Source organism: Psychrobacter sp. CX18 (genome assembly GCF_057396215.1).
Genome location: NZ_JBXYJH010000017.1, coordinates 1 through 57,671, shown reverse-complemented (window position 1 = coordinate 57,671; position 57,671 = coordinate 1). Strand labels below are relative to the sequence as shown.

Annotated in this window: 38 protein-coding genes and 1 pseudogene (1 of these 39 running past the window's edge); 17 read left to right on the top strand and 22 right to left on the bottom strand. The window is 41.1% G+C overall.

What is annotated here, in order from left to right; genetic code table 11:
* The 3 genes from thrS to AC2SLT_RS12345 all read left to right on the top strand — a co-directional run.
* Positions 1–895, top strand: the end of a protein-coding gene (gene thrS, locus AC2SLT_RS12355) for a threonine--tRNA ligase (RefSeq protein WP_486547952.1). Its footprint begins 1,019 nt before the window's first position; the window shows 895 of its 1,914 coding nt (coding positions 1,020–1,914); the start codon falls outside the window, past its left edge; the stop codon is at positions 893–895.
* 145 nt (positions 896–1,040) lie between these two features.
* Complete coding sequence (infC, locus tag AC2SLT_RS12350; protein WP_486547951.1) at positions 1,041–1,544, top strand: translation initiation factor IF-3; 504 nt, start codon at positions 1,041–1,043, stop codon at positions 1,542–1,544.
* 377 nt (positions 1,545–1,921) lie between these two features.
* Complete coding sequence (locus tag AC2SLT_RS12345; RefSeq protein ID WP_486547950.1) at positions 1,922–3,169, top strand: toxic anion resistance protein; 1,248 nt, start codon at positions 1,922–1,924, stop codon at positions 3,167–3,169.
* Between the two features lie 227 nt (positions 3,170–3,396).
* Here the strand turns inward: AC2SLT_RS12345 and ahpC are convergent, their stop codons facing one another.
* Complete coding sequence (gene ahpC, locus AC2SLT_RS12340) at positions 3,397–3,963, bottom strand: alkyl hydroperoxide reductase subunit C (protein ID WP_486547956.1); 567 nt, start codon at positions 3,961–3,963, stop codon at positions 3,397–3,399.
* A 664-nt stretch (positions 3,964–4,627) separates the two neighbouring features.
* Between ahpC and AC2SLT_RS12335 the strand changes: the two genes are divergently transcribed.
* Positions 4,628–5,542, top strand: coding sequence for a hydrogen peroxide-inducible genes activator (locus AC2SLT_RS12335; RefSeq protein ID WP_486547949.1), 915 nt, complete (start codon positions 4,628–4,630; stop codon positions 5,540–5,542).
* A 60-nt stretch (positions 5,543–5,602) separates the two neighbouring features.
* Positions 5,603–6,466, top strand: a complete 864-nt coding sequence (locus AC2SLT_RS12330) for an HD domain-containing protein (protein WP_486547948.1) — start codon at positions 5,603–5,605, stop codon at positions 6,464–6,466.
* A gap of 72 nt (positions 6,467–6,538) precedes the next feature.
* On the opposite strand, the gene AC2SLT_RS12325 is transcribed toward AC2SLT_RS12330, so the two are convergent.
* From AC2SLT_RS12325 to AC2SLT_RS12300, 6 genes are all read right to left on the bottom strand, one after another.
* Positions 6,539–7,249 carry a M48 family metallopeptidase gene (locus AC2SLT_RS12325; RefSeq protein WP_486547947.1) on the bottom strand — a complete coding sequence of 237 codons (711 nt, stop codon included), beginning with the start codon at positions 7,247–7,249 and terminating at the stop codon, positions 6,539–6,541.
* Between the two features lie 24 nt (positions 7,250–7,273).
* Positions 7,274–8,773 carry a DUF1513 domain-containing protein gene (locus AC2SLT_RS12320; protein ID WP_486547946.1) on the bottom strand — a complete coding sequence of 500 codons (1,500 nt, stop codon included), beginning with the start codon at positions 8,771–8,773 and terminating at the stop codon, positions 7,274–7,276.
* Between the two features lie 14 nt (positions 8,774–8,787).
* Positions 8,788–9,996, bottom strand: a complete 1,209-nt coding sequence (locus AC2SLT_RS12315) for an imelysin family protein (protein ID WP_486547945.1) — start codon at positions 9,994–9,996, stop codon at positions 8,788–8,790.
* 373 nt (positions 9,997–10,369) lie between these two features.
* Positions 10,370–12,082 carry a di-heme oxidoreductase family protein gene (locus AC2SLT_RS12310; protein WP_486547944.1) on the bottom strand — a complete coding sequence of 571 codons (1,713 nt, stop codon included), beginning with the start codon at positions 12,080–12,082 and terminating at the stop codon, positions 10,370–10,372.
* Positions 12,083–12,314: 232 nt separating this feature from the next.
* Positions 12,315–13,775: an imelysin family protein gene (locus AC2SLT_RS12305; RefSeq protein ID WP_486547943.1), complete on the bottom strand. Its 1,461-nt coding sequence runs from the start codon at positions 13,773–13,775 to the stop codon at positions 12,315–12,317.
* A 266-nt stretch (positions 13,776–14,041) separates the two neighbouring features.
* Complete coding sequence (locus tag AC2SLT_RS12300) at positions 14,042–14,698, bottom strand: YiaD family glycine zipper/OmpA-like lipoprotein (protein WP_486547942.1); 657 nt, start codon at positions 14,696–14,698, stop codon at positions 14,042–14,044.
* Positions 14,699–15,566: 868 nt separating this feature from the next.
* On the opposite strand from AC2SLT_RS12300, the gene AC2SLT_RS12295 reads away from it, so the two are divergent.
* The 5 genes from AC2SLT_RS12295 (at position 15,567) to minE (ending at position 20,158) form a co-directional block, all read left to right on the top strand.
* Complete coding sequence (locus tag AC2SLT_RS12295; protein WP_486547941.1) at positions 15,567–16,529, top strand: acyltransferase; 963 nt, start codon at positions 15,567–15,569, stop codon at positions 16,527–16,529.
* A 119-nt stretch (positions 16,530–16,648) separates the two neighbouring features.
* Entirely contained in the window at positions 16,649–17,731 is a 1,083-nt protein-coding gene (locus AC2SLT_RS12290) for a hypothetical protein (RefSeq protein WP_486547940.1), read from the top strand.
* Positions 17,732–17,821: 90 nt separating this feature from the next.
* Positions 17,822–18,679, top strand: a complete 858-nt coding sequence (gene minC, locus AC2SLT_RS12285) for a septum site-determining protein MinC (protein ID WP_486547939.1) — start codon at positions 17,822–17,824, stop codon at positions 18,677–18,679.
* A 379-nt stretch (positions 18,680–19,058) separates the two neighbouring features.
* Positions 19,059–19,871 (top strand): septum site-determining protein MinD, encoded by an 813-nt coding sequence (gene minD / locus AC2SLT_RS12280; protein WP_486547938.1) that lies wholly within the window; start codon positions 19,059–19,061, stop codon positions 19,869–19,871.
* 2 nt (positions 19,872–19,873) lie between these two features.
* Positions 19,874–20,158: a cell division topological specificity factor MinE gene (gene minE / locus AC2SLT_RS12275; protein ID WP_486547937.1), complete on the top strand. Its 285-nt coding sequence runs from the start codon at positions 19,874–19,876 to the stop codon at positions 20,156–20,158.
* A gap of 310 nt (positions 20,159–20,468) precedes the next feature.
* Here minE and AC2SLT_RS12270 read toward each other — a convergent pair whose 3' ends face one another.
* The 8 genes and pseudogenes from AC2SLT_RS12270 to pilG all read right to left on the bottom strand — a co-directional run bounded on the left by AC2SLT_RS12270 (position 20,469) and on the right by pilG (position 31,825).
* Positions 20,469–21,029 (bottom strand): cytochrome b, encoded by a 561-nt coding sequence (locus AC2SLT_RS12270; RefSeq protein ID WP_486547936.1) that lies wholly within the window; start codon positions 21,027–21,029, stop codon positions 20,469–20,471.
* Positions 21,030–21,143: 114 nt separating this feature from the next.
* Positions 21,144–21,605: a hypothetical protein gene (locus AC2SLT_RS12265; protein ID WP_486547935.1), complete on the bottom strand. Its 462-nt coding sequence runs from the start codon at positions 21,603–21,605 to the stop codon at positions 21,144–21,146.
* Positions 21,606–21,616: 11 nt separating this feature from the next.
* Positions 21,617–22,705, bottom strand: a complete 1,089-nt coding sequence (locus AC2SLT_RS12260) for a chemotaxis protein CheB (RefSeq protein ID WP_486547934.1) — start codon at positions 22,703–22,705, stop codon at positions 21,617–21,619.
* Complete coding sequence (locus AC2SLT_RS12255) at positions 22,698–28,505, bottom strand: hybrid sensor histidine kinase/response regulator (RefSeq protein WP_486547933.1); 5,808 nt, start codon at positions 28,503–28,505, stop codon at positions 22,698–22,700. Before AC2SLT_RS12255 ends, AC2SLT_RS12260 begins: the two co-directional genes overlap by 8 nt.
* A pseudogene (locus tag AC2SLT_RS12250) lies at positions 28,505–29,701 on the bottom strand (methyl-accepting chemotaxis protein); the annotation flags it as partial. The gene AC2SLT_RS12255 and the pseudogene AC2SLT_RS12250, both read right to left, overlap by 1 nt.
* A gap of 731 nt (positions 29,702–30,432) precedes the next feature.
* Positions 30,433–30,984 (bottom strand): chemotaxis protein CheW, encoded by a 552-nt coding sequence (locus AC2SLT_RS12245; RefSeq protein WP_486547932.1) that lies wholly within the window; start codon positions 30,982–30,984, stop codon positions 30,433–30,435.
* Positions 30,985–30,989: 5 nt separating this feature from the next.
* The gene (locus tag AC2SLT_RS12240; protein ID WP_486547955.1) at positions 30,990–31,352 is read right to left on the bottom strand and encodes a response regulator; all 363 of its coding nucleotides are present in this window, start codon (positions 31,350–31,352) and stop codon (positions 30,990–30,992) included.
* 86 nt (positions 31,353–31,438) lie between these two features.
* On the bottom strand, positions 31,439–31,825 hold the full coding sequence (gene pilG / locus AC2SLT_RS12235) for a twitching motility response regulator PilG (RefSeq protein WP_486547931.1): 387 nt from the start codon (positions 31,823–31,825) through the stop codon (positions 31,439–31,441).
* A gap of 671 nt (positions 31,826–32,496) precedes the next feature.
* On the opposite strand from pilG, the gene AC2SLT_RS12230 reads away from it, so the two are divergent.
* Together AC2SLT_RS12230 and AC2SLT_RS12225 are read left to right on the top strand one after the other, a co-directional pair.
* Positions 32,497–33,219 carry a response regulator transcription factor gene (locus AC2SLT_RS12230; protein WP_486547930.1) on the top strand — a complete coding sequence of 241 codons (723 nt, stop codon included), beginning with the start codon at positions 32,497–32,499 and terminating at the stop codon, positions 33,217–33,219.
* Between the two features lie 67 nt (positions 33,220–33,286).
* On the top strand, positions 33,287–35,179 hold the full coding sequence (locus AC2SLT_RS12225; RefSeq protein ID WP_486547929.1) for an ATP-binding protein: 1,893 nt from the start codon (positions 33,287–33,289) through the stop codon (positions 35,177–35,179).
* Positions 35,180–35,331: 152 nt separating this feature from the next.
* On the opposite strand, the gene AC2SLT_RS12220 is transcribed toward AC2SLT_RS12225, so the two are convergent.
* The 4 genes from AC2SLT_RS12220 to AC2SLT_RS12205 form a co-directional block, all read right to left on the bottom strand.
* Positions 35,332–36,240 (bottom strand): histone deacetylase family protein, encoded by a 909-nt coding sequence (locus AC2SLT_RS12220; RefSeq protein ID WP_486547928.1) that lies wholly within the window; start codon positions 36,238–36,240, stop codon positions 35,332–35,334.
* A gap of 245 nt (positions 36,241–36,485) precedes the next feature.
* The gene (locus tag AC2SLT_RS12215) at positions 36,486–40,466 is read right to left on the bottom strand and encodes an Ig-like domain-containing protein (RefSeq protein ID WP_486547927.1); all 3,981 of its coding nucleotides are present in this window, start codon (positions 40,464–40,466) and stop codon (positions 36,486–36,488) included.
* A 125-nt stretch (positions 40,467–40,591) separates the two neighbouring features.
* Positions 40,592–48,346, bottom strand: a complete 7,755-nt coding sequence (locus AC2SLT_RS12210) for an Ig-like domain-containing protein (RefSeq protein ID WP_486547926.1) — start codon at positions 48,344–48,346, stop codon at positions 40,592–40,594.
* Between the two features lie 41 nt (positions 48,347–48,387).
* A complete protein-coding gene (locus tag AC2SLT_RS12205; RefSeq protein ID WP_486547925.1) occupies positions 48,388–49,329 on the bottom strand; it encodes an OmpA family protein in 942 nt (313 codons plus the stop codon).
* A gap of 1,415 nt (positions 49,330–50,744) precedes the next feature.
* Here AC2SLT_RS12205 and ccmA point away from each other — a divergent pair.
* The 5 genes from ccmA to ccmE all read left to right on the top strand — a co-directional run bounded on the left by ccmA (position 50,745) and on the right by ccmE (position 54,706).
* Positions 50,745–51,572, top strand: a complete 828-nt coding sequence (ccmA, locus tag AC2SLT_RS12200) for a heme ABC exporter ATP-binding protein CcmA (protein WP_486547924.1) — start codon at positions 50,745–50,747, stop codon at positions 51,570–51,572.
* Positions 51,573–51,619: 47 nt separating this feature from the next.
* Entirely contained in the window at positions 51,620–52,330 is a 711-nt protein-coding gene (locus AC2SLT_RS12195) for a heme exporter protein CcmB (RefSeq protein ID WP_486547954.1), read from the top strand.
* Between the two features lie 676 nt (positions 52,331–53,006).
* Positions 53,007–53,795, top strand: coding sequence for a heme ABC transporter permease CcmC (ccmC, locus tag AC2SLT_RS12190; RefSeq protein WP_486547953.1), 789 nt, complete (start codon positions 53,007–53,009; stop codon positions 53,793–53,795).
* Between the two features lie 69 nt (positions 53,796–53,864).
* On the top strand, positions 53,865–54,077 hold the full coding sequence (ccmD, locus tag AC2SLT_RS12185) for a heme exporter protein CcmD (RefSeq protein ID WP_486547923.1): 213 nt from the start codon (positions 53,865–53,867) through the stop codon (positions 54,075–54,077).
* A gap of 98 nt (positions 54,078–54,175) precedes the next feature.
* Positions 54,176–54,706, top strand: a complete 531-nt coding sequence (ccmE, locus tag AC2SLT_RS12180; RefSeq protein ID WP_486547922.1) for a cytochrome c maturation protein CcmE — start codon at positions 54,176–54,178, stop codon at positions 54,704–54,706.
* Positions 54,707–54,867: 161 nt separating this feature from the next.
* On the opposite strand, the gene AC2SLT_RS12175 is transcribed toward ccmE, so the two are convergent.
* The 3 genes from AC2SLT_RS12175 to AC2SLT_RS12165 all read right to left on the bottom strand — a co-directional run bounded on the left by AC2SLT_RS12175 (position 54,868) and on the right by AC2SLT_RS12165 (position 57,510).
* A complete protein-coding gene (locus tag AC2SLT_RS12175) occupies positions 54,868–55,890 on the bottom strand; it encodes a UPF0104 family protein (RefSeq protein ID WP_486547921.1) in 1,023 nt (340 codons plus the stop codon).
* 375 nt (positions 55,891–56,265) lie between these two features.
* On the bottom strand, positions 56,266–56,475 hold the full coding sequence (locus AC2SLT_RS12170; RefSeq protein ID WP_296403327.1) for a cold-shock protein: 210 nt from the start codon (positions 56,473–56,475) through the stop codon (positions 56,266–56,268).
* An 825-nt stretch (positions 56,476–57,300) separates the two neighbouring features.
* Positions 57,301–57,510, bottom strand: a complete 210-nt coding sequence (locus AC2SLT_RS12165) for a cold-shock protein (RefSeq protein WP_296403327.1) — start codon at positions 57,508–57,510, stop codon at positions 57,301–57,303.
* Positions 57,511–57,671: the final 161 nt, after the last annotated feature.

The window sequence follows — 57,671 nt, the reverse complement described above, 5'->3', positions numbered from 1 at the left end:
TAATCAAGGGTTACGCTCTTATCGTGATTTGCCGTTACGCTTGGCAGAGTTTGGTTCGTGCCATCGTAATGAGCCATCAGGTGCCTTGCATGGTATTATGCGGGTTCGCGGCTTTACACAAGATGATGCGCACATTTTTTGTACCAATCAGCAGATCGGTAAAGAGGCATCTGACTTTATTAAGCTGACCTTGGACGTTTATAAAGACTTCGGCTTTGATAATATCGAAATGAAGCTGTCGACGCGACCTGAAAAACGTGTGGGTGCAGACGAGCTTTGGGATGAGGCTGAAAAAGCGTTAGCCGATGCTCTTGATGCGGCTAACCTTGATTGGGAACTACAAGAAGGCGAAGGCGCATTCTATGGTCCGAAAATTGAGTTTAGCTTACGCGACTCTATTGGCCGAGTCTGGCAATGTGGTACGCTGCAATTGGACTTTAATTTACCAAACCGTTTAGAGGCCCATTATATTAATGAGCAAGGCGAACGGGATACACCAGTTATGTTGCACCGCGCTATTTTAGGATCCTTTGAGCGCTTCTTGGGTATGCTTATCGAGCATTATGCAGGTTGGATGCCGGTATGGCTATCTCCTCAACAAGTGGTAGTGATGAACATCACTGATAAACAAGCGGAAGCCTGTGACAATGTCGTGTCAGAACTAAAAAATGCAGGTCTGCGGGCTATTAGTGACTTGCGTAATGAGAAGATAGGATTTAAGATACGAGAAAGAACATTAGAGCGTATCCCCTATATGCTAGTATTGGGGGATAAAGAAGTTGAGTCAGGACAGGTTAACGTGCGTACTCGTGAAGGCGAGAACCTAGGTGTTATGTCTGTGACGGACTTTATTGAATTAATACAGAAAGCAGTCGCCCAAAAGGGACGACAATAGTCTTTAACTTTTAATGCTATATGCCAACCTTGTGAAAAGAGTGAACTGCTGCTTTGAACAAGGTTAGCGTGCTAATGGCGTTAATAATAAAGACTATAAAACCTAAAACTGATGAGGAGTATTACCTATTAAACAGTCAAACCGTTTGAACATCAACGAAGAGATTCAGCAAAAAGAAGTTCGCTTAGTAAAAGAAGATGGCGAACAGATGGGTATTGTCGATATCGATACTGCCCTAAAAGCGGCTCGTGATGACAATCTAGATTTGGTTGAATTGGTACCAGATGCCCAGCCGCCTGTGTGTAAAGTGATGGACTACAAGCGTTACTTGTATGACCAAAAACAAAAGGCGAAAGAGGCTAAGAAAAACCAAAAGCAAACCCAGCTTAAAGAGATGAAGCTACGTCCAAGTACTGAGGAAGCAGATTACCAAGTTAAACTGCGTAAAATTATCAGCTTCTTAGAAGACCAGGACAAAGTGAAAGTAACCATTCGCTTCCGTGGTCGTGAGATGGCTCACCAAGACCTTGGTCGTCAGCAACTTGAGCGTATTATTGAAGATACAGCTGACATCTCAAATGTCGAGCAACATCCAAAAATGGAAGGCCGTCAAATGGGCATGCTACTTGGCCCAACTCGTAAGAAATAATCAATGTGGTATGTCTAATTTGACAATGTGTCATGTAGACAGCGTCATGTTGTGATTTGTTATACACTCTATATAGTAATAATCGCGTACCACCAATTTGCAGTAGCGGATTGGTGGTTTTTTTCCACGTTAAAAAGTGCTCATCAAACTTAAAAGCACTCTTTATATGTGCAACAAGTCCTAAACCAAATTTTCAATCACGCTCTAAACCAAACGCTAAATCACGTTCAAAATAAAGTTACTTTTATTTAATATCATCATAGTCTACTTTCTTGTACTATTTAAAATACAACCTCTTTATTGTTTCGAAAACATTCATTCAACCTTTAAGCCAAAACATTGCTTAATTTAATTGCTCAATTTATAAGGATAACCATATGCAAGAATTAACGCCTCCTGAAAATGCAAAAGCGCCCGCAATCAGTTTGACGCCGCCAGAAGCAGTTAAGGAAGTCCCTGTCACTGAAGCGGATCAAATGGTTAAACTTGATCCTAGTGATATCCCTGAGCTCGATGCAAAAGTTGACGCCTTTATTGATAATGTCTTAACAAGCTCTGTGCAAAGTGATGAATTTAAGCAGAAAGTCCAGTCAATACATAATCTTGGTAATAAGGAAATACGTGAGTCAGCTCAAGTGTCTAACCGTATGTTAGAGCTGCCTTCCAAAAGTTTAAGTAAGGGCTTATTTGATGACTCCCCTATTGCCAAATCCTTAACCGAGCTACGCGGCATTGTCGAAGATTTAGACCCAAGTAAAAAACAGCTAACAAGCTCACGCAAACTGTTTGGTCTGATTCCCTTTGGTAATAAAGTTCAAGATTACTTTCGTGAATACGAATCGTCTCAATCACATATTAATGCGGTGGTAACCAGTCTTTATAACGGTAAAGATGAGCTCATGAAAGACAATGCTATGATTGAGCAAGAAAAAGTCAATATGTGGAACTTGATGGAGTCTATTCGTCAGTATGTCTATGTGGGCAAAAAGATTGACGAGCAGCTAGAGAAAAAGGTCTACGAGATTGAAGCGACAGATCCTGAAAAGGCACGTATTATTAAAGAAGAGATGTTGTTTTATGTGCGCCAAAAAAACACAGACTTCTTGACTCAATTAGCAGTCAATATTCAAGGTTATCTAGCACTTGATACCATTCGTAAAAATAACCTAGAACTGATCAAAGGTGTCGATCGTGCGACGACAACGACGGTTTCCGCATTACGTACGGCAGTCGTGGTTGCTCAAGCCATGACCAATCAAAAACTGGTATTAGATCAAATCAGCGCGCTTAATAAAACGACCAGTAGCTTGATTGAATCTACCTCTGCCATGATGAAGCGTCAATCTACTGAAATTCACGAGCAGGCAACCAGTAGTACTATTGAGCTGGACAAGCTTCAAAATGCATTTAACAATGTCTATGAGACGATGGATATGATTAGCGCTTACAAGGTGCAAGCGCTGGATAATATGAAGCAAACGGTTGATACTTTGACTAACGAAGTCGACAAAGCTCAGAAATACTTAGATAAGAGCAATGAGACCACCATCTTAGAGGTATCAAAAGATATCGACACTAAGAAAATCAGTAATAAACCTAGCAACACCGTTGATATTGATTTATAGAGATTCAGTTTATACTCTGTTGCTTTTTTAGATGTTAGCTTTAAGTGTGTTTTAAAGCAACATTCAAATATTTAACATATAAAAAGCCCCGCTAAGTAAATTAGCGGGGCTTTTGATAACTGCCTAAAAAGGTATATATTAAGTTAGCTTAAATAGCTGATATTTATATACACCTCATTATTAAGTTAAAGTATTATTAAGTTATAGTATCTAAGTTAAACGTCACCTTAGATTTTACCAACTAGGTCTAGGCTTGGCTTAAGAGTGTTTTGACCTTGTTCCCAAGCTGCTGGGCAAACTTCACCGTCGTTGTCACGAACATACTGAGCAGCTTTAACTTTACGTACCATATCTTTAGCGCTACGGCCGATACCTAAGTCATGGATCTCAGCAACTTTAACAACGCCATCTGGATCAACTAAGAATGAACCACGTAAAGCAGCATGCTCTTCTTCGATTAATACATTGAAGCCACGAGCGATATTACCAGTACCATCACCTAACATTGGGTAAGTCACTTTGCCGATTGCTTCAGAAGAATCGTGCCATGCTTTATGTACAAAATGAGAGTCAGTAGATACTGCGTAAACTTCTACGCCTAAACCTTTAAGCTCTTCGTAATGGTTTGCCATATCTTCAAGTTCTGTTGGGCATACGAATGTAAAGTCATGTGGGTAGAACATGAAGATAGCCCATTTACCTTTCACATCATCAGAAGAAATGGTCTTGAATTCACCATTTACGAAAGCTTCAGTCGTAAATTCAGGGATAGTTTGATTGATAATAGATGCCATCATTAAGGCTCCTTTTTTTGTGGGTTTAATTGAATTTAGCTTCTTGCATACTACAAAAGACTGTTCGTAATTATATTATTAATGGACTTTTGCTAATTGCTTATCAAAGTCTAACCTATCATAGCGGTATTGCAATTCTATGACGTGGTTGATTGTGATGGTCGATGGTTAATTTATGTAGCCTTGCATTGAAAAAATCATGGATAAAAGGCATAACAATAACTGATCAATAGGATATTCTGGCTTTAGTTGTTATGACTTGAATATTAGATATGGCAGCTATGGCTACTTAACTAGCAACAATTTGATTTAACCACTCACAACTTGACTTTAATCAAGTGATCTCGTTAACTACGAGTCTTATTATAGCAATCTATAATCTTTAATCTAATTTAAAGATTATAATATGATGTTTTGTTTAACAAAACGTAGACCAATATATTTCGCACCTGTTATGATAACAGTTGCTCACTCTCAAAATGCTCAAATATGTGCTTAATCAAATAGGTGCTTAAATAGCTACTTACTTAATGGTTAATATTTCTTAAAGCAATATATGCTATAGCAATATAACGTACAACGATAATATTTTGTACAACGATAAATAGTACAGTGTGCTACCAAAATTATAAATGAAAAATATTTAATAGATAAGAGAGACTTAATGATTACTTTAAGACAATTAGAATTTGCCCTTGCTGTCGCTAAACATCGCCACTTTAAACGTGCCGCTGAAGAATGCAATATTTCACAATCTGCCTTAAGCTTAGGTATTGCCGAGCTTGAAAAGCAGCTCGATACTCAGATCTTTGAGCGTAATAATAAGCAGGTGCTTATTACACCTATTGGCGAGGAAATCTTAACGCGCGCTCAGCGGGTATTTTCTGAGATCAACGACTTAACCACCCGCGCTCATAGTCACCAAACACCGCTGGCTTATCCTATGTCAGTCGGTATGATTCCGACCATTGCACCGTATTTACTCCCCAAAGTGTTGCCTGAGTTAAAAGCACAATATCCTAACTTTCGTATGACCATCGTAGAGCAACAAACCGAACGTTTGCTAGAGCAAGTACGTTATGGACATATCGATACCGCTATTATCGCACTGCCCTATCCTGTCGAAGGACTGCATACGTTTGAATTTTGGGAAGAGGACTTCTTTGCGATTTTCCCAAGTGACAACCCCTTTGCCAAGTTAGAAACCATCAGTGCAGATCAGCTTGGTAGTACCAACTTAATGCTATTAGGGGAAGGACATTGTTTGACCGATCAAGCGTTGACGGTCTGCTCATTTGATCGCGATGATTATAAGTCTAATTTTTCAGATGCTAGCCTTAATACGCTTATTCAAATGGCTCTCGCGGGTATGGGAACTACCTTAATTCCAGAAATGGCTTTAAAACAAGTGCATCATCAAACCAATGATGTTGCGACTGTTCCCTTATCTGAAAAAGGACCTCATCGCCGTATTGCCTTTGTCACACGCTTGAATTATGCCCGCGTCGATGACATTAATCTATTGGGTAATATTTTTAAAACTGCTTTAGAGAAGTGTGATCAACAAAATGCTTCTTAACGCTCCAGTATTTTGTAAACCATATTCTAATGTATTTTACAAATTAATTGTCTTTTAGCCATGGCATCTAATAATAAAACAACGACGCTGTTCTCTACCTCAATTGTAGATACGCTCCCTCAGTATCCAGATAACCAATCGCGCTCCATTGAGAGGCTAAAAGACCGTTACTATGGACTCTTTACGCGTTTGGCTCAGTCTAATGATAATGATTTTAATCTTTTGAGTGATTTAGAGAATTTAAATGCTTTAGAGGCCGATATACATTCATTATGGGAAGATATTTATTCTCACTATACTCAGCCTCATCGTCATTATCATACGCTAGACCATTTAATGCAGATGTTTGACCATTTTGATGAGGTTAAGCCTTTACTACATAATACAGTCGTTGTCGAACTGGCCATTTGGTATCACGATATCATTTATCAACCTACTTTGAATAATAATGAACAGCAGAGTGCGGATTATTTTAAACAGCAACTGAGAAGTTACTTGCCACCCTCTTTAATTCGCCAAGTAGAGTCGCTCATTATGATGACGACGTCTCATCAACTACTAAATCCTAATGAATTAGCGCATAACCCTCAATCTTGTTGCAATATTGATGATGGTAATAATGGGGAGAGTCATCAAAAACAATCGAAGTGCGGACTTGAGATAGCTCTAGACGATGCGCGGTATTTTTTAGACATGGATTTGGCTATTTTGGGCGCTAAATGGAAGGTTTATAATAAGTATGCGACCCAAGTGCGTTCGGAATATCAGCATATTCCATTAGTAGTCTATAAGAAAGAGCGTTCAGCAATTTTGAATAAATTTTTGGAAAGAGACAGGCTTTATTTCTCAAAAGAATTTTTTGATAAATACGAACAACGGGCACGTCAAAATATTGATCATGAAATTCAGCAACTTTTAAATTAAGAATTGTTTTTAAAGCAGGATATATAAACCCTATTCACAATACCTTGGTTCCTCTGTTCGATCTAATCCCCTTTAATCCACAATCCCTGATTTACCCGCCAGCATATCATGCCAATATTTATAGTCGGGCATAGAACGCTTTACTTCACCCCAAAATGCAGGGCTATGATTGGCATGATGCAAATGACACAACTCGTGTACGATAACATATTCAGTACAGGCTAACGGATAGGCTGGCAGATATACAGAGAGCCAAACCCGCTTAGCTCTGGTATTGCAGCTGCCCCAACGGGTTTTCATTTTTTTAATACGCGTTTCATTGGCCGTTGCACCGACGATGGGTTGCCATTTTGCAAACAACTCAGGCATGACATTTTGTAGCTCTTGTCGATACCAGCGAATCCTTTCTTGCTCACCCATAACCAAACCTTGAGGGTTGCCCCAAAGTGTTACCGGAAGTAGGGTGTTATTGTTATAGCCCTTTTGAGAGTCACCGTTTTGCACCCCATATTGCTTTTTTAAACGCTGACGTTTTAACAAGGTCGCATGGTGATTTATGGCCCAGTCAATACGATGAGAGATTGCGGTCACAATGTCACTTGTAGTGGCATGGTTAGGAGCAGATACAGATAAAAGATTGGGCTTTAGACGAAAGTTAATATTTTTTACCCGCTTACGCGTTACCACAAGCTTGATATCTGCTTCATTTAATAAAGACTCGAGGGCTTGGTAGACACTGGTTGCCTCATTATTATGTTTAGCAGACTTACAGTCAAATAACATCTCATACCTTATTTAAAAACATCCTTATAACTCTAAGGCGTTTAAATGATTGTCAAACGCATAGGGCAGATGCAATTTATCGACATCTAACTTAAAAGAGCTTGTCTGATTAAGACTTAACTGAGTCAAATACCCTTGTCCATCACTGACTAAAAAACGTGCGCTATCATTTTCCGATGGGAACGATCCTCTTGTAGCGTTAGGCCAATTGGCCACACCGGCACAGTCTGCAAGCTCAGTTGCCACCAGCATTTTACCGGTGGTTAAATCAAAAATAGCGGCACAGCCCCCTATCGGACTGGTCGCACAAACTAGATTATGATCAGAGTCGACAGCGACACTAGCAATATAATGGTGGAACCGATGCCAGCCCTTGGTGTCCGCTTTATCTAGCTGCATTGCCGTTAGCTTTGACTCTCCTCGACGATGAGTCAGTACCAAGGGCACACTCAAATGACGCTCACCTTGGAACTGAATACCGATCACCACTGTCCCATTATCATGCATCGCTAAATGACGCACACTCATTTGATTATGCTCAGGATATATTTGTTGCAACAATGTGCCATTATGACGATTAAGATAAACCAGCGACGGCTGCATACTGTCTAAATTTAGCTCTTGCCTTGAGGCACGTTCGGTCTTAATTCCCCCATTTGCTACCACCAATGTCTCACTGTCAGTATGCATCAGCAGTTCATGTGGGCCAATACCATGGGTGGCAAACTCGTCAATTTTTTTATAGCCTGTCGCTACCTCATAAACGCCAATAATACCACTAAAATCTAACGTATTATTTTCTGTGACGTATAACAAATCGCCCGCTAAACTATAACAAGCATGACCATAAAAATGACGATTAGGCTCAGATTTTATGTGATAAATGACGTCTCCACTATGACTGTCCAAAACCCAAAAGCTGTCACTCGGGCGGCGACCCATCACCACTACCTGCGTACTGCCCGCCTGAACGTTCCTCTTATAAGTATGATACTTAGAAGTAGTCTGAGAATTTGAATGGGAGATGCTAAGCGGCTGTATTAAAATATCATGCACCCGCTCTGGCATAAGCGTCTGCCAAATAATTTGGCGATGACTATCAATAGCAACAACGGCAAAAGTATTATTCTTTAAATCTGCAACGCCACTTATCCAATAAGCTGTCTTTATACTATCAGGGGAACTGCTTGTACTATCAGCATCAGAAGGTGTAGCAGACTGATGCTGGTTTACAGACTGAGTTTTCTGAGCAGGTTTAGTGTGTTTAGTAGGTGTACTATTTTGAACGCGCTGTTGAGCACGCTGTAGGGCAGATCCCAGCCCCTCGATATAATCGCGCAGACGCGCATCAGGATTAGCTTGTTTGCGGCCCAGATGATGCGATCCCACTAAGGCAAGCGTTCCCAAACTTGCCAGCCCAACGGTTTTTAAGATGGTTTGTAGACCCGTCGCCAACGTACTGTCGTCGTTGGGATCAGTAAAACATTTCCCCTGACTGCTTGGCTTAAAAATGAATGAGGACATATCTGATCTCAACATTAATCACCATCCGTACTATTAAAGCCTACCTGCACACCGAGTGTTGGCATCAATTGACGTTTAACCAGTCTCGTAAGCTCGGCAAATTTATCATACAATTGTTTCTGAGTGTCAGGGGTAGCGTCAGTCAGATCTTGTGGCATTTGTGCCAATAAGGTTGAAATCTCTGCCAATATTGACGACATCTTATCAGCTAAGGTATCTTGCCCTCCTTCTGAGAGAATGGCTACCAATGCTGGGTCGGTTAAAGCTTTGTTTAACGCGGCTACTTTTGCCGTAATTATTTCTCGACTCTGCCCTGCCGCTTGTGCTGGTAGATGGCCTTTTTTATTGCCTGTTATTCCCAAAGGCTGATCGAGTGAGGTACTCTTGGTAGTTTCAATCAAAGATAGTACTGAATTGATCCAACGGCTTAAACCGACTTTGCTATCTGCTTTGCTAGCTTCTTTGTTGCCTTCTTTGCTATCGGCTTGACTTATACCCATTAATTCTTCTGCCGAGTTATCCCACGCGTTTTCTATATCAGTCAACCTATTCGCCAAGGCGCCACTGGCGCTAACAATATAGTTACACTGAGCCGGAGTTAGTGACTCGTTGGCATATAATACTTCTTCGAGCCCTGGAATACCTTGGACAATGGCACTTTCTGCCGCTAGCTCATCAGCGGTTAAGTTAGGATTGGCATCGATAAGATCAATGACGCCTTGATGGACTAGTCCACGTTCATCAGGATAGTAATTGATATACAGATTACTCATGCTGTCCATCGCTGGACCAAAGTTGATGATTTCTGCCTGTGCCCATGCCTTTGCTAACTCTAACCATTGTCCACGCAGTTCATTAAGTTTATCGCCTTTTAAACCACTATTATTGGCTTGACAGTACTGCGTTGCTAAACTATTTAACGTTCGGCTTTGTTCAGAAATTTGTTGATAAGCTGGTAAAATTTGCGTTTCAGTCACTCCAGTAATATAGCGGTGTGCTGTCTCAGGGGAAATATCGATAGCATCAATCGCAGCTGCATTACCTGTACTGTCTGACTGAGTATCGGTCTGAGTGTCGGTGTCGCTTTTAGCCGCGATCGTTGTGTTTTCGACTTCTTGTTCGTTTGCTGTTTTTTGTCCATCTTCATTTGGCTTGCTACAGCTGATTAAAATACCTGCACTGAGTGCGGATAGCACCATTGCAGCGAGTTGGTGTTTTTTCATATTATTCTCATTTTGTTTATACGTCTTGCCCTAGTTGACTCTATTATAATACGACATACAGTTAATATTGCACTAAAAAGTGGTTCGAATTAATTAGGGTCTGTTTAACATTCAAATGTGGAACTGGCGGAGGCTGTTTTTTAGGCAATATGCAGGGAAATTTTTGACGCTTAGTCATTCTAAGTTAGAAAATTTCACAATATATTGGCAAAAAACAGCCCCGCCCCGCAGGGCTGATGCTAAAATTGCCCCAAACGTTGTTATAAACCTAGCTAAGGTCTAGACATTATCGTCGGTTTACGCCTAGTTTGGAAAACTGCTTTGATAAATTGGTAGCTATCAGCAGTCCTAATATTTGAATGTTCAACAGACCCTATAGTGAATTCAAAAAAGCCTCTAATTCCGTGCGACCTTGCTCATCTAACTGTAAAACTTTTTTCTTATGAGCCTCAGCTTCGCCACCATGCCAAAGCACAGCTTCCATCAGGGTTCGCGCTCGCCCATCGTGTAAAAATGTCGCTTGCGAATCTACCGTTTGCGCCAACCCTGTACCCCAAAGTGCAGGCGTTCGCCACTCATATGAGGTCGCTAAAAACTCAACCTTAGCGTCTTTAGGAGCAAGTATCCCGGCAATGGTACGATCTGCCAATTCCTCACCCATATCATGTAATAATAAATCAGTATAAGGATAAATGATCTGACCTTGCTGTTCTAAATTGTCATCGTTGCCTTTTGGTAATTGATAACGCGGTGTATGGCAGTCCTGACAACCGATATCAAAGAAACGTTTCTTACCTGCTAATACTGTTGCATCGTTAGCATCTCGCCGATCAGGAACTGCTAAATTTTTGGTATAAAATTCAACAAATTTTGCCACATCATCACTGACCTCAACGGGTGACTTGCCATCGCCTTGATCATCAGCCCCTGTCGGTGCTTTAAGACACTGGGGTTGATTTTTAGTACAGGACTCTATAGGACGTATACGTGATGTCAGTCCCATATCTTCGTTAAAGGCGCTCATATTTTGAGTAAAAAGGCGAGTCTGACCAGCTTTCCAGCCAAACCTGCCCAATGCCTGCTTACCAGTTTGAGGATCTAAAACCACATTATATTTGCCACTGATGCCGTCTTTATTTTTATCCTCTGCATCTGCTTGACGCTTAATCGCCTCATCAGGAATATACTCAAGAAGGCCCAACCCTATCATCGGCAATGCCACACGGGGAGATAGCATAAGCTCTTGACTAAAAGAACCATATCCTGGGTTTTTTAATTGAAAATTGGGTCGACGCAGGGTGACCACATGACCATCGGCAAACGTCACCGGTACCTGTGTCCATTTGACCGATATTTTGGCTTCAGCAGGCACTCCTTGAATACCTCTATCTTGCAGTTGACCACCATAGACCGGGTGTATTACCTTTTCAATTTGCGAGTTATTCAAAGCATCGATTTGCTCAGGTGTGGTCGCCGGCATTGCTAATCGTATCAGTAAACTGTCCGCATTATCGTCTGCAGTCATCGGCGCATGCCCGCGCCCATCTTTTATATGACAAGACTGGCAAGCGGCGACGTTAAATAACGCCCCTAACCCATCTCGACTATCAGTGCTGGCAGGAGCGACTACCCAAGGCTGCTTAAAAAAAGCATTGCCAATAAAGAAATCGCCTTTTCGTGAGGCGGTAATATTTGACGAGGGCTTAGAGTAGCTTTCAGCCGAGGTAATGGCGATACCCGTCTCTCCCCCTTGCTTGATTTCCTGCGGGTCAAAAGTAGCTAGCTGGGTCAAAGGCACACCTGCCAATGCTTCGATAATCTGTGTTCGTTCACTCTGATCTTTTTGAGATTGCGACTTCTTTGATGCTTCTTTGTCAGTGTCATCTGCCGGTTGCTGACAGCCACTCATACCTAATAAGGTAAAGCCAATGAGCGATACCCCTAGAACTTGAGTCAATCTATGCTTTTTTAGCCTTAACGTGCTTAGTCTTCCTACTTCATTTGAATTCAACTCTTCTACAGTCGCTTTATAGACACGATTTGAAACTCGGCTAAAGCTTGAGCTTGGTAAATGACGGTGTTTCATAATGAGTCCTCAAATGACACTGGTCAATTTTAAAAAGGGTAACTGACAAAGCAAAACACGTTACCAGATAACCACTGGTAACGTGTCTATTTTATAATGTTAGACGAGAATGTTAGACGAGATAACTGGATAAGACAGCTCATAAATATTCTAGGTTAATTCGGGACCTGTATAGAAATCCTCTATTGATATTGAATATAAGCCATCAAACTTGAATTAAATCTATTTAGGCTTAAAACTGCGAACCGGTATCCGCATCTAAGTTTTCTATACCAATGCTTTTTGCTGAATACTCGATAGCATCTGTCAAAGACTTTAGATCATTAATAGCAGACTCAACCCAGCCACGTCGTTTATTTTGGTCATCCGCAGTAACACCTTGCTTGCTCGCTTGACCAACTGTTGCAATCATTTGATCGACTTTAATGCCGTTCTCTTCACCTTGAGTCACTATGGTATCAAAGCTTGATGCAACTTTTTTAAACTCAGCGTCTAGCTTGTCAGCGGCGTCTGTTTGTCCCGCATCTATTAAAAACTGTTTAATGCCATAATCGCCGACTGTTGACCCTGAAACGGTCTTATACTGACCGTTGAATACGTTATCGATACCACGCGCATTATTTGCATAGCTGAGATGCGTCAAGTCACTGAAACACTCATGCTCATCTTCGGTAGAGCCAGTAACAAAAGCAACCTGCATACGCTCTGAGGCAAGCTCTCCAAGTGCCAAACTCCCCATTTGATAAAAAATCTGACGCACCGCATTGTCACTACTACGCGCCATCAAATCACTACGCAATGTATTTTCTGAATTGGGTTGCCACTGTGCCACCATGTCGCTCAGATCATCAACCAATAGTTGGGCTGCTGCCTCAAGATAATCGCCACGTCTTTCACAGATATCATCATCACTCGGATTGCCCACACCACTGGTACATTGGTCATCTTCCATATAATCGCTTACGGGGCGATTACCAGCACCTTCGCCAACACCGTTAGTATCCTGACCCCATAATAAAAACTCTATGGCATGGTAGCCAGTGGTCACATTTGCTTCACTACCGCCAATTTCATTCATGTCGGCCAGTAATTCTGGGGTAATCTCGCTGGTGTCTTGTTCAATGCTACCCACTGTAATATGGTCTGAATTTATAATATTATCTTTACTATTATATTCACCCGCGTAACCTTCTGACACATAGTCAATCAAAGCTTCGTCTAACGGCCAAGCATTAACTTGACCTTCCCAACCATCAACACTACCTATCTCTCGGTTATCATTGGCAGTCACAAACCCTTCATCAAAGCGGAATACCTCGGTTTGCGAATAAGGCTGACGGGCTGCTTTATAAGCGGCTTTTGCTGCTTCTAAGTTGGCTTCAGTGGGGTCATCTACAAAGGTATCTATCGCAGCTTGTAGTTTTTTTGCTTCATTTAATGAATCTTCATAAGAGGCCAATGCCATATCAGCATAACTGGTCAGTAGTTTATCGACAGAAGCTTGATCACCTTCACTGGCTGTAGTACGCTCAGCATCATTGGCAGTAGTGGCGACTTTAGCATTGGTGGTATCATCAGCTTGCTCTGTGTCCTCTTTTGAGCAACCTGTTAACGTTATTGTCCCGATGACTGTAGCTATTAATGCAGTGGTTAGTTTGAATTTGATCAAGTTTTTCTGTGTTATTAAAGCCATAAATTATTCTCTAATTAAGTTTTAGTTCTGCGTCGTGATAATTTGGGATCTCAAATCGGTCTATTGAATTAAAAGTTCTAGAGAGTTACAAAAGCAACCTTTCATTATTAATTAAGAATTATAGTGGTATTGATAACCATTATCAATACAAAAAGTAAATAACTTAACATTTAGGCAAATTTTAGGTAAAAAAATAAGCCAGTCATGACTGGCTTATTTTAAAGACAAGGAGGATTAAAAAGAACTTAAATTAACAATGACTTATATTAGTTTAAGTTTTGAGGAGCGTTGATTTTAATTTCCACACGACGGTTTTGCTGTCTACCTTGCTCAGTATTGTTGTTACCAATAGGTTGGTTTTGACCATAACCCATAGTTCGGATACGATATCTTGAAACGCCACGGTTAACTAGATAACTTGCAACTGCTTGGGCACGGCGCTCAGAAAGACCTTGGTTATAAGAGGCATTACCTGTGCTATCAGTATGACCGGCAATATCTAATGTCGTTTGGTCATATTGGTTCATCGTGGTAGCTAGCTTATTCAACGTATTATAAAACGATGAATTAATGTTAGTACTGTCATGAGCGAATGTAATATTACCTGGCATAACAAGGTCAATGTCACCCGTTGTTGGGTTGCGGTTGACTTCTACGCCTGTACCTTCCATTTGCTGTTTTAACTGTTTTTCTTGCTTTTCCATATACAAGCCAACAGCACCACCAAGTGCAGCACCAATCGCTGCATCACGACCAGTATGCTCACCACCAGTTGCCTTAGAAATACCGGCACCTGCAACCGCACCACCTAGAGCACCTAATACACCTTTATTAATAGATTGTTGACCTGTTGCAGGATCAGTCGCACAACCGGCTAACGCCAAAGAAGAAGCCAAAGCAGTAATCATAAGTTGGTTTTTCATAATAAATTCCTCAATTTAAGTCCATAAATTTAAACACTATTTCTATAACATTGTATTCATACAAAACTATATATAGAAAATGCTACTTTATAAAATATCTTCGAATCGTATACTTTCAAATCAAATACTATTCTGTCTAATACTTGTATATCACATAGTATAATAGAAAGTTTCTCTTAATAAAGTTAGCAAATGTTTCATAGGTTATTATGCCTAATATATACATTTTGCATCTATCAATTATGTAATAAATTGTCAGTTTGCTGTATTATATGTAGTATTCATATCACAGTGTTAACCCTCTTAATACTTTATTACAAATACTGTATTATTCCAAATACTGTATTATTCCAAATACCGTATTATTCCAAATACCGTATTCCAAATTTTCTTTATTGAATGCATTCCTATAACTCACTCATAAATATTACTCTTCTTCTTAAGCAAATATAGTAAATTATTTTCATAATCAAAATAACGTTCTAAATTTACGTTTTATCGTTGTCATTTCTGCAGTCTCTGGTTTACAATCGTAAACAGAAAAATTAAATAAGAATGCTCATAGTAATTTCTATTTAACAGTGTCGTCTATTTACAGTAAAACCTATTAGCCATATGAGTTGGTATTTAAAAAGATAATCAGAAATGTCATCTTGTACTGCCCTATATTAATGTTAGTCTCATTAAGTATAAGTTAACGCATTGTAAAGCAAATTCCGTTATCTAACTAAGCTCTTATCTATTTGATGATACTCCTAGGTCAATACATCACTAGCTTAATCTTAATATAGCCATAGGCATCAGCTCTATAATACTTAATCACCTCGATGCTTGATTCTAATAACTACTAATCACTTCGGTCTAAATTATGAAAAGTAAAATAAAAAACATCTATCAAAAACTACATACTAAAGCCCCATCAATAGGGAAAGTGGCCTCATTTACTACAGCAGCAGGGGTTATAGGTGCCAACACCTTTACATTTGGTGGGCCATTATGGATGCTTGGCATGACCAAAGTAATGACGGGCTCAAATGTGGCTGATAGCAACGTTATCAAAATTGCTAAGCATTGGATTGGGACGAATAACAAACTGATAGACAGCGTATTGCCTGAGCGCGACTGGCGTATTGACATCCCTGATGACCTTGAACAAGATAAGCAATATCTACTTATTAGCAACCACTTATCTTGGGTAGATACCACTATCGTACAATATATTAGCCAAGATCGACTGCCGTTGACTCGATTTTTTACCAAATTTAACCTAATCTATATTCCTGTCGTCGGTCAAGCCTTTTACTTTTTAGACTTCCCAATGATGAAACGTCACACTAAGGAAGAAATTGCTAAAAATCCAGAGTTAAAAAATCGCGATATTTTGGAAGCAAAACGAGCCTGTGAACTTCTAAAAGACAAACCTTTTGCCTTACTCAACTATCTCGAAGGGACGCGCTTCACTCCTGAAAAGCGTGATGCCCAAAAATCGCCTTATAAGAACTTATTAAAACCTAAAGCAGGCGGTATATCCCTTGCTATTCAAGCGCTTGGTCCTCAAATTGATGGTATCTTGGATATGACCATCGTGTACCCTGATGGTAGCCCTTCTTATGGTGATTTATGGAAAGGAGATGTAAAACGGCTAGGGGTGCATATGCAACGTATTGATATCCCACAATCGTTATTTACCTCTATCGAAGAAGGTGATTATAACAATGATGACGATATGAAGCAGACCATGTACGCATGGTTAGATGAGATTTGGCGTCAAAAAGACGAGCAAATTGATCGCATGCTTGCAGATTTTGAAAATTCGCCAAAGCCTTTGTAACTTTGTGTCTTCATGATGGCGTAATGGCATATAGAAGCTGAATTCATCAGTTAAAATCAGGATTAAAAGTCAACTGAACCTTATTTAAGGTCAACTCAACTTATAGGCTTTGCAACCGCATGACAGACTTAAAAGATACCCCTGAGCATACTCAGGATCAGGGCAGCCCTAATAACGTACCAACTGCTTATTCAAACCCGTCAAAACATAAAACAGCAACCAGACTGTCATTGTTTTACGATATTATTATGCTGTTAGTTATTATTGTTGATTTATCTATTATAGGTATTGATCTATTACTGATGAGCAAGTTTGCCGCTCAGCTCGCCGACTGGTTAAGTTTAACGCACTCTTATAATTACTATACCCAAAATATTCATCAACCTCTTAGAGTGTTAGGCGGATTCTTTACTATATTTTTGATCACAGAGTTGGTATTTCGTTGGTTGCTATCTATTGTATCTAAAGAGTATAGCCGTTGGTTCTTTTTCCCCTTTGCCCATTGGTATGAAGTTATTGGTTGTTTTCCTCAGTTTCGCGCCTTTCGTCTGTTACGTGCCTTTTTTATCGGCCGCAAACTGTATCAAATGGGCTATCAGGTTTTACCAAAGAGCTGGATTAAGACCGGGAAGTTTTATTATGATGTTGCATTTGAAGAGTTATCAGACCGTGTCATCTTGACTGCTACGGACAATTTGCGTCAGCAGTTTGCTGATGAACAGGCGAACCAGCGCTTTATCGAAGACACGCTGAATAAAAACCGTCTTAACATCCAGTCGATGCTCTCCTCGATGCTAAAACAAGAGCTTTCTCCGCAATTGGTTAAGCTGGCTCATAGTGATGCCTCTAAAGAGCTATCAGTCCAAGTTGGCTTAGCGGTTCAAGAAGCGTTAAATAATACGCCAGAGTTACGCCGATATTTGCGTATGATTCCTATTGCAGGGGGCTTAATTGAGAGTCAAATTCACGTTATTAGTCAAAATATTGGCGAGAACATCACTAAACGCTTGTTGTCACATTTAACCCAAACTGAAATAACAGATGTTATTATTGATGAGGTTGCGAACACTATAGCGAATATTGACCTCAATAACCCTGAGCTTGAAAACCTTGTCGAAAGTATTGTCAATGACGGATTGACCGCATTTGAACAACAGGTTAAAGTTCAACAATGGAAACACCAAGAATACCTGCATCTTTAACTTAGAGCTGTTCTGATGCAGACCTGTTAAAATCATAATTAATAACTATACTTATTCATAACTTTGCGTCGCTTATTCTAAGGATTTTTTATGACAGCCTCGAACGATGCTATTCCTGCATTAAAAATGTATGGCAAGATGCTCGCTTTTACACGCATAAAGTTGCAAACAGCTGAGCTTAAGCAAATTGAAGAATACCTTGCAGCAAACTTAAGCAGTAAAAGCAGTCAAATCCCGGTTATCATTGAATCAGATATAGAACAAGATTTAGCTGCTTTGGTAGAGCTTTTTTGGTCATGGGGACTACAACCCATAGGGGTAATGACTGGTATTTTAGATGAGGCCGCCAAAACGTTAAGGCTTGCTATTTTCCCTGGGGACGGTAAGCGAATCGAACGTATTCGCCCCACTAAAAGAGCACACAATTCCGCAGCAACTCAAACCTCTGTATCAGTCGCAGACCCAGTCGACACTAATGAAAGTGTTGACCACCCTAATGGTAATACGGTTACTGCTGGTCAACCTCAAAATGACTCGGGTGGTAATAATGCTTTAGTTGACAATAGTGTCTTAATTGAAGATAGCACTATTGAGGACGATACTGAAACGATGACTACCGTTTTTTATGATCAAATGCTACGCTCCGGTCAAAGTATCAACCATGTTGGTGGTGATTTAGTATTGACCAATAGTGTCAATAACGGGGCGGAAGCTATAACAGACAACAGCTTACACATTTATGGACGCGCTCAGGGTCGTTTGGTAGCGGGTGCAACAGGTGATAAAGATGCCAGAATATTTTGCCAACGCTTCAATCCCTCGTTAGTGTCTGTCGCAGGCACCTACTGCTTAAATGATAGCATCCCAAAAGATATGATCGATAAACCGGTTCAAGTTAGGTTTGTGGAAGGTCAAGGGCTGGTATTTGAAATACTCAATAACAATTGAATCAGAGCCTTTCAATAAGGACTAAGATGAAAGATAAAATTCAGTATTCTTTTAATAAGGACATTAAATGCTATTGAGATCACAGACGTCTATTAAGCCAATATCAACATTTTCTTAATTATCTAGGGTGTTAAGCTAATCATTAATTTTACTGATATGCACTTATCATAAAGCGAATACTGTTACTTTACCATCATCTGTGATAATCTAATGATATAAAAATTTGACTTTTTTTGGTGCATAAATATTCGTTGATTTTTGACTATCGCTGTTGAATCTTTTCAGGGTCAACAGGTGTATTTAGTCAACGTTGCACCTAGCTTTAATATAGTTGTAGGAACTTATTGTCCCTTTTTTAGATTTATAGGAGTATGCCATAGTGGCAAAGATCGTTGTAATTACCTCTGGTAAAGGCGGCGTCGGTAAAACTACGACCAGTGCTTCATTTGCCGCAGGCTTAGCATTACGTGGTTATAAAACAGTCGTCATCGACTTCGATGTTGGGTTACGCAATCTAGATTTATTGATGGGTTGTGAAAACCGTATCGTTTATGATTTCGTTGACGTCATTTTAGGTAATGCCCGCTTATCGCAGGCGTTGGTAAAAGACAAGCAGTTAGATAACTTATTTATTCTTCCTGCCAGTCAAACGCGTGATAAAGATGCCCTGACTGATGAGGGTGTGGCCGAAGTCATGGAAGAGCTGTCTAAGCAGTTCGATTATATTATCTGTGACTCGCCAGCTGGTATCGAGCGTGGCGCTCAGCTTGCCATGTATCATGCAGATGAAGCTATTATCGTTACTAACCCAGAGATATCCTCAGTTCGTGACTCAGATCGCATTATAGGCGTTCTTCAAAGCCGTACTAAGAAAGCGGAAGAAGGTACAGGTAGTGTACGAGAGCATTTGGTTATAAACCGCTACAATCCTGAACGTGCTGCCGCAAAAGAGATGATGGATATTGATACTATCTCAAATGATATTCTAAAAGTGCCTTTACTGGGTGTTGTCCCTGAGAGCAATACCGTACTTGAAGCTTCCAATCATGGTGAGCCTGTCATTCATTACCCAGACTCTATTGCTGGTCAATGTTACGATGATATCGTTGCACGCTTCTTGGGCGAACAAAGACCATTACGTCACATTGATGTTAAGAAGAAAAGTTTCTTACAACGCTGGTTTGGGGGTTAAAGATGTCGAGAAAAAAAGGTTTTTGGGGTAGTCTGTTTGGCACAGAGACTAAAAGCTCAGGTAGTGCTAATACAGCTACTGAGCGGCTTAAAGTCATTGTTGCCAGTGAAAACCGTTTAAACTCACGTTTAACCACTGATCGTATTGAGAAAATGAAACGTGAAATTTTAGAAGTGGTTAATAAGTATGTGAATGGGGTTCAAATTGACGATGTGAATATTAATCATCGTCATGAAGACAACCTGGATGTATTAGAAATGAATATCAACTTACCAGAAAGCAAATAACGCTACTGGTACATTACACTGGTAAGACCGTATTCGATCTAATATTACTTAGCTTGCGATAAATAAATTTAAAAAGCGCTGTCAGGGATTGACAGCGCTTTTTTGTATTTATTGGGTATTTAAAAAATTGAGTGTTTAAAAAACTGGGTATTAAAACACCAAGACAATCAGAAGTCAGACTCTATAAGCAGGTGTCGAAGATAGTATAGTCAAAGAAGTTAAAATGGTTACAAGGCAACCGAGTACTAGCACTACTGGAGTAGGCTTAACGAGGCTAACGATGTAACCGTTAATTAGTTCGCTGACTATATTACTTTATTCTAGAGATGATATTGTCTCTTTTAATAAACTGGTGCTGTAGAGCGGCTAAAATATGCAATCCTGTAAATATTAATAAGGAAGGCCAAAAAATTTCGGTATGTAAATCATTAAAAAAACGAGCTTGAGTGCGATCACTTGCTAATACACTTGGTAATTCAAACAACCCAAACATATTAATACTATGACCTCCATACCAGGACATTAAAATACCAGATAAGGGCATCGCAAACAGCAAAACGTATAAGATAATATGGGTTATTTGAGATATCCTAGTCTGCCACTTCGGCATTGGAAGATTGAGAGGCGTAGGGGTAATCACTCGGCTTATCACCCTAGCTATCATCCAAAGAAATAAACTGACCCCAAAGGCTTTGTGAAGCTGGATAAAAGTGTCTCCATCTGAGTTTTCATGAAGCGTTATCATCCCCCAAATCACTATTAAAAGTAAAACACTACCCCAATGAAAAATCTTAACTGATCTAGACCATATCGTAGGTCTTGAAATTCCTACCTTACTATAATTAGTATTCTCATCTGAATTCATTGACATAAGCCACCAATATATCGTTAGTGAACAAGTTAATTACGAGCTTCCTATTAACTTATACCTTTTGTATAAAATAATCTATCTAACTCAGGGTCGAATGTTCCACACGCCCTGGCGCTATTTTGACTTATTAGTTATCTGATCCACAAGCTTTGGTAAGTCAGGTACAAGATAAACATGCTGATTGATTGCCACAAACTGAAAAGCGTAGTCAGAGGGTTTAGCAGGTAGCAACTTAGAATCAGGCTCAATATCTTTAATATCAGATATATTGATACGCTGCTCTGCAAGCGCTCCTTTTACCAAAACCCCCAGACGTTGCTCATCACTAGACCCCTCCAAAATAATCAGAGTATCTGGTTTGGCTGACTTCTTTAACAAAGGGTGCACAGGTAGGGTCGTACCCTGCCAAGTATAGCTCTTTATACGCTTATCATAAGGAATTGACTCTAATATCAATTGCGTTGGCACAACCCAATCCGTTTCATCCACAACAGGAATGATAGTGATCGCTAAGGTGCCTTGATTGACAGTCAGCAAATTGGTTGCTTCAAACTGAGGGTTATGGCCTTTATTCACATGAGCTCCTCTTAATTTTTAATTTTTTGTTCAGCATAGTTTGCAAGGTGTTGTGCCAATATATGCGGAGGGCCACTAAGGTTGATATATTTGGAGTCAGATCTAGATCTTGAGACATGGAGCGTTGCATCATTAACCTGCTGCCATACTTGACTTTGGTTTTGTTTTACTCTTTTAAGATCTAACGTTGAGTCGCTGTCAACATCCGTAAACAGAATACTGATCAGCTGCTCACCAAATGCCTCAGTACAGTTATTGAGCAGTTGCTGTATTCTTAACTGTTGTATATTACTGCTCTGAAAGTCAACATTTGATATCTGAGTCATAATCACTCTACCTGTTGAATTACAAACGACATTCTGATCGGTAGGGACGATATAACAGTTTCCAGCTTGCATATTGAGCGCCAAGCTAATAACTTGACATCGCCAGCTATTATGTTGACTTAATACTCGAGGCATTGCATGGGGATGATATTCAGAATATTGCTCGTCTTCAATTTGCTGAATAAGCAGTAAAGCTATCGATAAATCACTTGGTAAATGATCTAAAAAGCGTTGTACAGCTTCGATCTCATTAGGTCCTACAATTAAGAGTGCTATATAGTCCCAAGGTCTATATTTGACAGTTTCAGTATTGGTTGCTATCAGTTCAGGCATCTGAAGCATGCTAGCGAGTTTGCGTGTTAATTTGCGTTGCCATTTGGCATACAAATTGATCTCGTCGCTTTTTGGCGCTTGCTCAAAACCCACTAACATAAGTGGTTTATTTGCAGTAGGACTGATTAAATCACTGCCATGCTTTGACTCAATCACGGTATCATGGGTGCTACTTAAACTATTATTTTCAATCAATCTATCTAACTTTTCATATAACTCATCATCATAGTCAGTGTCACTATCATCATCGAAACCACTGTCTACCATCCAAAGATCAGCTTGCACTGTGAGGTACTTTTCACTAACCGCATCAGGAGCGATACAGTCAATTAACTCAAACCCCAACTGAGATATAGTGTCACTTAATGCGTGGCGTTGCTGATCCGTTTCAGCGATTACCATGACCCGTATAGAGGGTAACTCTTTTATTTTACTACCCACTATTATCCCCTGATGTTTGACCTATTAGTGCTTGAATAGTACTAATAAGAGCAGCTTCTTGGAAAGGCTTGCCCATATAGTCATTTACACCGAGTTGTCGTGCTCTCTGGCGGTGTTTTTCACCCGTTCGAGAAGTAATCATAACGATTGGAAGATCACTTAACCTACTATTGTGTCGTACATGAGCCGCTACCTCAAACCCATCCATTCTAGGCATTTCAATATCAAGTAACATTAAATCAGGTAGCATATTTTCTAACAGCTCAACTGCCTCTACCCCATCACGTGCCACATAAGTCTGGTACCCTTGTCGCTCTAAAATGCGAGAGGTAACCTTACGCACCGTTACAGAGTCATCGACAATTAATATTTTTGGCTTAACCGTCGTTTTATTCGCCATCGGCATCGCTCGTCTCTGAGCCGTATCTGTATTGGACGACACGGCAGATATATCGCGTGACGGCGCGTTCCTCATTAGTGCCAACGCATCTAAAATTAATACAACTGAGCCATCGCCCGTGATCGTTGCAGCTGACAGCCCTGTAATACTTGATAAGGGTCTACTTAGAGGTTTAACCACCACTTCCACACGCGATCCAACGATGTCATCGACATGTAATGCGAAATTTTGCCCTGTTGGGTTTTTGATCAAAATGACGGGCGCACTTGAATCAGTCCTTATTAACTTGCCATCGGGCCTCATACCCAATAACATTTCAGTTAAATATCCTAATCGATATTTCGATCCTCCAATGTTAAAAGCATGGCTCTCAATCGGCTGAGCACCTTCAGACTGAGAGCTACCTGGTTTAGGATCTATTTTCCCATTATAAAAATCTAACAAGCTCTGTCCGTCAATGCGTTCAATACGTTCAATCTGCAATAAAGGTATAGCAAAGGTCTGCTCGCCGGCACGTACTACTAACGCATCCGCTACTGCAATTGTCAGCGGTAGTCTTAGAATAAACTCTGTGCCTTCTCCTGCATCAGAGTGTGCTGAGACGCTGCCCCCCAATTGACGAACTTCACTTAACACCACATCCATGCCGACACCGCGACCCGATATTTGTGTTAAATTACGTGCTGTAGATAGACCTGCATGGAAAATATATTGCACGATATCTAAGTCCGTCAGCAGTTTATCATCCGCACTGATAAGTCCTCTACTCACCGCTTTACGGCGCACTGACTCAACATCAATACCTTGACCATCATCTTTAAGTCTAATGACAATCTCGCTACCTTCGCGAGTCATATCGATAACGACCTTGCCTTTGATTGGCTTGCCTTTTTGTTTACGAACGTCAGGAGACTCAATGCCATGATCTACCGCATTTCGAATCATATGCTCAAGCGGTGAAGTAATCCTCTCTAATATCGTTCTATCAATCTCATCATGCTCATTAACCACAACCAGCTCAACTGATTTCCCAAGCTCATTTGCGGTTTGTCTGACGGTTCGTTGTAGCCTTGATGATAAACGTGAGAACGGCACCATTCTAGAGGTCATCAACCCTTGCTGTAGTTGCGCTTGGGATTGTGATAATTGCAACAATAGCGATTCGGTATCTTGGGTTTTGTTGTATAGAGTCGTTTTGATATCAAGTAAATCAGAGGCAGATTCTGCCAATGACTTTGACAACTGATTTAAAGCGGAATACTGATCCATTTCTAACGGATCAAAACCTTGTTCTAAATCTAAGTTCTTGTCATCAATCTGTGAGCGAATTTGTGCCTCAAGTTCAATGTCCATGCGGCGTAACTGTTCTGCTAAACGTTTAACAGTCGTGCCCATCTCGTTAAGCGTCGCACCAAAACCGCTCATACTACGCTCTATCCGCGAACAACTTATAGAGGATTCACCGGATAGATTGATCATTTTCTCCATCAATCTGGTTGAGACACGTATCATTTCATTGTTTGATGTAACTTGCTCTTCCGGCTGCTCTTTAGTCGTTATACACGTTGGCATTTCGCTAATATCACGTAACCCTAGACGTGCTTCACGCCAGGCTTCATAACGATCAACTGCCTCTACATAATCAGTTAATGAGACATTGGGTACTTCTTTCAAGATTTGAGGATCTTTAGCTATTGTCTCAAGCGTGGATATCAAAGCTTGAGCAGGCGGGGGGTTAATACCGTTATGTAATAGGTATACTGCTTGATTTAGCCAGTTATGCGCTATCTGAAGTGAGCTTATTGGCAAAGACGTCGAAGCTAAAGTAGTGAATACTTGACTATGCTGTTTTTCTAACTTGCTATAGGCGGATTGCAAGGCTCCTGCAACATCTGCTGTAGCATAAGCATACGCCATATGAGCACCGCCTTTAAACATATGCAGTTCACGCTGTAAGTCTTGCAAAAGCGCTGTATGATCGTCAGGTCCCCAGTCTATGTCATCCTCGTTACTGTGTATCGATTTATTGTTCATCGCATTTAGTAACGTATTAAAATGCTTATCGATACTATGTAAAAGCTCATCCGCTTCTTCTAAATAAATAGTTAAAATATCTGGATCAGGAACCAACCCCTCCCAAGACTCTGACTTCATCCTATCGAAATCAAGTTCAATAGAGCTGATATTGTCCATCGCCAATGTCGGATTTTCCAACGCTGCATCGAGATCTAATTCAGCACTGTCTGTCGCGGCACTTTGTGACTGTACATTACTGGCATTAATTTCATTTGACTGACTGTCGCTTACTTCTGATAAGTTGCTTACTTCTGACAAGTTGCTTAGTTTTGAGTCTTTTGAGTCGGCGCCTTTTGTTAAATCGAGTACTGCTTCAATCTCATTAGCCTCAGTTTGTTCAGTGCCTATAGTCTCGTCAGTCCGCTGAATTGGTTTACTCAGTCCGTCGTCGTCTACAATCAAAGTGTCCTGCGATCTTAACGCTTGCTCTACAGGCACTTGTAACTGGTAATCAGGCGGTATCGCTTTTGCTTTGGCCAACGCACGCAACTGTTCAATAACCGTCGGAACATAAAATGACTTTCGATCTGTAACGAGCCGCTCGATTTGATTGGATAAAATATCTTGTACCGATTGCATAACGGCAACGCCAGACGCCGTTGCTTCAATTTTTCCTGATACAAGATATTCATATAATGTCTCAGCTTCGTGGCTAAGCTCAGCAATACTTTCGATACCTGCCATGTTGGCGCCACCTTTAATAGTATGAAGGTGTCGCAGTAAAGCTTTAACAGGTGCCCTATTATTAGGAGCTTTATGCCACTTTATAAACTGACGGTTACTGTCTTCATTAAGCTCTTGAGCTTCTTCAACGAAAATCGTTAACATCTCTTCGTCTATATCGATTACCTCAACAGGCAAAGAGAGTTGCTGATCTTCAGTAGCTATAACGTCGATACTTTCATTAGATGGTGACTCTTCAGCTTGCAACTTATCCTGAGTAATCTCAAGAGCTTCCTGCTGTCTAGCATGATCAGAGTAGTGGTCAACATCAAGATCTTGCGTCTCTGCCTCTTCTGTACCAAAGTGGGTAGAGAGAATGCTTAATGACTCAATAACGTCTACATCCATTTGACTTATAGTGCTACTGTCATTAATAACATCATTGCTAGCAGTGTTACTGCTACCAGTACTGATAACCAAGTGTTGCAATTGATCAATGACGTCATCATTCACTTTGAGAGTCATACTCCCAGCAAGGGAGTCGAATAAGCCGGTTAATTGCTCCTGACCGGCAACCAATGCGTCAATCAGTTTCTTATTGTCAAGGATATCAGGGGCATTGCAAACTGATTGATACGTCATGATAAGCGCATTGAGTACCGTAACAAATTTAGGAGACTCAGAGACTCTTGATAATAGTTTTTGCCCTTGTTGACTTAATTTATCGAAATATGAAACCAGCTGCTCGTGTCCATCATCGGTGTGTTGAAAGGTGCTTAGGTTCTGTTGGAGCTGCCAGTCTGCATCTAATAGCTCATCAATACCGTCTATTAGTTCTTCCACTCTGAGAGTCACCTCGCCTTGGGCATTTTGTGATTCCGTCTCTTCTTTTAAGGAGCTCTCAAAAGCATGCTGCAGCAGGTTGAGATCCTGCTGCATTTGTGTGGACTGAGACTTAGAGGCATTGTTTTGCAGCTTGTTAATATGATTGGTAATATAAAGTTTGATCAGTTCTACTGATTGGGAAATGAGTTGCAGATGGCTGTCTGTTATTGGTCCATCTTGCTGTTGAAGCTGTTCTAAGCTATGCTCGACTGTCGCACTTATGTCACTAATAGCATCGAGTGACTGACTACTTGCAGCGCCATGCAGGGTATGGAAGGCGCGAACCAACTCATCGTTTATACCCTCTGATTGGTCGCTACTCATTTCACCAATAATTTTATCAATGGTAGCTAGTAACTCCCCTGCTTCAGAAAAAAACAGCTCTTGTAGCTCCGCTTCTTCTGTAAAGCTAACCAACTCAGGATCATGCGCCACTTGCTCCAATCTGGCATTTGCACTGGCTAAGTCTTCAAGTAAGTCAGACTCTATCGCACTTGCAGGGTGTGACGATTCTGGTATCTCGGTAGAAGACGCGTCACTTATAGTGTCTACTTCTGTGTCTACTTCTGTGTCTACTTCTGTGTCTACTTCTGTGTCTATTTCTGTGTCTAGCTCTTGGGCTAATTGCGAGTCTGGCTCTTGGTCTAATTGCGAGACGGATGGTTCTTCATCAACCACAGGTTGTAAGACGTTTGATAACTCAGTGACATCCTGTTCTGTATTTGCGTGTTCTACCGTCTTCGACTGACTTTCAATGACGTCAAGGTAATCAAATTCAGGATGCTGATTTTTAGCGTATATGTTTGCAGCGGTCATCCATAATCTCATCTGATCTGGATAATCGCCATCTTGTTCAAATATATCAATAAGTGCAGGATAACCTGTCACAATATCCTGTAATAATTGCTGCATACCAGCAGTAGGTTGTATCGTACCTTCTAATACTCGGTTGAGCATATTCTCAATAGCCCAAGCCAGCTCAGCACTCGTATGCGCCCCTGCCATACGACCAGAACCTTTCAAGGTATGAAACCCACGACGCACCGTCGTCAATGGCTCTTTAGTGGAAGAGAGGATATTAAGTTGACGCATTAGCTCTGTTATCGCATCAAGCACTTCTTGCGCTTCTTCTACAAAAATTTCTTTTATTTCAGAGTCACAATCCTCGTCATCGTCTGGGATATCACTATCTTGTATATTTGAATACAGTAGTTGCAGAGACGGGTTAGTATCTTGTTGCGACGTTACTGATTTGTCATTGGACTCGTTACTTAATTCGTCACTTAACTCTTCATTGAACTCGTCACTTAACTCTTCATTGAACTCAGCATTAATTTGCTTGGGCTCAGTCTCATTCTGCATCATCAATTGTTCTAATTGTTGACAATATTCGCTAATTCGGGGCTGATCATAGGTGTCTGTCTCTGCCAAACTTAGCAACTCTTGTAACAATATCTCACTGGCATTTAAGACCTTAGAGCTTAAGATGTCAGTATTTAAAGCTTCAGAATTAAAAGCGTCAGTGCTTTGATCAAAAAACACGGGCTTGTCAGTCATTGCTAGGGTAATGTCTGCAAGTCTCTTTGCCAATACCGCAAACTCATTTAAATCGGCTTTATTTAATTCAGCACATACTTCCTGATATCCTTGAGAGATACTTAGCAAAATATTGTCTGACAGCTCACGCTGAAGCTGATGATGCAAATTATGCAATCGCTCTTTAACAATAGGGAACTTCCCTGCACTGGTGAAAAATAGGTTAGTCAGACTGCTCATTATTTATCCTTAAATAACGGCGCATTATCTTTTTCTAATGTAAAGCCAGACACTGATTTTTGTAATGCTGCTGCCATTTCATTAAGCTGACCTACTGAACGTGCGGTTGCCCTCGTACCTGAGGTAGTCTTAGAGGTCACCTCTTCAATAGCTTCCATGGTTTTAGAAATTTGGCTCGCTGATGACGCCTGAGTTTGTGCTTCATTTGAAATTTTCTGGATAAGGTTTGCTAAATTGTTCGATACCGTTTGCACCTCTTTCAAAGCCTCGCCAGCATCTGCTGCTAAACGAGCACCTTGCACCACTTCAGTCGTGGTGGATTCCATAGATCGCACAGCCTCATTGGTATCAGCTTGAATGGTTCTGACTAAGGTCTCAATTTGTTTGGTAGCATTGGCAGATCGTTCTGCTAGACGTTGAACTTCATCCGCAACAACCGCAAAGCCCCATCCCGCTTCACCAGCCATTGAAGCTTGAATAGCAGCATTTAATGCCAATACGTTAGTTTGATCAGCGATATCATTAATCAATCCAACAATGTCGCCAATCTCTTGCGATGATTCGCCCAGTCGTTTGATACGCTTTGAGGTTTCTTGAATTTGTTCACGAATAGTATTCATGCCATCTATTGAACGCTGCACGACCTGTGCCCCATTATGCGCAATACCTACCGAACGCTCAGCAACCGTAGACGACTCATAAGCACTTAATGATACCTGCTCAATAGAATTTACCATCTGATTAATAGCTGAAGAGACATCGACAATCTTCTTCGATTGTTGCTCAGAGGCCTCAGCCAACTCTGTCGCGGTCAACTGAGTTTTTTCAGAGGATTGTGCAACACTTACCGCTGTACTGTTAATAGCTTGCACCAATTGACGTAATTGATCGATGGCATAGTTAACGGAGTCTGCAATCGCACCTGTGATGTCTTCTGTAACCGTAGCATTGGTTGTCAAATCACCATCTGCCAAATCTTCTAACTCATCTAATAACCGTAAAATAGCTTGTTGGTTTTTCTGATTTTCCTCTTCAACAGCACGGGCTCGCTCGAACTGCGCATCCATCTCATCTCGTTGACGCATCTTTTCTTTTTCAATGAGCAGTCGCTGGGTAACATTGGCCGTTTGATATTGACGATAAAGCGCATAAGCGGCACCCAATAGACTTAAAAGAAATAGCAGTGCTGGAAAGATTATCCCTGTACGCGATACGATATCTCGATCTACCTGCTGTAGACGATCTTGGGTTTGAGCGACAAAGTCACTAATTGCAATGGCTTTTTGTTGCAAGTCAGGAAGCTGCTCAGCTGTCTCTTCATTGGACCCCTCATTAGGTTGAGCGTCAGCTTTAGTATTAATAATTGACTGGACATCTGGCTCTATCGCATTCCATTGAGCGGTGAGACTTTGATACAACTGTTCATCGGCCAGACTATAGGTCTGTGCTTCTGTTAAGAGCGTTTGATAGCTTTCTAAATCCTTTGCTAATAACTGTTTTGCCTGATTTTGATGTTGCTCATCGCTGACAAACACAGCTTCATTGACATGGCGTGCTAAATTGCTTGATGAAACCTCTAGTTGATTGACGCTACCCACATACCCTGTCACCTTGCTCAAGTTCATAAACAGGAATAGTAGGCTTAATAAGCCCAATATACCAAAGCCTACCAAGGCATAAATCCATTTTTTGCGATCACCATCTGGATGAGACAATGAGCTGTTGTTTCGAGAGGGAGTGTTCATGCTCGCAGACATTTTGGCTACATCTTTCATTCGGGCTGTCCTTAAAGTAAGCTTTTATCAACGCATTATCCAGCGTAGGTTCAACTAATAGGGGTGGTTAAAATGTAATGTTTATTCGGTTTATTTAACTAATGGCATTTATATCGATCAAATCAGTATAATTTTAGAATTGATGAGACTCATTATCGAATCGAAGCCTCTAAAAATCTAGGATCCTGAATAAGGAGGCTAGGCATAAATACAGGCCACTGCTGATCATTTTCAATAAACTGTCCATGGTTATAAGGCAGAAAAGGGGAGCTAGTGGGTAAGCTTTTGGCAATATACTGATCAGGTGAGAACTTTTTGATGTGCGAAACTGCATCTACTAACAGTCCAACCCACACACCCTGCTGTTTAATCACCAGCACCTTATGTCGTAATAAACTGCCCTTTTTATAAGGCTGATTTTGACTGTTTAGGTTCAGAAATTTATAAAGATCAACTAACGGCAGGAGCTGCCCTCGAACATTTGCAATACCCATTAACCAAGGCTTTGATAACGGCACGGGCGTTAATGTTTCAGGAATAGCGATGACCTGCGTAATTTCACCGATAGGGGAAACGAAGCGTTGACCCGCGACTTCAAATGCCACGCCTTGCCACTGCTGCTGCTGATTATTTTGACGTTCAGCTTTACGTGACTCTGCAAGACGCTCTAATCTAAGTAATTCGATAAATCCCTTTAAAGCCACAATGATTATCCTATTACTGCTTGAATCGTACTCAATAACTCTGCTTCATAAACAGGCTTGGTCAAATACGCTTGTGCACCTTGCCGTTTACCCCATACCTTATCGGTTTCTTGATTTTTGGTACTAATCATTACAATCGGTATATGACGCGTCGTCTCATTACGAGATATTTTGCGAGTGGCCTGAAATCCATTCATTTCTGGCATAACAATGTCCATTAAAATAACGTCGGGTAGATGGGTTGTTGCCATTTCGACGCCTTGATGACCATTGGTCGCTTCTATCACTTCAAAATCACCTTTAATCAGCATATCCTTAAAACGTGCCATTTCAGACTGCGAGTCTTCAACCACTAAAACCTTATACATTGTCATCTCACTACTCATTATTTGACGTCTCTTTGTGATATTTATAGATAATAAAGTTTGAGTATAAAGAGCGGCTTAACTAGGCTCTATGCGGCCTTATGATGTTGACGAATGGCATCATATAACTCATCTTTACTAAAGGGTTTGGTTAAGTATTCATCTGCCCCAACAATACGGCCTCTTGCTTTATCAAATAAACCGTCTTTTGAGGACAACATGATGACAGGTGTGTCAGCAAACTCTTTATTATTTTTTACAATGGCACAGGTTTGATAGCCATCTAAGCGAGGCATCATCACATCAATAAAGATAATATCCGGCTTATAATCAGCAATTTTAGCCAAAGCTTCAAACCCATCTACTGCGGTGACAACCTCACACCCAACTCTTTGTAGCAACATCTCTGCCGTACGGCGAATGGTTTTAGAGTCATCAATTACCATGACCTTTAAACCTTCAAAACTAATATCCATTATTGTTACCCTATTTGTCTTACTCTATTATGGTTACCCTATATCGTATAGTGTTATCTTTCGAACCTATTACGCTAATCATTTTATAATATAAAATCTATAACGAAACGCTTTTTAATCTTAAATTTTCTTAAGCGTTTTGCGCATCTTTAAATTATGATTTTGATGTTAAGATTGAAGCTTTTCTTCTTAGATAATTTATCTATATATTTTACAAACTCTAAAATATTAATAATACTATTATTGATATCTTTTTTAGCATAATTTAACAGTCTTTACTACCAATTTTATACTCTCATCGTCTTTTAGTAGTATAGTTTGACCTTATAAGCTCATTTTTTATAGTTTTTACCTATATTACTAATGACTAGCATTAACCATTTTATTGGCATTAACCATTTATTTTGACTATTTAAGCGAAACATGGCGCCTTAGTAACATTCGCGAACAAAAGTAACAAAATGTGAATGGTTAAGATAGGTAGTGATTTGGCATTATGGATATAATAACGTAAATAACGACTCATTGATTTAAAATTGATGTTTTAATTAATGAACTAATTTTAGTAATGATCGCAGTAATTATATAAACTATTTATTACCTATATAAACTATTACCTAATTAAAGATATAACGAATCACTTCCCACAAAATTATTAATTAAGGACAGATATGAGTAAGCAAATTTTATTAATTGAAGATGACCCTGATTTAGCTGAACTGATCAGTGATTATTTAACCATGAACTACTATGAAGTTCACCATGCCTCGACAGGTCAAGAAGGACTAGACATCCTTGATACTAAAGAACGTGCTATAGATCTTATTATTTTAGATTTAATGCTCCCTGATATGGATGGCATGCAAGTGTGCCAAAAAATTAGAGGTAGCAAAAATAGTCAAACCAATAAAGTACCCATTGTCATGCTAACGGCAAAAGGTGATACCACGGATCGTGTATTAGGCTTAGAGATGGGAGCAGATGACTACATTGCCAAGCCTTTTGAGCCTCGAGAGTTACTCGCTCGTATTCGTGCGGTACTACGCCGTCATGAACAGCCTAATCAAGCTGATGGGCAATCTGACAGTCTTACCTTTGGCCGTTTGAGTGTATTCCCTGACAGCCATGAGGTAACTATTGACGACAAGCCTGTACGTTTAACTACTCACCAATTCCAACTACTGCATTATTTTGCCACTCATGCGGGTAAAGTATTGAACCGAGAACAGTTATGGCAGGCCATGCCAAATGATGACAGTTCAGATAATATTGACCGGGCAATTGATGTGCATATTTCACGTTTAAGAGCCTTGATTGAAGATAATCCTCGTCAACCTAAACGTATTATTACTGTGCGTGGAGTGGGCTATCAATTTGCTACCGATCAAGTTTAGGTAACAACTAACCTGGGTCTATTAACCAAGTTCAACCTATTATGCCTACATTATATTAGATACGCTTATGTCTCGACCGTCTCGATTTGGCTTTACCTCCGTCTTTAGCAAACTATTTGCCAGTGTCATGTTGACACTGGTTTTATTTGCTATTGCCATGGTCACCTTAATGAATTTGGTACATAATAATTCGGTTGATGCACGTTGGGAGGTATTAGCTAAGCAAATTATCAGTCAGGTAGATCCTTTTGTCGATGAGCTCGATAATGCAACGACGATGAATGAGCTACTACAAGCACGTTTTATGCTTGCCGTTATCAAAAAAAGCTTTGATATTTTGGATGAATCATTAGAAGCCAAAATGGGGCTATATGACCGTCAAGGTAACTTACTGATTCAAACTGACGATAGCGATTTACCCAAAACCCTACCTGAAGATCCTTCTTTTTTCTCTCGAGTTTTGCCGGCCTTTTTTTCATCGGATACAGTCAACGTGACTGTGATGAGTGATCGAGGTTATACCCTGTTATATGAACCACGCAACCCGCCACAACGCTCAGAGCTTTGGGCTGTGCTTAACTGGTTTACCGGTACAATAGTGCTCGTTGCATTAATGTCATTAGTACTTTGGTGGATTGCGCGCTCGATGACATGGCGTCTCAACCAGATGAGCAAACAAATGGAGGAGCTTGGTGAGGGTAACTTTAGCGTCCGTGTGCCCGCTAAAGGGACAGACGAGATTGCTAGTTTGGCAAGAGGGTTTAACCAAGCGGCGCAAAAAATTGAACAACTTATTAATGCCAACAAGTTATTGTTAGCGCATGCCTCTCATGAGCTGCGTACGCCAATTACCCGTATTAGGCTACAAATAGAGATGATGGATATGCTCGCTAGTGAGCTGTCACCTGATACGCAAGCAAAATTCAAAAAAAGAGCGCAAGCGGTCAATCGTGATTTAGTGGGTCTTAATGACTTAGTAGAGAGCATTCTTTTAGTAAGCCGTCTTGATGCAGGACATGCTGCCCAAAATAATGAGAAGCTTGACTTTTATGATTTGGTCAGTCAAGAGTGTCAGCATTATTCAGAAGCAACGTTATACGGCCAATCTTTGATTATTGAAGGTCAACCAAAGCTACTCACTCACCTTATTCGAAACTTACTCAATAACGCTCTGATTCATGGTATCTCTCCAATAGAAGTGCATGTGTACGGAGTGGTTAAGCAACAAGATGCGCTTTATCCGCCTAAACCATTGTTAGAGGAGATTTCAGCTGCATCTTCAGCTCAGTCTATTGAGTCTGAGTCTAAAGAGAATGAGAATAGCAATAACCCTGAAGAATTACCCTCTGAACATCAGGATGATACACTTGCCAATTCATCCTTAAAGAATACGTCTGAGCAAGCGGTGTTAAGCAAAAATACTTCGATTGCAACTCACGGTCATTCAGAAATAAACAACGACTTAGAGACTACTGAGAGTCACTCTTATGCTAATAAGACTGGCAATCGCCAAAATGAATCTATTCAGTCATCCTCTACTCCTACCTTAATAGCACATAAGTCACACCATAATAGTTCTGACAAAACAAAAGCTCAGCACAAGGGATCAAAAAATGATAAGAAAACTAAAGAAGACATTACTAAAGTAAATGAAGGCGGCTTTGGTAAACGCTTACGTCGTCCTAAAGCAGACCCAGTTGTCAAACCCAACTATGCTGTACTCGCTGTTATTGATCATGGTAAAGGCATCCCACTGGACAAACGTGTCGAAATATTTAGTCCCTTTGTCCGCTTGCAACAACAGAAAAAAGGCTCTGGGCTTGGTCTATCCTTAGTGGCACAGATCGTTGAGGCTCATAACGGCCTGATACGAACAGATACTTACAATGGACGTACCCGTTTTATCGTTCTCCTTCCAATTGATAAATATAGTGTTGTTGAAAAGCCTAGCTTTTCTTAAGAGGTCAATATTGAGAACGACTAGTCTATGCTAGAGTTTATTAGGCTATTAAAAATAGAGTGCGAATTATATAGCCTGTCGTTGTTTTTAATATGATAAGTCGTGTGATAAGCCTTAACCTGTTTGTTTTACAATACAATGGTTCAAAATAATCAGTCTGTAAAATAAATCTGCTTTGCTAGCCTAAAGGTATTACAGTGCGCTTCCACGACATCTTTAATATCTTCAGAGTAGCCCCCGCCCATTACGATGGCAATTGGGATATTGAATTTCTTAGCCTGACTAAGCACAAACTTGTCCCGATTTTTGCATCCTTCTAAACTGAGTGCTAATTTGCCTAGTTTATCCGTCCCCAATACATCGACTGCTGATTGATAAAATATCAAATCTGGCTGATGGTCTGTTATAAGCTTAGGCAACGTTTCCATTAATTTTTCAAGATAAGTATCGTCATCGGTTCCGCTAGCCAGATCAATATCTAAGTCAGAAGGAGGTTTACGAAAGGGATAGTTTTTCTCACCATGCATGCTAAATACAAAAACTCGCGGCTCATCCGCCATAATACTGGCGTTACCATTTCCCTGATGAACATCTAAGTCTACGATGAGTATCCGATTTGCCTCACCTCTATTAAGTAATAAATTGCTTGCGATACAGACGTCATTAAACACACAAAACCCCTCACCATGATCTGCAAAGGCATGGTGCGTGCCCCCTGCTACATTAAGCGATACGCCATACTGTTTGGCATATAAGGCACACTCATAAGTCGCATGAGCAATATACCTGCCCCGCTCTACTAGATTTGCTGTCATTTCAAAACCAATCGCACGCGCCTCTTTACGAGATAAAGTCTGTGTTTTTAGTTTGTGCCAGTACTCTTTGGTATGTGTGCTTAAAATTTCTTCCTCAGTGGCTATATTTGGCGCAAAGAAATTATCCTCGGTTACTGTGCCCTCCTGTAATAGTCGCTCTGGAATAAGTCGATACTTTTGCATCGGAAAACGGTGTTTCTCGGGGACGTCATATAGATAGATTGACGAAAAAGCGATTTTCAACATAATAGTATAATCAGTGACATAGAACATGATTCATTAGAAAATTTAGGGTTTATTGAATTATCTGGTCAATTATAGGTTGTCAATGACGACTTATTAAGCACTGCTGAAGCTTAACGCAACACGTCATAAAAAAACACCCCTAGTTTGAACTAGAGGTGTTTTCTAAAAGTTATGTTTTCAGGTAGTTGTATTATTTGTTGGTCTTAAGCGTGCGTATTCTTTATAAACACGCTAGCTGACTAACTTTAGATAACAACGATACCTTGTTCAATGTATACGTCATGCGAGTTATCAGAAGCGGCTGAATTATGATAAACATCATAATTAATACCATCTACTACTGTACTTGACGCTTTGCTCCAAGTACCATCAGTAGTCGCATCATCAAACTTAGCACGGCTTGCACCATCGCTATTCCAGTTTGTTGAACCAAGATCTACCTTACTTGCACTCGTACCTTGAACATAAAGCGCTCCATCACGATCGGTGTCTTGGAGTAGATCCTCAAATCTTACATCAAGAGCATTACGACCATTTAATTGAATAGTTTCAAAGCCACTGATATCATCAGTCGATACATTAGTTTCATGGTACCAACGATTAATTAAACTATTATCATAGTCATAGGTAAGTACTAAGGTATCATCACCTTCACCACCATTAATAGTACCCATTAATCTACCACCTGAGAATGTGACCGTGTCATCTCCAGTACCCGCATCAATTTGCGAGTGGTGTTTCATGGTGTGAACAGAAAGACTATCGTTACCGTCCCCTAAGTTGACTTTAGAACTATAAATCATTGAGCCTTTAATAGTTACCGAGTCATCACCTGCACCCGTATCTATCAAACTATTATCACCCATATGTCTAACTGTGATGGTGTCAACACCACTACCTGTTAATACTTGGGCTTTATCAGTTATATCGCAGCCAATAGTGACAGAATTAGATCCATCACCAAGATCTATAATACTACTTCCGAGGACATTAGTACCGACCTTGACATTATCATCACCTAGACCGCCAAAGACATAACCGAAGTCATAAGAGGCACAATCACCAAGGTTATGGGTAATAGTTAGATTATTTACATCGCCTGCGGCATCTACAGTGCTGGCTGAAGCTACCTCATTATCCGTCACGTATTCGGTACGACCAGAGCCTAAATCAATAACGCCGCCATCGTCCATCTCACCATACACTGTAACGTTGTCACTACCGCTACCAGTAAAGATACGACCACCGTCGATACCCCATCCAGTAACTTTGCCATTACCATTACCACCGACGACGACGGTATCATCACCGGTTTCTGTAAAGATATAGCTACGTGCTCTGGAGTCTGTTTGGGCGCTATGTAAGTTAGAATCTAATGCACCTTGGACATAGTAAGTATCATTTCCACTACCGAGTGCTGCTACAGTATAAGCGTTTTGGTCTTCACGTATCTGGACAAAATCGTTGCCTGCATAGGTTTCCATTTTCCAAACAACGTCACCGTCCCCACAATCACGCTCAAAGTCGCCATCCCAGCAAGATTTGATTAAGCTGCCATTACTATTAAAGCCATCGTAACCAATATAGATGAAGTCGTTTAAGATACCTGTTTCATAGTTAACATCAGTGCCATACTTACCACCTGATTTACCACGTTGATCTGAAGGACCTTGAGTATCATTCAGGTTGTACCCTAAATGCCATAAGAAGATAGGCGCTGCATCTGGTATAGTCAAGTCAACTAAGGCACTATCCTGAGCCACAGCTGAAGTATTGCCCGCTGCATCAGTAACAGTAGCTGTCACTTCGATTTGTGCACCATCTACAGGTACAATGCTATCATTATAACCATTATCAATAATGTCTTGAGTAATGGTTATCTCTTGATCGTTCACCGTTAATATATTACCTACCTCAGCATCAGGGCCAACTGTAACAGTATAGTTAATGTTACCTTCATCATCGGTTGTATCAGTCGCATTTTCAAGATAACTCACAATACCATCATTATTGGCATCTTCAGTAATTACCACCGTAGGCGCTAAGACATTAGTATCAACACCATAGTCTTTAGTAGCACTGATGGGTGCTGTGTTACCAGCAGGGTCAGTGGCATCAACCACCACATCAAGGGTGGTATCAGGATCTGCGGCTAAATCACTACCTGGTACGTCAATGGTGAAGCTACCATCAGCGGCAACGGTGCCGGTGAAGTTATTACCATTAGCAGTGACGGTAACCGTATCTCCTTCTTTAAACTCACCACTTACCGTACCCGTTACTGGGACATCTTGTTCTGACTCATCAGCATTAATAATGTTGTCATCAGTGATGTCATTTACCGCAATTTGTGCATCTGGTGCCGTTGTATCAACACTATAGTCTTTAGTGGCAGTGATCGTGCCGGTATTACCAGAGTCATCTGTTGCCACAACTTGACCATCAATAGTGGTATCGGTATCCGCCGCTAAATCGCCACCTGGTACGTCAATTGCGAATGTACCATTAGCAGCAACTGTACCGGTGAAGGGTGTGTCATTCACAGTAAGCGTTACTTCATCGCCTTCACTGAATTCACCACCAACGGTACCTGTTACGGTCACTGGCGCATCAGCTTCAGCGGCATTAATAACGTTATCTTCAGTGATGTCATCAATAACCAGTGTTGTGGTTTGATCCGTTGGGCCTTCCGTATCAGCAGCAGGTGCTGTACTGGTCGCATCAGGACCTGGGTTACCAGCGATATCAGTCACGTTAGCAACGACATCAGCACCTGGAGTCACTTCAATATCTTGACCGTTGTCTAGGATGTCTTGAGTAACTGGATAGTCTGTGCCATTGATAGTCAACACATCATCAATCTCAGTACCTGCAGGAACGGTAACCGTTGCTGTCACTGTACCATCTGGACCCACTTCTTCAGCGTTATAGATACCATCCGTACCTGGGTCTTCAAAGCTAATGGCAGGTGCATCTGGTGCCGTTGTATCAACACTATATTCACGATCTGCGGTCGCTGTATTTGAGTTACCCGCAGCATCAGTAGTGGTTACCGATGCAGTAACATTGGTGTCAGCATCAGCCGCTAATGCACTTCCTGGTACAATGATGCTGTAGCTACCATCTACCGCAACCTCGCCTGAATAGACACCATTGTTAATATTAAGGGATACAATATCACCTTCATTGAAATCTCCAGTTACAGTACCAGTTACTGAGATGTCTTCTTGAGATTCATTAAAATTAATCGTATTGTCATCGGTCATATCATCAATAGTAATATCAAGCTCTGGAGGGTTCATACTCGTCGTATAATCACGAGTAGCTTCAGCACTACCTGTATTACCTGCGGCATCTACAGTAGTTACAGTAGCGGATATACTAGAACCACCCTCAAGATCCATACCTTGTACCGGAATACTATAAACTCCAAAGGCATCAACATTACCAGTGTATTCATTGCCGTTAATACTAATGGTAACAGTATCACCTTCGCTGAATTCTCCAGCAACTACGCCTGAAATGTCAATAACACCTTGAGCCTCACTGTCATTAACGACGTCATCGCCTGCTATTACATTAATAGTAATAGTAGGAACTGGAGCATCTAAATCTGCATCTGATACGGGTACATCGGTGGCAGGACCAATATTACCAGCAGCATCAGTAATAGAAGCTATAACTGGTTGTCCGGGTAGAACATCCACCTCAAACCCATTATCAATCATATTTTGAGTGATTTCGTACTCAGTACCATTAACCACTAAAATATCACCAGGTTTGGTAGTTTCAAACTCATTATCTGATGTAGGTAGGTTAATGGTCGCTGTTACCGTACCATCTGGATTGGCGTCTTCAATATTGTACTCACCATTTGGTCCAGACGGATCAGGAAGCTCAATAACTGGCTCTAATGGTGGTGTGGTATCGACATTAAACTTTAAATCAAACCGGTTACCTGGTTCAAGAGTTTCACCATTAAGATAGCCATTAGCTTGTATTCTTATTTGAGCAGGTCCGTTAAAATCAGGTAAAGCTGTCACTGTTCCAGTCCAGCTTTGTCCATTGTCAGTTGTAGCAAAATCATTAACGATTACACCAGTTAGGAGTAAATCATTAATATCAAAGTCTAAAACGATTGTATCAAACACAATCGTTAAAGTTGTTTCGTCATTAGCAGACAGATTGTCATCTGCTAATTCAAATGTTCTAAAACTAGTACTCATCTTTTAAATCCTTTAGTCAATAATTGTTTTGCAATAGTAACTGTACATACTGCAAGTTAAATCTTTAATTAAAGCTCAAAGTTATAAGTTATAACTTCGAGCATGTTCCTGAATACATTTGTTATCTATATAACCTCACCCTGGACATACTCAGTCAATATCTGCGTATTTACATATACTTGATTGTATGAACTATCGAAGAATGCAACGTCATATATCCATTGATTAGGTAATTGATCTATATCATTATTAGCGGCATTAACATCCACTATAGAGAAACCATAACCTTTGATTTCACCATCTCTATAAGAAACATCAAACTCGAAAAGGCCATCTGGGGTTAGTTTAGTAAAATTACCGTCCTCATCGATAAATCCTGCATACTCGATTTCACCCGTAAAGGCATCATCACTAAAGGCAGCACTATCTTGGAACTCATCACCCTTAGGCACTGTATAATTCAGTCCACTTGTATCATCAAGTGAAGCAGTTCCCGTTACTGTGCTACCTTCATTACCAGCAAGATCAGTATTGGTCGCAGTAACTTCCGTATTATCTAACAATCTGTCTTGATTGATGACAACAACGGCTTCGTTTACCCCATCACCATTCAAATCAGTGTTATCAAGTAATATTGCAGATTGAACGACAGATGGGTCGGCAACAGCGTCTTGACCATCAAACGTAAGCCAGTTCCAATTCCCATCCTCTCCTCTAGCAATTACAGCCTCATGTGGTGTACCAATCAGACCTGTCTCAGGGTTATAGGTCTCATCCGTATAGGTGAAGGTCATTAAGTCAGTATCCTCATCAGTACTAGATTCAATGCGTACTTGTCCCTGACGCTCCACTCGTAAATAAACTCCGTCTTCATCCCTTACAAGAGTGTTTGTTGTACGTGGTATTACGACAGCGTCAGGTGCGGTTAGGTCAACTAATGCGGTATCTGTAACTTCAACTCTGTTACCAGCAGGATCTGTCAAGGTGGCCTTAAATGTAAGCTCTGTACCATCAGCCGGTATCTCAGGTTGAACAGTCACTGTATCGCCTGCATTAGCATTTGTACCTACTATGTAAGTCTCAAGCGTATTACCTGCTTGGTCAGTAATGGTAAGCTCGTCTCCTACTTCTGCAGTATCCGGAATAACAACATCAACAGTAAGTTGCGTTTTGCCTGCAAGCTCTTCTATGTTGAGATACTCATCATTATTCGCATCATCTACTATGTTGATGGTTGGCGCATCTACCGTAGTATCAATCACGGCACTGTCCGAAGCTTGAGATGAGTTACCTGTGGCATCAGTCAATGTGGCAGTAACTTCTATGGTCTCATTCTCGGCCGGTACTGGGACTTGTATGGTGACTGTACCTCCACGTAAAACGGTATCACCAACTTCATAAGTATAGCTAGTACCTAAATAGTCGGTAACTGTTAAGACGTCTCCGATTTGCGCATCTGATGGCACAGCTATCTCAACGTCTAGCTCAGTCTGACCATTTAACTCCTGAGCATTGATAACGCCATCGTCTGGATCGCTGTCCGAAATAATAGTAACTGTTGGACGATATGATAACCCATTCGCTACTTCATACTCTTTAGTAGCAGTGACAGGACCGGTATTGCCTGCGGGATCAGTCGCATCAACCACTACATCAATAGTAGTATCAGGATCCGCTGCTAAATCACTACCTGGTACGTCTACGCTAAAGCTGCCATCTGGGTTGACAGTTGTGGTAAATGGTTTGTCATTGACGGTAACAGTAACTTTGTCACCTTCTTCAAATTCACCGGTTATAGTGCCGGTTACAGGGATGTCTTGACCCGCTTCGGTGGCGTTTAGAATGTTGTCATCAGTGATGTCATCAATTGCCACTTTCGTTTCGGGGTCCGTCGGTGGTTGAGTATCCACTTTTGCACTGTCTGTGCCTGGGGCACTATCATTGCCTGCTGGGTCTGTCAGAACAGCTGTTACTTCTAAGGTGTCGCCATTAGCAGGTACTGCGGCGGTGACGGTAACGGTGCTACCAACATCGGCGCCGGTAGTGCTTCCTACGGTGTATTCACCAAGCTTATTACCTGCTTGGTCTGTGATGATCAGTACGTCACCTTCTTCGGCATCGGCTGGTACGACAACCTCTACTGATACTTCTGTTTTACCCTCAAGCTCTTCGGTATTTAAGAAGCCGTCGTCGTCTGCGTCATCAACGATGGTGACAGTCGGTGCTGTGGCTGGAGCTGTGGTGTCAACAACGGCACTGTCTGAGCCTTCAGCTGTGTTACCAGCTGCATCGGTTAACACTGCGGTAACGGTTAGGGTCTCACCTTCAGCAGGAACTTGCGGTTGTACTGTGACACTGCCGCCTACTATGATGTTGGTGCCAACTGTGAAGGTGTCTAGGTCATTACCGGCTTGGTCGGTGACAATAACGGTATCACCAATCTGAACAGTGTCTGGTACGCTAACGGTTACTTCAACTGTGTCGGCATTACCTAGCTCTTCTGCATTTAAGAAGCCGTTGTTGTCTGCGTCGTCAGTAATGACAACGGTTGGCGCATTCTCTGATTCAATAGAAGTCGCTACTTCATACTCTTTAGTGGCAGTGACAGGACCGGTATTGCCTGCGGGATCAGTCGCATCAACCACTACATCAATAGTGGTGTCAGGATCCTCTGCTAGGTCTGAACCTGGGACGTCTACGCTAAAGCTACCATCTGGGTTGACAGTTGTGGTAAACGGTTTGTCATTGACGGTAACAGTAACTTCGTCACCTTCTTCAAATTCACCAGTTACAGTGCCGGTTACAGGGATGTCTTGACCCGCTTCGGTGTTGTTTAGAGTGTTGTCATCAGTGATGTCATCAATGGCCACTTGCGTTTCGGGGTCCGTCGGCGGTGTGGTGTCCACTTTTGCACTGTCTGTGCCTGGGGCACTGTCATTGCCTGCTGGGTCTGTCAGAACAGCTGTTACTTCTAAGGTCTCACCTTCAGCTGGCACTGGCGCTTGTACAGTGATGGTGCTACCAGCATCGACGCCGGCAGTGCTGCCTACGATGTATTCGTCAAACTCATTACCTGCTTGGTCGGTGATGGTCAGTACGTCGCCTTCTTCAGCATCGGCTGGGACGACAACCTCTACTGATACTTCTGTTTTACCCTCAAGCTCTTCGGTATTTAAGAAGCCGTCGTCGTCTGCGTCATCAACGATGGTGACAGTCGGTGCTGTGGCTGGAGCTGTGGTGTCAACAACGGCACTGTCTGAGCCTTCAGCTGTGTTACCAGCTGCATCGGTTAACACTGCGGTAACGGTTAGGGTCTCACCTTCAGCAGGAACTTGCGGTTGTACTGTGACACTGCCGCCTACTATGATGTTGGTGCCAACTGTGAAGGTGTCTAGGTCATTACCGGCTTGGTCGGTGACAATAACGGTATCACCAATCTGAACAGTGTCTGGTACGCTAACGGTTACTTCAACTGTGTCGGCATTACCTAGCTCTTCTGCATTTAAGAAGCCGTTGTTGTCTGCGTCGTCAGTAATGACAACGGTTGGCGCATCAGGGTTGTTGGTGCTTATTGCAAGCGTTTCACTCGCTGTATTCGACTGGTTACCAGCAGGATCTTTGACATAGGCTTGTGCGTCAATTTCTGTAGTGTCAGTTGTTATCGCTGCGTCAACTTCGACGTATTGGTTATCAAGCGCTTCTTGAGTAACGACGATTTGTTGTTCTTCGCCGTTAATAGTGAGTACAACGGTATCCTCTAGGTCAGTGTTCACTGGTAAGCTTACTCGAACTGGGGTACTGTCAGGGCTATCACCATTTTCTTCGACGTTTAGGAAGCCATCACCACTAGTGTCTTCTGGGAAGGTAATGATTGGTGCACCGTTTTCAGTGGTATCATCATCATCATCATTGTCTGTATCTCCATCGCCATCTACGTCGCCAGGTACACTGATATCCACTTCTAGTGTATTTTCAGCAGTATTAGAGGTGTTGCCCGCAGGATCTTCGACGTAGGCTTCAACGTCAATATCGTCTACGCTACCGTCTTCGTTTTTGGAGATTGGGGCGTCAAGGGTTACATAGCCATTAGCAATATCAACGACGCTGACGGGTATGCTTTGTTCGTCGCCATTAATGGTAACTACGACGGTGTCACCCGCTTGGGTGCCTGCAGGTGTACTGACACGTACGGGGGTAGTGTCAGTTGTGTCGCCATTTTCTTCGGCGTTTAAAGTGCCGTCACCGCTGGTATCTTCAGGGAAACTGATAATTGGCGCACCGTTCTCGGTGGTGGTGTCGTCATCGTCGTCGTCAGTGTCACCATCGCCATCTACGTCGCCTGGGATGCTGATGTCGACTGCTAAAGTATTCGTAGCTGTACTTGAGGTGTTGCCTGACGGATCTTTGACGTAGGCTTCAACGTCGATATCGTCTACACTTCCATCGTCATTTTTGCTAATCGGAGCGTCTACGACAACATAGCCGTTGGTGATGTCGTCTTCGGTGACAATCACGTCTTGTTCGTCGCCATTGATTGTAACAACGACAGTGTCTCCGGTATCAGTGTTGACTGGGGTTGTGATGCGGACAGGCGTGGTGTCTTTGCTGTCGCCATTTTCTTGGGCGTTTAAGACACCGTCACCATTAGTGTCTTCTGGGAAGCTGATAATTGGTGCACCTTCGATAGTAGTGGTATCATCAGTCGGATTACCTTCTGCATCTGTATTGTCAGTATCATCAGGGTCTCCTTTACTTGGATCACTAGGATCTGTCGCACTACCATCGCCATCGACATCGCCTGGCACTAGTAGATCTGTAGGTGCAGTATCACTGCCTGAACCGATCTGTTGACCTTCTGCGTTTTTAACGATAGCGTTAACGGTAGTATCGCCTTGTTCAACTGGTGTGACAGGAACAGTAGTGCCAGTTTCAAGAATCTCTTCAGTGAGTGTAATGGTTGTGGGTTCACCGTTAGGCCCTACTATCTCAAGGATGTCACCCGGCATATAGCCACTATCTTCTGGGAAAGTGATGCTGACAGGTACCTGATCATTATCATCTAGGTCATCTGGATTAACAAATTCATCGTCCCCAGTGATGATTTCAACGATAGGCCCATTAACAGGATCACGTGACGCGACAGATTCTGCAGTTGAGGTGTTCCCTGCTTCATCGCTGTTCTCAGCACGTATAGGTGAGCCGTCTTTGATGGCATCATAGTGAATGTCAACGGTACCGGTTTCAGGATCTACGGTAACGCCTTGGGGTAGTTCGGTGCCATCTTTAGGTCCCCATGTGCCATTGTCGTCTTTTTCTAGTTCGATGGTGTTGTCTTCACCTTCTTCGTCGGTGTAGTTTATGGTTAAGTCGACGGCATCTGTTTGGGCAGGTTCAACGATAACTGAGCCATCATCTTGCGCTAAGATAGTTGGTGCTGGCGGTGGGGTTAGGTCTTCAATGTCATTACCTGCTGTGGTTTGTGAGCTCGCCACGCCACCGTCGTTGCTGTTCTCGGCATCAACGGATGAACCATCTTTGACGCTGTCTGGACTTAGAGTGACTTTACCAGTCTCGGGATCTAGGGTAACGCCTTCTGGTATAGTGACGCCTTCAGCAGGCGCCCAGGTGCCGTCTTCGCCTTTTTCTATAGTGATCTCTTGCGGTTGATCATCCTCGTCGGTAAAAGTGAGCGTCGCTTCATCTGCTTCATCTGCTGGTGTCATGTCTACTGACCCATCGTCATTAGCCTCTAAAACTGGAGCATTAGGTGCGATGGGACCTTCTAGATCATTACCAGCAGTGGTCTGAGAGGTTGCACTGCCGTTGTCATTGCTGTTTTCAGCAGTCACTGGTGATCCGTCTTTAACGCTATCGGGATCTAAGGTAACTTGTCCTGTTTGAGGATCCAAAGTGACACCTTCTGGGACGGTTGTTCCTTCTGGTACTATCCATGTGCCATTCTCACCTTTTTCTATGGTGATCTCTTGTGGTTGATCGTTTTCATCTGTGTAGGTAAGCGTCGCTTCGTCTGCTTCGTCAGCAGGGGTCATCTCAATACCACCATCTGATGTGGCCACTAACTCTGGTGCTTGAGGTCCTAGTTCTTCTGGTGTGGTGTCATTACCGCCAACGGTGATCTCGCTATCTGAGCTATTACCAGCTTCGTCACTATTCTCGGCAGCAACGATGGTGTCATCTTTAATATTGTCGCCTGGTATGGAGGTTTGTCCTGTTTGTGGGTCAATAACTACGCCATCAGGAACGGTGCTGCCATCGACAGGACCCCAGGTGCCATCTTCGCCTTTTTCAATCTCAATGACTACTTCTTCACCGGTGTCTTCATCTTGGTAAGTAACCTGTGCGTCAACTGCATCTTCTGCAGGTGTCATTTGTGCTCCGCCACCTTCGGTTTCTACTAAGTCTGGTGAGTTTGGTGGGGTGGTGTCTTCTATGTCATTACCGGCTGTGGTTTCTGAGCTCGATGTGCCACCATCATTGCTGTTTTCAGCAGTCACTGGTGATCCGTCTTTAACGCTATCAGGATCTAAGGTAACTTGTCCTGTTTGAGGATCCAAAGTGACACCTTCTGGGACGGTTGTTCCTTCTGGTACTGTCCATGTGCCATCCTCACCTATTTCAATGGTGATCTCTTGTGGTTGATCGTTTTCATCTGTATAGGTAAGCGTCGCTTCGTCCGCTTCGTCTGCTGGTGTCATTTGTATGCCACCATCAGGGGTAGCAATTAATTCAGGTGATGCTGGGGGGTTTTGGTCTACTAAGTCATTACCGGCAACAGTGGTCGCTGAAGATTTATTGCCGCCTTCGTCAGCGTTCTCAGCTTTTACAGTTGTGCCGTCTTTGACACTATCAGGACTTAAGGTGACTTTACCAGTTTCGGGATCTACTGTAACGCCATCTGGTAGTTCGGTGCCGTCTTTAGGTCCCCAGGTGCCGTCTTCACCTTTTGTGACTTCTACGGTTTGTGGTTCATCGTTTTCATCAGTGTATTCAACTATCATCTCGATAGCGTCTTCACCGGGTTCTGCAGTCACAGAACCGTCTTCATTGGCAATGAGATCAGGAGTGCCTGGAGCGGTGGTGTCACCAATAACCGTGGCGGTATCTATGATGTCGTCACCTTCTTTAGATATGACTTCATATTCTTCACCGTTTTCAAGGACGATGTCGGTTTCTACTTCAAAGCTGCCATCAGGATCGGTTGTGGTACTACCAATGATATTACCGTCTTTATCTACTACAGTAATACTGCTATTAGGTTCAGCTGTACCTGTGATGATAGTGCTATCAGGTATTCCATCATCGTCCTTTTGTTGGTTCTCTTGACTTTCGATGACAATCGGTGCTTTGGGTGCAGGACTATCGTCGTCGTCATCAGCTAGGGCAATGCCTAAGGCGGCTAATCCTGCAAGTCCTACTAACCAAGGTAGCCAGGCTATGCCACCGTCATCTGCTGCGCCCACCCAATAAGGGGTTGGTTGTGCATTACCGCCTAAGGCTTGTCCTTCACTGTCACCTGCGGCCAGTTCTGTGACAAAGTCTTCTACTTCACCGGTATCTGGTACATAGTAGTAGTAGCTGCCATCTTCTGCTAGTCCTATGAGCGCACTTTCAGCCTCGTCATAATAACCTTCTATTATAAGGTCGCTGTCTTGGCCGGTTTCTTCTATGGATACGTGTAAGTCTTTACCGACACGTTTGGTGATGATGTGATCTGGTGCTCGGCCCGTCGAGGTGTCGATAAGTTCATAGTTTACTTTGTTTGTGGCTTTGATGACGGTTGGTTGTCCGTCTTTGGTGACAACTTGATGTTCGGCTATGCTTTGTACGGCATCATTTACTTTTACAATTATCGTTTTCATTTTGTATTCCTTGGATTCGCTTTTTATTTTTGAGTGTGTCTTTATTCTTCAGTAGCACTTACGGTGGCAACGACGCGGCGGTTGTTGTAACGACCTGCGGATGTGGCGTTGCTTTCTACTGGTCTGCTTTCTCCGTAGCCTACTGTGCTTAATCGGTTTGGTGCGATGCCATACTTAGTAACCAATTCTTTTTTAACGGCTTCAGCGCGACGTTTTGATAAGTCCATGTTGTAGCTGTTTGTTCCGATACTGTCGGTGTGACCTTCAATGACGGTGCTGGTGTCTGGATATTTCTTCATATAGTCTGCAACCGCTTCGATGCGGGGGTTGAATACAGGCTGAATGACGGCTTTGTCAAATTCAAACAATACTTTTAGGTTTATTGGTTCGTCTATTTCAATGACAATCGGCGGCTCAGGCTCAACTATCTCTGGACAGTCGCGAACTACGCGGCTGATTTGATGGGTTTGTTCGCTTTGGGTGCTTAGTATTTGCTGCGCGGCGCTTTCTTCAAGCTTGCTTAACGTCGGTGTGCCTGTGGCGTCATCAATGTCAATGTATATGTAGTAGTTTTCTTGGGGGGTGAATTCAACGAGATGACTAAAGGCGTTGGTGAGATCGTTTGTTTTAAGTCCGGTTGGTGCGACACTGATGTTGTGTTGTCCACTGCAGTAACGTATTTGTGAGTAGTGCCCTGGTTGTAGACTGACTTGGAATCGGCCGTCAATGGCGATATTGGCACTGGTTTGTAGTCCGTCGTTGTCTAGGGGACGTACAAAGATGAGGTTGGTTTCATTTGCCGCTAGTTCACTGGCATTCATGGGTTGAAAAGCGGTGTCACCCGTTTTGTGCCAGCCTATATGGTCTACTTGACGCATGCTGTCTTCTGCTGTTGCTGTGTACCCTATTCCAAACATAATCGCCCATAGGGAGGTGACTAGGCTACAGGTCCGAAGATGTCTTTTGGCTTGAATGTATTTCATTGGTGTCATCCTTAGTTGTGTTTAATCTCTATACGTAAAAGTGTTATGGGTTGTTTTAATTGTTTTATTTACTAATTAGTTAAAATTAAGTTTAAAATTGAGAAATATTTATGAAAGGTAATATGTTAATTAGGAATAGTTTTGTTAAATTATAAAATACAATCTAAATAGTTGATTTATCTAACTTAATTTAAGTTATTAAGTCCAATAGCATTTTGCTATTAACTATATTAAATCTTTCAATTTAGTGAGTATTAAATTAAAATCTGTTACAGTAATGAATATCGCATTTAAAACAGAACTTTATACTTTCTTAAAAAATTTAATATATTTAACAATATATATTTACTACTCATGTGAAGAATACCAATTCGGTATTATCTTCAAAAGAATCAATATTTCATTAGATTCATAAATGTCATTAAAGAATTAAAAAATTTAGCTCTTAGTATTAACAAACCTACATTTCGTTTGGGTCTTAAAACATATTATTGACTAAAGCTTTGTTTTACTATGCTTTATCTATAAAAACATACGTTTTTTACTAGAAATAAAAATCAATAAAAAATTAAATTAAGTTATATTAAAGTCATTATAGTTAAATTGATTTAACAATCAATCAAATTATAAAAAATATTGATTTTTAAATAAAAATATATATTTTAACCCATAATGAAGATAATTTAATAAATAGACTGTTTTATGCTTTGAAAATATTATACACTGTTAAAAGTATATTGGATAATATAATTAAGATATACTATAATAAAATTTAATAAATATTCAAAAATATTCATATCGAATACCAAATTTTATAAAATATTTACAAAAGTAAGTATTTATACACAAAAAAAGGGCTGTATATCTAATGATATACAGCCCTTTTTGAGTATTACTTAACTATGAATCACTTAACTATCAATAATATAATATGCTTTATAACTGATGCACTTGAGTTGTTATAAAGAAGTCTGCTTTCTTTCAGAAAAGTAGTGTCCTCTAACACCGTGATTAATTCAAAATGTTCGCATAAGAATTAATGAGATCTAATGTCGCCATCCTTATTATCAATTTCAATGCACCCAAGCATCATATCGTAGTTTAACTGTGCGGCTAAGGTTAGTCCTGACTTGTAGGTGTGACTTAGGTAGATGAATGGTCAATACACCATAAAGGTTAATAGATGAAGGTTAATCATTGCCAAAAAGAAATTTTTTACGTGAGCTCATATTAGGCACAATAGGGTAAGTAGTTATGGGACTAGGTTTGCTATACTATGCTATATTTACCGCCCCAGGTTGATAAATAATTTAGGGACTGTTGCACATTCCAATAGGTCGATACTGGCCGTTATATTTAACAAATACCCTAAAACAAAAAATCCAATCAACATACCGTTTGAAACTTAGGTCATCATGCCACACAACACAAGTTCCTCAGTTTACCCTACCTTAGAAAGCCAATTCTCCATATTGGCTTTAGATAATTTTACTGTACAGCGCGGTGACTTTCCACTGTGTGTTGACGTCAAGCTCTTTCTTAATCAGGGTGACATTTGCCATCTCATTGGCGCAAATGGTACTGGCAAAACCACTCTATTAATGCAATTAGCAGGTCTATTACCTTTAATGGAAGGCGACGTGCTTTACTACGGTCAATCTAATTTACCACTAGCCCCATTATACGTCTCTCATCAACTCGGTATTCATCCAAATTTAACCGTTAAACAAAACCTAACCTTTTTATTAAACCTGTATGGTATTCATCCGACACAAGAACAGATTGAGGCAGCATTGGATTGGGTTGATTTATCGGGGTTTGAAGACATTGGCAGCAATCAGCTTTCAGCAGGACAAACACGGCGCATAACCTTAGCGAGACTTTATCTTATGAGTGCAGAGCAAACACCGCTCTGGCTACTTGATGAGCCATTTACAGCACTTGATGTCAATATGGTTGCCAGACTTCAACAAAGACTGACTGACTTTGTTAATAAGGGTGGCGCTGTACTGATGACCAGTCATCAAAAGGTGAATGTAGCCAATAAAGTGCTTAACTTATCAGACTTCATACCTGGTGTTATGACTGACTTATCAACACAATCCATAGCAAACGCTGATGACGAATCTGAATCTGCATTTGATCGTCGTTTTGTTACTGATACTGGTGCATCTGTTGACTGTAATTTAAGTTCTAATATCAGCTCTAACATCAGTTCTAATAAAAGTGAAGGAGAGCTTTAGTGTCATTGCATTCTTCGCCTTCATCTTCTGCTGATGCGCATACTAAGATGCCTCGTCAAGAGATTCCTCATCAAGAGACTGCTATTAAGGGTATTGGTACCCGACAACTTTGGCACCGTGAATGGCAGGTCAAGCAACAAGGGGCAATACAGTGGCTCTATCCATTAGTATTATTTTTAGTCATTATTACTCTATTTCCACTTGCTGTTGGCAGTGAGCCACAATTATTGCATCGATTAGGGGTGCCTGCGGTATGGATTGCTGCTTTATTGTCATTAGTAATGGGGGTTGATGACCTATTCAAACCAGCAATGGATAACGGTACACTAGCACAGTTAATTGTGTCTAGGACCTCCCTCCCTATATGGGTATTGGTGCGTCTCACCATTCACTGGATATTTAGTAGTGGGTTGGTCGCTATATTAAGCCTACTTGCCATTCCATTATTTGGTTTGTCATGGGGGGAGGCCACTGCCCTACTGGCCTCTATAATACTAGGTAGCCCTCTTTTATTAATGCTGTCAGCTATTGCCAGTAGCCTAACATTATCTCTCAAAAACGGCGCTGTTTTGGTGCCTTTAATCGCACTGCCTATGCAGCTTCCTGTTTTAATATTTGCCACAGGAGCCGTTGATTTGTATGCGACAGGACTAAATGGCTTACCTATCCTAGCCTTACTTGCCGCTGGAAGCATCTTTTCAGTGATCATCATGCCATGGGTAATAGCCATGACTTTAAAGATGGCATGGCTTAATTAGGACGTGTGGAACATTCGCAAATTAGCACTGCTGATAGCTAAAATCGTTCCAGACTAGGCGCAAACTGACGCTAATGCCCGAAGCGTATTGGACCTTGGCTAGGTTTGTAACAACGTCTGGGGCGATTTTAGTATCAGCCCTGAGAACGGATTAAGCAAAGCACTGCTTTGGCCGTTCGCAAGATGAGAGCTATGATCGAGTGAGGGCGGGACTCTTTTTTTGCCAATATATGGCGAAATTTTATAACTTAGAATGACTAAGCGTCAAAAATTTCACTGCAAATTGACTAAAAAATAGTCTCCGCCAGTGCCATGGTCGAATGTTCCACACGCCCTAAGGTTAATATTTGCTATAATAGTACTGCTTATCTTTAGGCTCTGTTGAACTTTCAATAGGTAAGCATCAAAATGGTGTGAATTTTAAGTTTATTTAAAACCAAACCTAGAGATTAACTCTAAAAATCAACCAGTCGAGGCAGGCAGGTACAAACGCAATAAATCGAACGCAACAAATCAAACGCTGCAAATAGTAGGTTTAATGAGCCTGACTTAATCTAACTAGGATAGGCAAGTTTATAGAAAAGGTATCACTCTCAAAACGTATGAATACCTGTTTAAGCGTTTTATATGCTTAAACTATGACTTACTAGAACTCTGGCTTACAAGGTCATTTTATGATGCCAAATGCTAATCCCTCTTCTAACACTCAAGGGTTTTTCTCACGACTATGGCAAGGCTTTTTAGCCACTGTGGGTACTCGTGAGTTTTTTCGTATTTTTTCCCCTTGGGTAAAGTGGCTAGCAGGCCTGGCTATCATTATGCTATCAATAGGTAGTATCTGGGGCTTAGGGTTTGCGCCGCCTGACTACTTACAGGGTAATAGTTATCGTATTATCTTTATCCATGTTCCGACAGCGAGTATTGCGCTATCCATTTACTTTGCAATGGCAGTACTGGGTGTGATTTTTTTGGTATGGCGTATAAAAACAGCAAATTTAGTCGCTCAAGCTATCGCGCCTATTGGGTTTATGCTGTGCGTACTTAGCTTGATAACTGGATCTATATGGGCCAAACCTACCTGGGGGACCTTTTGGGTATGGGATGCGCGCCTAACTTCTATGCTGATTTTGGCTTTTTTGTATGCAGGTGTTATGGCGTTGTTTGCCGCATTTGAACATACTCCAAATCGCGGGAAAGCGGCAGCCATCTTATCTGTCGTCGGTGCTGTAAACCTACCCATCATTAAATACTCGGTGAACTGGTGGAATACCCTACACCAAGGATCCACTTTAACCATTACTGAAGCCCCAAAAATGTCTTTAGATATGTTAGCGCCATTACTACTCATGATACTAGGGGCTTATTTTTTAGTCGCCGCGTTGGCCATTTATCGTACTAATACCTTAATACTGCGTCGAGATCAAAATAAAGCCTGGGTCAAAGAGTATGTCCGCTCATCGAAATAATATAAAGGCTTAACGGTTTAGTATTTAACGATAATTCCACTCTTATAATCCCATTTAAAGGAGCGCAAAATGCACCCTTATTTCAATAGCTTGCAAGAATTTTTGACAATGGGTAAGCATGGTCCGTATGTATGGTCTAGTTGGGGTATTACTCTGATAGTTGTCTTAGCTTTTATTCTATATAGCCTAAATCAGCGTCATCGGTTAATCAAAGAGCTTAAAATTCAACAGGCAAGACAACAACAACGAAAACCTAGTCATCCAGCGTCTCGTCCTCGCTGAGCAGCACCCCTTCTTCTACATTTTCTTCTACATTTAAATACGCCACTTATGGGTTAATAAGCCACGATCACCCTGTGAATTAAATTAAAGGCAATCATATGAATGCTGTCCGTCGAAAAAAACTTATTTGGGTCGCAGCTACCCTGGCAGGTGCTATCATCGCAGTCATACTTGTGATTTATGCCATTGGCCAGCAGACCGACTATTACTTTGATCCATCAGCCATTGCAGCCGGTGAAGCTCCGCAAGATAAACGTATTCGTGCCGGTGGCATGGTGGTAAAAGACAGTGTGAAACGTGACCCGAACAATGAGCTTAACGTTCAGTTTGCCATCACCGACTTTAATGCCACAGTACCCGTCAGTTATCAAGGCATCCTTCCTGACTTATTTGCAGAAAACTCAGGTGTCGTCGCGACGGGTAAAATGCAAGGAGAGGTGTTTGTGGCCAGTGAAGTGCTTGCTAAGCATGATGAAAACTATATGCCACCAGAAGTGGCTAGATCTTTGAAAGAAGAGCATGTTGCTAAAGGCGTCTCACCTGATTCTGAACAGTTCACACCTGCTATCCCATTAGAAGAGTCAATGGTTGGTGGCAACCACAAAACTCAAACTCTAGTAGAAGATTAATAAAGACTTAAAGCAACTTAACAGTAAGGTCGATAATCTTAAGGTTAGCCATCACTTATTATTCTGTTGTTCGAACTCGTGCTTGTATTGCAGTGATGGCCATTGTAATACTTGCACTAGGCTATCTTATTTAGCTACTAATCAAGCTTTTTTATGGGCTTTTATGCGTTACGTTCATGAAACCAACGCAACCAAACTTCGTGAGCCAAAAAGAAAAATATCGCCAAAAAGAAAGGTATTAGATAATAAAGTATCCTAAACACCAATAATATGGCCAATATATACGCCTTATCAACTTGTGGCAATGAGGCCATCATTGTTAGTTCAAAGACTCCCAAGCCACCCGGTACATGGCTTAAGATTGCTAATATCATAGACTGTACAAAGGCTGAGAATACAGTGAAATAGCCCACTCCAGCACCTTGAGGCAATAGCAAATAAAGCACAAAAGCGACACTTGCTAGGTCAATAATTGAGATAAGTATTTGCTTAATCAGTATGATTGCAGGTGGTAAGTCAAAGCGCCAACCTTTAATTCGAACGTGCTTACCTTCGCGACCTGACCAGACGATCAATCCAATAACTAACACCAACAAGCCCAGACCAATACCACGTATCAATGCGACACTACGCAGCAGATCTGGGATATCTAGGGATAAGTTGGCGAGTTGGCTGTCTAGTTGCCCTATCATCGTGACTGTCGCCTGAGGATTTAGGGTTAAAGACAGGGCGACTAAAGTAGTAATACCAAACGTAAATGCCATAGATACTAACCATACTACGTTGGCAATATTCTCAGGTCGTATATTATTGACGCCATACATACGAAAGCGGACACCAGATGCGGATAATATAGCCAATCCTATGGTATGACCGATAGCGTATGCCGTAAATGAGGTAAATGCTACTTTCTTAAAAGGTAGCTTAATATCCATATGTCTTAATGCAATCGTGTCATATAAAGTGAGAATTAAGTAACCTAGAGCAACAACAATGAATGCCAAAAATATTTTAGTATTAGGGATCTGTTCAAGAGCGGCAAATACTTCTGAGAGCTGAATAGTTTGGGTAATGGTATATAGCGTTTTAATGGCCAACACAAAAACGACCAGCGCCAAAAAGGTCAGCGTGCCGCGTAATAAAATAACTTTGGGTTTTAAAACTTTTTTTAAGTTAATAGACATATAAATACTTAGCAACACACTATCAATACACAGGTTTTTATCGACGTTTTATTATAGCTCTATTATAGGTCATATAATAACAGCCTATTCTATCAGTTTGTGTGTTTATGCAAAAAGTAAGCAAAAATCGGGGGGTTTAAATTAGCAATAAAGAGAGCTTTAACTAAAATAGATTCAATTAAAATGGCCTTGATAAAATATGAGCGATAAAAAGATATTTTCTTAAAAGGCATAAAGCTTATTAAAGAGCTCATAAAAGATCACAGCTGCCCATAAAAAGTAGCAACCAAAAAAAACGAGCCAAAGGCTCGTTTTTTATTGTATGAATCTATTGTCAGTTAATACTCATTGAATGAGTGGTCGCTGACTAATACATTATACTGCAGTGATACCGTGGGCTTGTGGGCCTTTAGCACCTTGAGTTACTGTGAACTCAACTTCTTGACCTTCCGCTAAGGTTTTGAAACCTGAGCTTGCGATTTCGCTGTAATGAGCAAAAACGTCTGGACCAGTTTCTGGAGCGATAAAGCCAAAACCTTTAGCTTCGTTAAACCACTTTACGGTACCTTTGATAGTATCTGACATATTATAATCCTAATTTTAAACATAATGACCAATTTGGTCGGGTAAAGCTTTGAGCTACTGAACGGTAAATCTTAAAACGAAGGATTATAACTATCTGGTAATGGCTATAACTTAAACTACGTGGTAATGATTTGCTGCAGGACTTCTCTTAAGCAGGAGCACAGTATATGTCTAACCCACCCCTTATGCAAGCTTTATTTTAAAATAAATTAAATATTTTCTCTTTTATAATTAATTATTTTAAATATAACTGGCTGAGCCTTTACTAGCATTGACGTGAACAACAGTCTTGAAAACCAATCAATCTATAAACGATCAGTCGTGACTATAATGACTTGCAGCTATTATTCTTAGTATTGCTTATTATTAACGTTGCTTGTTATACCAGACCTAGAAATTAACCTATCACGGAAGTCAATTCCAAACACAACAAATCAAACCTTACAAATAGCACGTTCAGTGAGTCTGACTAATATAAGTTGTGTTATAGAAAAGGTATTAGTTAATTAGAGCCTATTAGGAAGAAGAACCCACTATTGGCTGAGAACAAACTATTAAATTAAGCCCTATCTATAATATAAAGCGCACTAAATAACATCCAAATGCTTTAAAACGCTAGATATCGCTATTTATGTCAGTCCTATATCTGAGAATCCTAAAAGAGTTATCACCTGACCAAACGACAAAATAGCAATCCATTTATTTTTAAGCCAATAAATAGGCAATAAAGTAGCAACCAAAAAAAACGAGCCAAAGGCTCGTTTTTTATTGTATGAATCTATTGTCAGTTAATACTCATTGAATGAGTAGTCACTGACTAATACATTATACTGCGGTAATACCGTGGGCTTGTGGGCCTTTAGCACCTTGAGTTACTGTGAACTCAACTTCTTGGCCTTCCGCTAAGGTTTTGAAACCTGAGCTTGCGATTTCGCTGTAATGAGCAAAAACGTCTGGACCAGTTTCTGGAGCGATAAAGCCAAAACCTTTAGCTTCGTTAAACCACTTTACGGTACCTTTGATAGTATCTGACATATTATAATCCTAATTTTAAACATAATGACCAATTTGGTCGGGTAAAGCTTTGAGCTACTGAACGGTAAATCTTAAAACGAAGGATTATAACTATCTGGTAATGGCTATAACTTAAACTACGTGGTAATGATTTGCTGCAGGACTTCTCTTAAGCAGGAGCA

What these genes read in the sequence shown, in the direction of transcription:
- minE (WP_486547937.1), top strand. Translation starts at nt 19,874, where the DNA reads ATGTCGAGAAAAAAAGGTTTTTGGGGTAGTCTGTTTGGCACAGAGACT.
- AC2SLT_RS12195 (WP_486547954.1), top strand. Translation starts at nt 51,620, where the DNA reads ATGCCTCGTCAAGAGATTCCTCATCAAGAGACTGCTATTAAGGGTATT.
- AC2SLT_RS12335 (WP_486547949.1), top strand. Translation starts at nt 4,628, where the DNA reads ATGATTACTTTAAGACAATTAGAATTTGCCCTTGCTGTCGCTAAACAT.
- AC2SLT_RS12315 (WP_486547945.1), bottom strand. Translation starts at nt 9,996, where the DNA reads ATGAAAAAACACCAACTCGCTGCAATGGTGCTATCCGCACTCAGTGCA.
- AC2SLT_RS12240 (WP_486547955.1), bottom strand. Translation starts at nt 31,352, where the DNA reads ATGTATAAGGTTTTAGTGGTTGAAGACTCGCAGTCTGAAATGGCACGT.
- AC2SLT_RS12325 (WP_486547947.1), bottom strand. Translation starts at nt 7,249, where the DNA reads ATGTTATTTGACTGTAAGTCTGCTAAACATAATAATGAGGCAACCAGT.
- ahpC (WP_486547956.1), bottom strand. Translation starts at nt 3,963, where the DNA reads ATGGCATCTATTATCAATCAAACTATCCCTGAATTTACGACTGAAGCT.
- minC (WP_486547939.1), top strand. Translation starts at nt 17,822, where the DNA reads ATGACAGCCTCGAACGATGCTATTCCTGCATTAAAAATGTATGGCAAG.
- AC2SLT_RS12215 (WP_486547927.1), bottom strand. Translation starts at nt 40,466, where the DNA reads ATGAGTACTAGTTTTAGAACATTTGAATTAGCAGATGACAATCTGTCT.
- AC2SLT_RS12320 (WP_486547946.1), bottom strand. Translation starts at nt 8,773, where the DNA reads ATGTCCTCATTCATTTTTAAGCCAAGCAGTCAGGGGAAATGTTTTACT.
- AC2SLT_RS12295 (WP_486547941.1), top strand. Translation starts at nt 15,567, where the DNA reads ATGAAAAGTAAAATAAAAAACATCTATCAAAAACTACATACTAAAGCC.
- AC2SLT_RS12210 (WP_486547926.1), bottom strand. Translation starts at nt 48,346, where the DNA reads ATGAAAACGATAATTGTAAAAGTAAATGATGCCGTACAAAGCATAGCC.
- ccmD (WP_486547923.1), top strand. Translation starts at nt 53,865, where the DNA reads ATGCACCCTTATTTCAATAGCTTGCAAGAATTTTTGACAATGGGTAAG.
- AC2SLT_RS12205 (WP_486547925.1), bottom strand. Translation starts at nt 49,329, where the DNA reads ATGAAATACATTCAAGCCAAAAGACATCTTCGGACCTGTAGCCTAGTC.
- AC2SLT_RS12345 (WP_486547950.1), top strand. Translation starts at nt 1,922, where the DNA reads ATGCAAGAATTAACGCCTCCTGAAAATGCAAAAGCGCCCGCAATCAGT.
- AC2SLT_RS12175 (WP_486547921.1), bottom strand. Translation starts at nt 55,890, where the DNA reads ATGTCTATTAACTTAAAAAAAGTTTTAAAACCCAAAGTTATTTTATTA.
- ccmA (WP_486547924.1), top strand. Translation starts at nt 50,745, where the DNA reads ATGCCACACAACACAAGTTCCTCAGTTTACCCTACCTTAGAAAGCCAA.
- AC2SLT_RS12290 (WP_486547940.1), top strand. Translation starts at nt 16,649, where the DNA reads ATGACAGACTTAAAAGATACCCCTGAGCATACTCAGGATCAGGGCAGC.
- AC2SLT_RS12305 (WP_486547943.1), bottom strand. Translation starts at nt 13,775, where the DNA reads ATGGCTTTAATAACACAGAAAAACTTGATCAAATTCAAACTAACCACT.
- AC2SLT_RS12170 (WP_296403327.1), bottom strand. Translation starts at nt 56,475, where the DNA reads ATGTCAGATACTATCAAAGGTACCGTAAAGTGGTTTAACGAAGCTAAA.
- AC2SLT_RS12220 (WP_486547928.1), bottom strand. Translation starts at nt 36,240, where the DNA reads ATGTTGAAAATCGCTTTTTCGTCAATCTATCTATATGACGTCCCCGAG.
- AC2SLT_RS12270 (WP_486547936.1), bottom strand. Translation starts at nt 21,029, where the DNA reads ATGTCAATGAATTCAGATGAGAATACTAATTATAGTAAGGTAGGAATT.
- AC2SLT_RS12165 (WP_296403327.1), bottom strand. Translation starts at nt 57,510, where the DNA reads ATGTCAGATACTATCAAAGGTACCGTAAAGTGGTTTAACGAAGCTAAA.
- ccmC (WP_486547953.1), top strand. Translation starts at nt 53,007, where the DNA reads ATGCCAAATGCTAATCCCTCTTCTAACACTCAAGGGTTTTTCTCACGA.
- AC2SLT_RS12330 (WP_486547948.1), top strand. Translation starts at nt 5,603, where the DNA reads ATGGCATCTAATAATAAAACAACGACGCTGTTCTCTACCTCAATTGTA.
- AC2SLT_RS12225 (WP_486547929.1), top strand. Translation starts at nt 33,287, where the DNA reads ATGTCTCGACCGTCTCGATTTGGCTTTACCTCCGTCTTTAGCAAACTA.
- AC2SLT_RS12300 (WP_486547942.1), bottom strand. Translation starts at nt 14,698, where the DNA reads ATGAAAAACCAACTTATGATTACTGCTTTGGCTTCTTCTTTGGCGTTA.
- AC2SLT_RS12255 (WP_486547933.1), bottom strand. Translation starts at nt 28,505, where the DNA reads ATGAGCAGTCTGACTAACCTATTTTTCACCAGTGCAGGGAAGTTCCCT.
- AC2SLT_RS12230 (WP_486547930.1), top strand. Translation starts at nt 32,497, where the DNA reads ATGAGTAAGCAAATTTTATTAATTGAAGATGACCCTGATTTAGCTGAA.
- AC2SLT_RS12310 (WP_486547944.1), bottom strand. Translation starts at nt 12,082, where the DNA reads ATGAAACACCGTCATTTACCAAGCTCAAGCTTTAGCCGAGTTTCAAAT.
- pilG (WP_486547931.1), bottom strand. Translation starts at nt 31,825, where the DNA reads ATGGATATTAGTTTTGAAGGTTTAAAGGTCATGGTAATTGATGACTCT.
- ccmE (WP_486547922.1), top strand. Translation starts at nt 54,176, where the DNA reads ATGAATGCTGTCCGTCGAAAAAAACTTATTTGGGTCGCAGCTACCCTG.